38 protein-coding genes and 1 tRNA gene (1 of these 39 running past the window's edge) are annotated in these 57,671 nt (G+C 72.7%); 23 read left to right on the top strand and 16 right to left on the bottom strand.

Annotated features, from left to right (window positions below; all coding sequences use genetic code 11):
• The 7 genes from metG to Q4C85_RS07010 form a co-directional block, all read left to right on the top strand.
• Positions 1-1,152 carry the 3' portion of a methionine--tRNA ligase gene (gene metG / locus Q4C85_RS07040; protein WP_303140871.1) on the top strand. 699 nt of this gene lie to the left of the window's left edge, so the window shows 1,152 of its 1,851 coding nt (coding positions 700-1,851); its start codon lies off the left edge, out of view; the stop codon is at positions 1,150-1,152.
• Positions 1,149-2,066 (top strand): TatD family hydrolase, encoded by a 918-nt coding sequence (locus Q4C85_RS07035; RefSeq protein ID WP_303140869.1) that lies wholly within the window; start codon positions 1,149-1,151, stop codon positions 2,064-2,066. The genes metG and Q4C85_RS07035 overlap by 4 nt, the downstream gene beginning before the upstream one ends.
• 71 nt (positions 2,067-2,137) lie before the next feature.
• Entirely contained in the window at positions 2,138-3,082 is a 945-nt protein-coding gene (locus tag Q4C85_RS07030) for a G5 domain-containing protein (protein WP_303140867.1), read from the top strand.
• Positions 3,083-3,411: 329 nt separating this feature from the next.
• Positions 3,412-4,236, top strand: a complete 825-nt coding sequence (locus tag Q4C85_RS07025) for a resuscitation-promoting factor (RefSeq protein ID WP_303140865.1) — start codon at positions 3,412-3,414, stop codon at positions 4,234-4,236.
• 123 nt (positions 4,237-4,359) lie between these two features.
• Positions 4,360-5,304, top strand: coding sequence for a 16S rRNA (adenine(1518)-N(6)/adenine(1519)-N(6))-dimethyltransferase RsmA (rsmA, locus tag Q4C85_RS07020; RefSeq protein WP_303140864.1), 945 nt, complete (start codon positions 4,360-4,362; stop codon positions 5,302-5,304).
• Positions 5,301-6,269, top strand: a complete 969-nt coding sequence (locus Q4C85_RS07015) for a 4-(cytidine 5'-diphospho)-2-C-methyl-D-erythritol kinase (protein WP_303140862.1) — start codon at positions 5,301-5,303, stop codon at positions 6,267-6,269. The genes rsmA and Q4C85_RS07015 overlap by 4 nt, the downstream gene beginning before the upstream one ends.
• Positions 6,270-6,357: 88 nt before the next feature.
• The gene (locus tag Q4C85_RS07010) at positions 6,358-8,157 is read left to right on the top strand and encodes an ABC-F family ATP-binding cassette domain-containing protein (RefSeq protein WP_303140859.1); all 1,800 of its coding nucleotides are present in this window, start codon (positions 6,358-6,360) and stop codon (positions 8,155-8,157) included.
• Positions 8,158-8,773: 616 nt separating this feature from the next.
• Here Q4C85_RS07010 and Q4C85_RS07005 read toward each other — a convergent pair.
• Complete coding sequence (locus tag Q4C85_RS07005) at positions 8,774-9,340, bottom strand: hypothetical protein (RefSeq protein WP_303140858.1); 567 nt, start codon at positions 9,338-9,340, stop codon at positions 8,774-8,776.
• Between the two features lie 85 nt (positions 9,341-9,425).
• Here Q4C85_RS07005 and Q4C85_RS07000 point away from each other — a divergent pair, with 85 nt between their 5' ends.
• The 3 genes from Q4C85_RS07000 to Q4C85_RS06990 all read left to right on the top strand — a co-directional run bounded on the left by Q4C85_RS07000 (position 9,426) and on the right by Q4C85_RS06990 (position 13,110).
• The gene (locus Q4C85_RS07000; protein WP_303140856.1) at positions 9,426-10,154 is read left to right on the top strand and encodes an FHA domain-containing protein; all 729 of its coding nucleotides are present in this window, start codon (positions 9,426-9,428) and stop codon (positions 10,152-10,154) included.
• Between the two features lie 107 nt (positions 10,155-10,261).
• Positions 10,262-11,653 carry an FHA domain-containing protein gene (locus Q4C85_RS06995; protein WP_303140854.1) on the top strand — a complete coding sequence of 464 codons (1,392 nt, stop codon included), beginning with the start codon at positions 10,262-10,264 and terminating at the stop codon, positions 11,651-11,653.
• Complete coding sequence (locus tag Q4C85_RS06990; RefSeq protein WP_303140852.1) at positions 11,650-13,110, top strand: serine/threonine-protein kinase; 1,461 nt, start codon at positions 11,650-11,652, stop codon at positions 13,108-13,110. The genes Q4C85_RS06995 and Q4C85_RS06990 overlap by 4 nt, the downstream gene beginning before the upstream one ends.
• 86 nt (positions 13,111-13,196) lie before the next feature.
• Here the strand turns inward: Q4C85_RS06990 and Q4C85_RS06985 are convergent, their stop codons facing one another.
• The 7 genes from Q4C85_RS06985 to Q4C85_RS06955 form a co-directional block, all read right to left on the bottom strand.
• A complete protein-coding gene (locus Q4C85_RS06985; protein WP_303140851.1) occupies positions 13,197-14,555 on the bottom strand; it encodes an RDD family protein in 1,359 nt (452 codons plus the stop codon).
• Positions 14,552-16,873: a transglutaminase domain-containing protein gene (locus Q4C85_RS06980; protein WP_303140850.1), complete on the bottom strand. Its 2,322-nt coding sequence runs from the start codon at positions 16,871-16,873 to the stop codon at positions 14,552-14,554. Before Q4C85_RS06980 ends, Q4C85_RS06985 begins: the two co-directional genes overlap by 4 nt.
• A 14-nt stretch (positions 16,874-16,887) precedes the next feature.
• A complete protein-coding gene (locus Q4C85_RS06975) occupies positions 16,888-18,147 on the bottom strand; it encodes a DUF58 domain-containing protein (RefSeq protein WP_303140849.1) in 1,260 nt (419 codons plus the stop codon).
• Between the two features lie 5 nt (positions 18,148-18,152).
• A complete protein-coding gene (locus Q4C85_RS06970; RefSeq protein ID WP_303140847.1) occupies positions 18,153-19,118 on the bottom strand; it encodes a MoxR family ATPase in 966 nt (321 codons plus the stop codon).
• Positions 19,119-19,197: 79 nt separating this feature from the next.
• Positions 19,198-25,158, bottom strand: a complete 5,961-nt coding sequence (locus Q4C85_RS06965) for an Ig-like domain-containing protein (protein ID WP_303140845.1) — start codon at positions 25,156-25,158, stop codon at positions 19,198-19,200.
• Between the two features lie 71 nt (positions 25,159-25,229).
• Positions 25,230-25,673, bottom strand: coding sequence for an adenylyltransferase/cytidyltransferase family protein (locus Q4C85_RS06960; protein WP_303140843.1), 444 nt, complete (start codon positions 25,671-25,673; stop codon positions 25,230-25,232).
• Positions 25,673-27,019, bottom strand: coding sequence for a sugar transferase (locus tag Q4C85_RS06955; RefSeq protein ID WP_303140842.1), 1,347 nt, complete (start codon positions 27,017-27,019; stop codon positions 25,673-25,675). Before Q4C85_RS06955 ends, Q4C85_RS06960 begins: the two co-directional genes overlap by 1 nt.
• 429 nt (positions 27,020-27,448) lie before the next feature.
• Between Q4C85_RS06955 and Q4C85_RS06950 the strand changes: the two genes are divergently transcribed.
• The 3 genes from Q4C85_RS06950 to Q4C85_RS06940 all read left to right on the top strand — a co-directional run bounded on the left by Q4C85_RS06950 (position 27,449) and on the right by Q4C85_RS06940 (position 30,556).
• A complete protein-coding gene (locus tag Q4C85_RS06950; RefSeq protein WP_368501428.1) occupies positions 27,449-28,783 on the top strand; it encodes an MATE family efflux transporter in 1,335 nt (444 codons plus the stop codon).
• Between the two features lie 189 nt (positions 28,784-28,972).
• A complete protein-coding gene (locus Q4C85_RS06945) occupies positions 28,973-29,674 on the top strand; it encodes a CDP-alcohol phosphatidyltransferase family protein (RefSeq protein ID WP_303140841.1) in 702 nt (233 codons plus the stop codon).
• 15 nt (positions 29,675-29,689) lie between these two features.
• Positions 29,690-30,556, top strand: a complete 867-nt coding sequence (locus tag Q4C85_RS06940) for a hypothetical protein (RefSeq protein ID WP_303140840.1) — start codon at positions 29,690-29,692, stop codon at positions 30,554-30,556.
• Between the two features lie 30 nt (positions 30,557-30,586).
• On the opposite strand, the gene Q4C85_RS06935 is transcribed toward Q4C85_RS06940, so the two are convergent.
• Together Q4C85_RS06935 and Q4C85_RS06930 are read right to left on the bottom strand one after the other, a co-directional pair.
• A complete protein-coding gene (locus Q4C85_RS06935) occupies positions 30,587-31,738 on the bottom strand; it encodes a glycosyltransferase family 4 protein (protein ID WP_303140838.1) in 1,152 nt (383 codons plus the stop codon).
• The gene (locus Q4C85_RS06930) at positions 31,735-32,904 is read right to left on the bottom strand and encodes a DUF1972 domain-containing protein (protein WP_303140836.1); all 1,170 of its coding nucleotides are present in this window, start codon (positions 32,902-32,904) and stop codon (positions 31,735-31,737) included. Before Q4C85_RS06930 ends, Q4C85_RS06935 begins: the two co-directional genes overlap by 4 nt.
• 221 nt (positions 32,905-33,125) lie before the next feature.
• On the opposite strand from Q4C85_RS06930, the gene Q4C85_RS06925 reads away from it, so the two are divergent.
• Complete coding sequence (locus Q4C85_RS06925; protein ID WP_303140835.1) at positions 33,126-33,749, top strand: hypothetical protein; 624 nt, start codon at positions 33,126-33,128, stop codon at positions 33,747-33,749.
• A 528-nt stretch (positions 33,750-34,277) separates the two neighbouring features.
• Positions 34,278-37,181, top strand: a complete 2,904-nt coding sequence (locus Q4C85_RS06920; protein ID WP_303140834.1) for a LamG domain-containing protein — start codon at positions 34,278-34,280, stop codon at positions 37,179-37,181.
• Positions 37,182-37,282: 101 nt separating this feature from the next.
• On the opposite strand, the gene Q4C85_RS06915 is transcribed toward Q4C85_RS06920, so the two are convergent.
• A complete protein-coding gene (locus Q4C85_RS06915; RefSeq protein ID WP_303140833.1) occupies positions 37,283-38,320 on the bottom strand; it encodes a glycosyltransferase family 2 protein in 1,038 nt (345 codons plus the stop codon).
• Positions 38,321-38,431: 111 nt separating this feature from the next.
• Between Q4C85_RS06915 and Q4C85_RS06910 the strand changes: the two genes are divergently transcribed.
• Together Q4C85_RS06910 and Q4C85_RS06905 are read left to right on the top strand one after the other, a co-directional pair.
• The gene (locus Q4C85_RS06910) at positions 38,432-39,409 is read left to right on the top strand and encodes a glycosyltransferase family 2 protein (protein ID WP_303140832.1); all 978 of its coding nucleotides are present in this window, start codon (positions 38,432-38,434) and stop codon (positions 39,407-39,409) included.
• Positions 39,406-40,362, top strand: coding sequence for a glycosyltransferase family 2 protein (locus tag Q4C85_RS06905; RefSeq protein ID WP_303140831.1), 957 nt, complete (start codon positions 39,406-39,408; stop codon positions 40,360-40,362). The genes Q4C85_RS06910 and Q4C85_RS06905 overlap by 4 nt, the downstream gene beginning before the upstream one ends.
• A gap of 163 nt (positions 40,363-40,525) precedes the next feature.
• Here the strand turns inward: Q4C85_RS06905 and Q4C85_RS06900 are convergent, their stop codons facing one another.
• The 5 genes from Q4C85_RS06900 to Q4C85_RS06880 form a co-directional block, all read right to left on the bottom strand.
• Entirely contained in the window at positions 40,526-41,800 is a 1,275-nt protein-coding gene (locus Q4C85_RS06900) for a hypothetical protein (RefSeq protein WP_303140829.1), read from the bottom strand.
• Positions 41,797-42,543: a YveK family protein gene (locus tag Q4C85_RS06895; protein ID WP_303140828.1), complete on the bottom strand. Its 747-nt coding sequence runs from the start codon at positions 42,541-42,543 to the stop codon at positions 41,797-41,799. The genes Q4C85_RS06900 and Q4C85_RS06895 overlap by 4 nt, the downstream gene beginning before the upstream one ends.
• Before the next feature lie 17 nt (positions 42,544-42,560).
• Positions 42,561-43,055, bottom strand: a complete 495-nt coding sequence (locus Q4C85_RS06890) for a hypothetical protein (RefSeq protein WP_303140826.1) — start codon at positions 43,053-43,055, stop codon at positions 42,561-42,563.
• A gap of 91 nt (positions 43,056-43,146) precedes the next feature.
• Positions 43,147-44,598, bottom strand: a complete 1,452-nt coding sequence (locus Q4C85_RS06885) for a glycerophosphodiester phosphodiesterase family protein (protein ID WP_303140825.1) — start codon at positions 44,596-44,598, stop codon at positions 43,147-43,149.
• Between the two features lie 92 nt (positions 44,599-44,690).
• On the bottom strand, positions 44,691-45,320 hold the full coding sequence (locus Q4C85_RS06880; protein ID WP_303140881.1) for a TetR/AcrR family transcriptional regulator: 630 nt from the start codon (positions 45,318-45,320) through the stop codon (positions 44,691-44,693).
• A 135-nt stretch (positions 45,321-45,455) separates the two neighbouring features.
• Between Q4C85_RS06880 and Q4C85_RS06875 the strand changes: the two genes are divergently transcribed.
• From Q4C85_RS06875 to Q4C85_RS06850, 6 genes are all read left to right on the top strand, one after another.
• Positions 45,456-45,527 (top strand) — tRNA-Gln (locus Q4C85_RS06875).
• Between the two features lie 93 nt (positions 45,528-45,620).
• Positions 45,621-46,628: a bifunctional N-acetylglucosamine-1-phosphate uridyltransferase/glucosamine-1-phosphate acetyltransferase gene (locus tag Q4C85_RS06870; RefSeq protein ID WP_303140824.1), complete on the top strand. Its 1,008-nt coding sequence runs from the start codon at positions 45,621-45,623 to the stop codon at positions 46,626-46,628.
• Positions 46,629-46,686: 58 nt separating this feature from the next.
• Entirely contained in the window at positions 46,687-47,670 is a 984-nt protein-coding gene (locus Q4C85_RS06865; protein ID WP_303140823.1) for a ribose-phosphate diphosphokinase, read from the top strand.
• 361 nt (positions 47,671-48,031) lie between these two features.
• Entirely contained in the window at positions 48,032-51,298 is a 3,267-nt protein-coding gene (locus tag Q4C85_RS06860; RefSeq protein ID WP_303140822.1) for a DUF5979 domain-containing protein, read from the top strand.
• Between the two features lie 196 nt (positions 51,299-51,494).
• Positions 51,495-55,220, top strand: a complete 3,726-nt coding sequence (gene mfd, locus Q4C85_RS06855; RefSeq protein WP_303140820.1) for a transcription-repair coupling factor — start codon at positions 51,495-51,497, stop codon at positions 55,218-55,220.
• Positions 55,221-55,490: 270 nt separating this feature from the next.
• The coding region (locus tag Q4C85_RS06850; protein ID WP_303140818.1) for a DUF5979 domain-containing protein at positions 55,491-57,671 on the top strand (2,181 nt) is incomplete at its 3' end.

Here is a 57,671-nt window from a genome sequence, read left to right as displayed (position 1 = left end):
CGCGACATTGACTGGGGCATCCCCGTGCCCGGTTGGGAGGACCAGCCCTCCAAGCGCCTGTACGTGTGGTTCGACGCCGTCATCGGCTACCTGTCGGCCTCCATCGAGTGGGCCCGCCGCAGCGGCGACCCCGAGGCCTGGCGCGCCTGGTGGAACGACCCCGAGGCGCTGTCCTACTACTTCATGGGCAAGGACAACATCGTCTTCCACTCCCAGATCTGGCCCGCCGAGCTGCTGGGACACAACGGCCAGGGCGCCCGTGACGGCGCGCCGGGGTCGATGGGCGTGCTCAACCTGCCCACCGAGGTGGTCTCCAGCGAGTTCCTCACCATGGAGGGCAAGAAGTTCTCCTCCAGCCACGGCATCGTCATCTACGTGCGCGACTTCCTGTCCCGCTACCAGGCCGACGCCCTGCGCTACTTCATCTGCGCCGCCGGCCCGGAGACGGCTGACGCCGACTTCACGTGGGCGGAGTTCGTGCGGCGCACCAACGGCGAGCTCGTCGCCGGCTGGGGCAACCTCGTCAACCGCACCGCCACCATGATCCACAAGCGCTTCGGGGGCGTGCCCGCCCCCGGCCGGCGCGAGGAGATCGACAACGCCCTCCTGGACTCCATCGAGGCCGGCTTCGAGGTCGTCGGCGGGCTCATCGCCCAGCACCGCCAGAAGGCGGCCCTCGCCGAGGCGATGCGGCTGGTGGGCGAGGCCAACAAGTACATCGCCGACACCGAGCCCTTCAAGCTCAAGGGCGAGGAGGGCTCGGCCCCGTGGCTGCGCCTATCGACGGTCCTGCACACCCTCGCCCAGGCGGTGACCGATCTCAACCTCATGCTCTCCCCCTTCCTGCCCCACGCGGCCAACGAGGTCGACCGGGTCATGGGGGGCGCCGGACGCATCGCCCCGATGCCGCGCATCGAGGAGGTCGACGAGCTCGACGCCGAGGTGCTGCCCGAGACCTTCACCGGACGCACCGGCTACCCGGTCATCACGGGGGACTACACGACCGCCCCGACCTGGGGCCGTCACGAGGTGGTCGTCGGCACGCCGGTGGCCAAGCCCTCCCCGGTCTTCGTCAAGCTCGACGAGGCCATCGTCGATGAGGAGCTGGCCCGCTACGCCGCCCTCGTCGACGGCGAGGCCTCCCAGCCGTGAGCCGCGGCTGGCCGCCCCTCGAGGCGCTCGCGGCCCTGCCGCTGCCCGTCACCGACAACCACACCCACCTGCCGGTGCCGGACCTGCCGGCCACGGGACCGGGCTCACGCGAGCCGCTGACCGCGGCCGAGCTCGTCGAGCGCGCCGCCGGGCTCGGTGTCACACGGGTCATCACCTCGGCCTGCGAGACCCCGACCTGGGAGGGCTCCATCGAGCTGGCGCGCCGCCTGCCGGGCGTGCGCGTGGCCCTGGCCGTCCACCCCAACGAGGCCGTCCTCCACGCCGGCGTGCGCGAGGTCGGCCCCGACGGCCTGCCCCCGGCGGTCGACGAGCACCACGGCGAGCCCCTCGAGGAGGCCATGAGCCGGCTGGAGGCCCTCGTGCGGGGCAACCGCGACGTCGTCGTCGCCGTGGGGGAGAGCGGCATGGACCTGTTCCGCACAGGGCCCGAGGGCGCGCGCGTCCAGCGCGGCGCCCTGCGCGAGCACATCGCCCTGGCCAAGGAGCTCGACCTGCCCCTGCAGATCCACGACCGCGAGGCCCACGCCGACTGCCTCGAGGTGCTCCTGGCCGACGGCGCCCCCGAGCGCACCGTCTTCCACTGCTTCTCCGGAGGGGCCGACCTGGCCGAGGCCTGCGCCGAGCACGGCTGGTACGCCTCGGTGGCCGGCCCGGTCACCTACCCGGCCAACCGGGCCCTGCGCGAGGCGCTGGCCCTCGTGCCCGACGATCTGCTCCTGGCGGAGACCGACGCCCCCTATCTGCCCGCCCACCCGTGGAGGGGACACCCCAACGCCTCCTACCTCATGGGCGTGACCGTGCGGTTCCTGGCCGAGCTGAGGGGGGTGGACCTCGAGACGATGTGCACCCGTCTGCAGGCCACCACCGAGGAGGTCTACGGGAACTGGATGTGATCGAATGCATGGCGCCTCGTCCAGAAGTCGGTTAGCGTGCTGGCAGTCGCCGATCGTTAGGACATCGAACAGTGGGTCGTCACAGCCAATCCAGCTCCTTGAGCACCACGCTCGTCGAGCTCGGGGCCCTTGCCTCGAAGAGCCTGAGCAGCACGTCCTCCGCCCCCTCCGGCCGCCGTCGCGCCGAGGGTCCGGCCCGGACCTCCGTGGGACCAGTGGTCTACCGTGCGGGAGGCGTCGCCGCGGCCCTGTCGCTGGCCGTCTCCGGCGGCGCCTACGCCGCCACCCAGATGGGCGGCCAGGACGTCCAGCCCCTGAGCGAGGAGCGCGTCCTGCTCGACGCCATCGGCGCACAGGCCGGGGAATCCGCCACTGAGGAGGCCGGCTCCGAGGGCCTGACCGTCGGCGGCGAGGCCACGACAGTGAGCACCGAGGTCGAGGAGACCACGGAGGCCCATGGCACGGTCGAGCAGGAGACCGACGAGCTGCCCGCTGGTGAGAGGAAGGTCGCCACCGAGGGCGTCGACGGCCTGACCCGTACGACCTATCAGGTCACCCGCAGCGGGGACCAGGAGGTCTCCCGGGAGACCGTCTCGACCGTGGTCGTGACCGCCAAGGTCGACGAGGTCGTCCTCGTGGGCACCGGCACCGCCGACACCTCCTCGACGGCCACCAGCTCCTCGACGGCCACCGCCTCGGGCGACGGCACGACGGCCGCCTCGGCCAAGAGCATCGCCCAGTCGATGATGGCCTCCCACGGCTGGGACGACTCGCAGTTCTCCTGCCTCGACAGCCTGTGGGAGCGGGAGTCGAACTGGAACTACCAGGCGCAGAACCCCTCCTCGGGCGCCTACGGCATCCCCCAGGCGCTGCCCGGCTCCAAGATGGGCTCGGTGGCCGGCGACTGGGCGACCAACCCGACCACCCAGATCACCTGGGGCCTGGGCTACATCGCGGAGCGCTACGGTAGCCCCTGCAACGCCTGGGCGCACTCCGAGTCCGTCGGCTGGTACTGACCCCGCCGGCGCTCCCCGCCGCGGCCCGGTGACCGGGTCGCGCGTTGTGGGCGCGGCACTGCCCGCGCCCGCCGTCATCCCCTGGTTCTGACGTCCCTGTGTCCCACCGCGGCCCGCCACCGCGGGTACTGCCGTCCGCCCCGGCCGAGCGGGCCGGCTCCTGGAGCGCGGCCGACGCCGGTCCCTGGCGCGCCCGTCCTGTGCGCCGGCTGTGCGCGCCGTAGGCCAGCGGGTTCGTCGCAGGGCCGAATCGTGAGCAATCCCATTGCCGGGACTATGCGGCCTGGGCTACGGTGGCGGCCGCTTTGCCAACGGAAGGATGCCTCATCGTGGGACGCACCCCTGACACCGAGCTCGCCGCGGCGCCCGAGCGCCGCCGCCTGACCCCGGCGGTCGCCCGCGCCGGCGCCGTCGCCGCCGCACTGTCGCTGGCGGTCTCCGGCGGTGCCTACGCGGCGGTGCGCGCCGCCGACCAGGACGTCGCCCCCATCAGCGAGTCGCAGGTGCGCATCGAGGCCATCGGTGCCTCCCCAAGCGCCGACGCCACCGCGGCGGCGGGACTGGCGGTCCAGGGCGAGGCGCTGACCGTGACCACCGAGGTCGAGGAGACCGCCGAGGCCCATGGCACGGTCGAGCAGGAGACCGACGAGCTGCCCGCCGGTGAGAGGAAGGTCGCCACCGAGGGCGTCGACGGCCTGACCCGTACGACCTATCAGGTCACCCGCAGCGGGGACCAGGAGGTCTCCCGGGAGACCGTCTCGACCGTGGTCGTGACCGCCAAGGTCGACGAGGTCGTCCTCGTGGGCACCGGCACCGCCGCCCCGACGGAGTCCGCGGACACCTCCACCTCCGAGACCTCCTCGGGCAGCGGGTCCTCGACGGGCACGACGCCGACGACCTCCGGCGGCGTGACCGACGGCTCGGTGTGGCAGAAGCTCGCCCAGTGCGAGTCCGGCAACAACCCGGCGGCCAACACCGGCAACGGCTACTACGGCCTCTACCAGTTCTCGCTGAGCACCTGGCGCGCGATGGGCGGGACCGGCTACCCCCACGAGGCGGATGCCGCCACCCAGACCGCGATGGCGCAAAAGCTCCAGGCCCAGTCCGGCTGGGGCCAGTGGCCCGCCTGCGCCGCCAAGCTCGGCCTGCTGTAACCGCCTTGTTACCGCCCCGCTGGCCGGCGGCCTCCTCGCTCGGGGGAGCCATCCGAGCGCCGCAGGACCGGGGGAGGGCCCGCCGTCGGTGTTGATGACGGCCCCTGCCGCTACTCTGTCGTCATGCCCGACTCCTCCTCGACCCGGTCGGGCCGAGCCGACCCCGGCCTGCTCGGCCCGGCGGATATCCGCGCCCTGTGCGCGGCCCTGGACGTGCGTCCCACCAAGACGCTGGGGCAGAACTTCGTCCACGACGCCGGCACCGTGCGCCGCATCGTGCGCTCGGCGGGGGTCGGGCCCGGCGCCTCAGTGCTCGAGGTGGGCCCGGGCCTGGGCTCGCTGACCCTGGCCCTGCTCGAGGCCGGCGCCTCGGTCACCGCCGTCGAGATCGACCCGGTCCTCGCCCGCGCCCTGCCGGCCACCGTCGGCGCCCGCATGCCGCCGGCCTCCGGCCGCCTGACAGTCATCGAGGCCGACGCCCTGAGCATCGACGGCCCCCAGGCGCTGGAGCCGGGACCGGGGGCGGCCCCCACGATGCTCGTGGCCAACCTCCCCTACAACGTGGCGGTGCCGGTCCTTCTCACCCTCCTGGAGGCCCTGCCCTCCCTCGAGCGGGCCACGGTCATGGTCCAGGCGGAGGTCGCCGACCGCCTGGCCGCGCCCCCGGGCTCGCGGACCTACGGCGCCCCCAGCGCCAAGGCCGCCTGGTACGCCCGTGCCCGGCGCACGATCACCATCGGGCGCACCGTCTTCTGGCCGGTGCCCCATGTCGACTCCGCCCTCGTCGAGCTGACCCGCCACGAGCCCCCGCCGACCTGGGCCACCCGCCGCCAGGTCTTCGCCGTCATCGACGCCGCCTTCGCCCAGCGCCGCAAGACCTTGCGCAAGGCGCTGGCCCCGCTGGCCGGCGGCCCCGGCCCCGCCGAGGAGGCGATCCGCGCGGCCGGCATCGACCCCGGCGAGCGCGGTGAGAGGCTCGACATCCGCTCCTTCGTCGACCTGGCCCAGGCCTTCGCGGCTGCAGGCCACCTGTCACAGACCGCACGACCACCCCGGGAGGACCGATGAACCACCTGCACGCCGTTCCCGGCGGCCAGGCCTCGCCGCAGCGCTCGGGCTCAGCGACCTCGGTGCGGGTCGAGGCCCCCGGCAAGGTCAACCTCTTCCTGTCGGTCGGTGCCCCCGGCGCGGATGGCTACCACCCGCTGACCACCGTCTTCCAGGCGGTGCGGGTCGTCGAGACCGTCACCGCCCGGCGCCAGGCCCGCGACGCCCGTGGCGCCGTCACGCTCAGCCTCGAGGAGTCCGACGACGCCGTGCCCACCGACGAGTCCAACCTGGCGGTGCGCGCCGCGCTGCTGCTGGCCGAGGCCACCGGCGTCGAGGAGGGCGTCGACCTGCTCGTGCGCAAGCGCGTCCCGGTGGCCGGTGGCATGGCCGGCGGGTCGGCCGACGCCGCCGCCGCCCTCCTGGCCTGCAACATCCTGTGGGGCACCGAGCTCGACCAGGGCGAGCTCATCGAGCTCGCCTCCCGCCTGGGAGCCGACGTCCCCTTCCCCCTGCTGGGCTCGACCGCCGTCGGGCACGGGCGGGGCGACCGCCTCACCCCGCTCATGACGCGCGGCACCTACCACTGGGTCTTCGCCCTGGCGCCCACCGGGCTGTCGACACCGGCCGTCTTCGCCCGCTTCGACCAGATGCCCCGTGCCGTCGCGCCGACCACCGCCGAGGTGCCGGAGGGGCTGACCAACGCCCTGCGCTCGGGGGACCCGGGCGCCGTGGCCGCCTACCTCCACAACGACCTGGCCCCCGCGGCACTGTCCCTGCGCCCCGGGCTCGCCGAGGTCATCGCCGTGGCCGAGTCCGCCGGCGCCCTGCGGGCCATTGTCTCGGGCTCGGGACCCACCGTCGCCGCCCTCGTGCCCGACTCCGCCACCGCCGTCCGGGTCTGCCGTGCCCTGGAGGACTGCGAGCACGTGGCGAGCACCCTGCGGGCCGACGCTCCCGTCGCCGGCGCACGGGTGGTGGGCTGATGGTGGGCGTCGCGGGCCCGGCGGGCGCCCCGGGGGCTCGAGGGGCCGTGCCCGGCCGCCACCGCTCGCCCAAGGCAGGTGGGCGGTAGTGGCGGCGCCACTGGTCGTCGGCGAGGCCCTGCACGTGGAGTACCCGGCGCGGGTGGTCCTCGACTCGGTCACCGTCGGGATCGAGGAGGGCGACCGCGTCGGGATCGTGGGCCGCAACGGCGACGGCAAGTCGACCCTGCTGGGGGTGCTCAGCGGCCTGGTCGCCCCGCATGCGGGGCGGGTGACCCGGCGCGGCGGCGTGCGCTTCGGGGTGCTGTCCCAGTCCGAGGACCTCGACCCGGCCGCGACGGTCGGCCAGGCGATCGTCGGTGACCGGCCCGAGCACGAGTGGGCCGGTGACGCGGGGATCCGGGAGGTGATCGGCGGGCTCGTCGCCGACCTGCCGTGGGAGGCCAGGATCGGCGAGCTGAGCGGCGGCCAGCGCCGGCGGGTCGCGCTCGCCGCGCTGCTCATCGGCCAGTGGGACGTCATCGCCCTCGATGAGCCGACCAACCACCTCGACGTCGAGGGCATCGACTGGCTCGCCGGGCACCTGCGGAGCCGCTGGGCCAACAACGCCGGCGGCCTGCTCGTGGTCACCCACGACCGCTGGTTCCTCGACGAGGTCTGCACCGAGACCTGGGAGGTCCACGACGGGACCGTCGAGCCCTTCGAGGGCGGGTACGCCGCCTACGTGCTGCAACGGGTCGAACGGGACCGGATCAACGCCGCCACCGAGGCCAAGCGGCAGAACCTCATGCGCAAGGAGCTGGCCTGGCTGCGCCGCGGCGCGCCCGCCCGCACCTCCAAGCCGAGGTTCCGCATCGAGGCCGCCAACAGGCTCATCGCCGACGTGCCGCCGGTGCGCAACCCCATCGAGCTGCAACGCCTCGCCGTGGCCCGCCTGGGCAAGCAGGTCGTCGACCTCGAAGGCGCCGGCGTGCGCTACGGCGAGCGCGAGGTGCTGCGCGACGTGACGTGGCGCCTCGCCCCCGGTGAACGGACCGGCATCCTCGGGGCCAACGGCACCGGCAAGTCGACGCTCCTGGGTCTCATCGCCGGAACCGTGCCACCCACCTCCGGCCGGGTCAGGCGCGGCAAGACGGTGCGGCTCGGACTGCTCGACCAGCAGTTCTCCCAGCTGGCCGACATCGGCGGCGACCGGGTGCGCGAGGTCTTGGCGCGCACCCAGGCCACCTTCACGGTCGACGGCAAGGAGCTCACCCCGGCCCAGCTGCTCGAGCGCCTCGGCTTCGCCCGCGCGCACCTGTCGACGACGGTCGCCGAGCTCTCCGGGGGGCAGAAGCGGCGCCTGCAGCTGCTGCTCCTGCTGCTCGGCGAGCCCAATGTCATCGCCCTGGACGAGCCCGCCAACGATGTCGACGCCGACATGCTGGCCGCGATGGAGGACCTGCTCGACTCCTGGCCGGGGACGCTCGTCGTGGTCTCCCACGACCGCTACATGCTCGAGCGGGTGACCGACCAGCAGTACGCCATCCTCGACGGAGGCTTGCGGCACCTGCCTGGCGGGGTGGACGAGTACCTGACACTGCGGCGCGAGCAGCCCAGCCGGCGTCCGGGCGGCCAGGCGTCCTCGCCCAGCGATGGCGCCGGCGAAGCCGGTGCTCCCGGCATGTCCGGTGCCGAGCGTCGGGCCGTGCACAAGGAGATCGCCTCGATCGAACGCCGTCTCGACAAGCTCCACGCCGAGGTCAAGACCCTGCACCAGTCCATGGCCGACCACGACCAGGGCGACTACGAGGGGCTACAGACCTTGGCGGGCAACCTCCGCGCCGTCGAGGCGGAGACGGCCGAGCTCGAAGAACGCTGGCTGGAGCTCTCCGACCTGATCGACTAGATGATTGAGCCTTTCTCGCCAGGGTGTGAGGGTCGAGGGCTGTGGATCGTTGGAGTGGTGCGGGAAGGCGGGCCTGTCCTAGGCGGTCCTCCACTGCGCCCCAGTCGAGGACCGGTTGGAGGAGCATGGCCACGGTGGCGTCGGCACGTGCGTGGAGGCGGTGACCGGCCCGGGTGACCGCCGAGGAGCATCGTGTGCCCTGGGGTGTGCGGGTGTGTGGGCGCGGAGAGGTGCCTTGCACCTTCTTGCCGGTGGCGACGGAGGTGAATCGTTGAGATCCAGCCATTTTATGATCGTTTTGTCGCAGCCGGCGCACGTTGAAATGTGTGCCGAGCACCTCGGTGCACATTGTTGGCCTTCACCGGCGCCGCGGCCGCCGCGACCGGTTGAGGAATCTGGCGGGATTCCGCGGTTTCTCCGCGGGGCGCCTCGCCCACCAGGCCCCTATGGTGTGCATCACGTGACCGTCGAGACCTGGAGCGACCCCCGCCCGGCGCCGGACCGGCGACCCTACCCGGCGGGAGCAGGTCGAGACGCAGGTGCGGTGACGACCTCGCCCTTGTGGCGGGAGCCCCGTGGAGAGCGGTTGGGGCCCTGACACCGTCACGGCGCCGCCTTAGGTGGCGTCGGCGGGGCCGACCCGGTCGGCCAGGTCGATGACGTGGTTGATGACCGGCACGATCTCGGAGGCCGGCGCCCCCCACACCTGCATGATGACGTCGACCTGGACGATGGGCAGGCCGGCCTTGCGCAGGACGACCATCGCACTGGGCCGTGACGGCCCACCGGAGGACGGCGCACCCGTGGCCGCCCAGAAGCCCGCGGTCCCCGGGTTGGGGCGCAGGCGCTCGGCCCTCGTGCCGGGCAGCATTCCCGACAACAGCGCCAGCTGGGTGGAGTGGCGCCCCTCCTTCGATCCGTCGTCGGGCGTGGGCTCGAGGCTGACGTCAACGGCGAAGACATGGCGCGCCCCGTCGCCCACGTGGAGGAGACGGGCCAGTGAGGAGGTGCGCTCGGTGCGCCTCAGCCTCTCGAGGAGGGTCTCGAACTCGGTGCGCCACTGTGGCCCGGTGATGTCGAGCTGGACGCTGCGCGCGCGGGCCTCCTCCCGGGCCCAGCCCGGCGGCGGGAACTCGGGAACGACCACCCACAGCGCGGGATCGGGCGTGACGGCGATCTGCATCGCGGGCTCCTTATGACTGCGCCTGTGTGACCGGTCAGCGAGTATGAGTGACTATAGGCGATCCATCCGCGTCTATGCTTCACCTGTGCCCTTGAGTGCCCCCCTGGAACTTCCCGCCTCGCCTGCACGTCGGCTGCTCGCCGGGGGTTTCGACGTGCTTATCATCACCGTCACGGGTCTCCTGCCGGGGGACCGTGTCCTCGGTGCGTTCCTGTCCCTGGCGGTCGCCGCAGGCATCGTCACCCTGCAGGCCGTCATCGGTGCCGGCCCGGGGGGTGCAGTCGCGGGGCTGCGCCTGCGCCGCCTCACCCAGCGCGATGCCATGCCGGGGTGGGCGGCGGTGCTGCGTGCCGGGCTCATCGCAGTTGCGGCGGCCGCCTCCTTCGGTGTCGTGCCCGTGGTCATGGTCGCCAGGGCCGACAAAGGGTCATGGCGCCAGGCCTGGTTCGACCGCCTGGCGGGCACCACCGTGGTCATGAACGCCCGCCCGAGCCAGGCGGTCTACACCCTGAGCCTGGGGGAGCGGGTGGTCCCGGTCGTCGGCGGTCTCGTCCTGGGCCGGGCTCCTGAGGCGGTCGAGGAGGTCGGCGACGTCCGTCTCGTCGCCGTCCTGGAGGACGAGCCCTCGGTGTCCAAGACCCACGCCCTGCTCCAGCCCACCGACGAGGGCCTGCTCGTCACCGACCTGGGGTCGACCAACGGCACCCACGTCGAGGACGGCCACGGCGTTCACCGCCTCGATCCCGGTTCCGCCCGGACGGTGGAGCGGGGCCGAAAGGTATACTTCGGGGAGGCGATGTGCCTGATCCAATGAGCAGCACCCACGGCTCCCCGACCCCGGACGCGGGCGGGGAGCCGGGCGCGGGTGCGGGCCCGATGCAGGACCCTGAGCAGGCCACGCGCCCTGAACGAGGAGTACGCATGTCTGATTCGCTGAGCGCCACGACGCCGCTGTGGGCCGAGGGCACGTGGGCGGGTGCCGTGACGCCCTACGGCGCCATCCTGCTGCCCGCCGAGGTCCCCGAGACCACCGTCGAGGAGCTGTGGACGCTCCTGCGCACCCCGGGGCCGAGCCTGACCGAGGTCCTCGACCGGCTGGTCAGGGGGGCCGGCGGGCACCTGGCCCGTATCCCCGACTTCGCCCTAGTCATCCTGGGCGCCCGGGGCGTGAGCGCCGCCGTGCGCGGCGCACCCGTCCTCCAGGTCGACGGCGAGCAGATGGACGCCATCGCCGTGTCGACCTGGCGGGAGGCCTTCATCTCCACCCCTGGGTCGGTGACGCTGTCCGCCCCGGAGGACGCCGGCCAGGTCCTGCGCCCCGCCGTGGACGCGATCCTGCGCGTCTCCCGCGTGCACCTGGGCGCCCCGGTGCGCCCCGCCCCGTCCCCTACGGGCGCCGGGGCCGTGCCCACCCCGGTCGAGGGTCTCGGCACGGCGGTGCCCCGGGCCCCCCAGGCGCCCGCCACCCGCCTGCGCCGCTCGCGCAACGCCTCCGTGCCCAGCCCCGTCCCCTCCCTGCTCATCCAGTCGGCTCCCGTGCCATCCCCCGCCTCCTCCCCGGCACCGGCTCCCGAGCCAGTGGCGGCCCCCGAGCCGGCACCGGTGCCGGCGGTGCCGTCTCCGGCGGTCGTGCCGGCCGGGGTCGCGGTCTCCCCGGAGGGCGCCGCTCCGGCCACTGGGGAGATCCCGGCCGTCCCGCCCGGAGCGGTCGAGCCCTCCGAGCCGGTGCAGGAGGAGCGCCCCGGCGATCACGACGGGTGGACTCTGGCCGCGCTGCCCGAGGACCTGGTTGACGAGCTCGGCGGCATGGTTGTCGAGGACGCGGCCCCCGAGACCTCTCAGGCCGAGGCGCGGATGGCCCTGTCGGTCATGTGCCCCGACGGCCACGCCAACCCCACCAACTACGTGCACTGCCGCACCTGCGGCGCCGAGCTGTCCCAGCCCGCCCGTCTCATCCCCTGCCCGCCGCTGGGCCACGTGCTCGTGTCGGCCGGGGGCAGTGTCGAGCTCGACCGGCCCGTGCTCGTCGGGCGCCAGCCCGAGCCCCAGGAGGTGTCCCAGCTCGCGGGCGTCACCCCCGCGCTCGTGACCGTGCCGAGCCCCGAGCTGCTCATCTCCCGCAACCACCTGCTCATCGAGCTCGACGAGTGGTCGGTGCTGGCGCGCAGTCTGTCGACGAGCAACGGCACGACCCTGCGGCGCGACGGTGCTGCGCCCATGCGGCTGGCGGGAACCGAGGCGGTCCTGCTCACCAACGGTGACATCCTCGACCTGGGCGACGGCCAGTCGCTCGTGCTCGAGGACCTTCCGTGAGCTCGTCGCGCCAGACGCCCCCTCCGGAGATAGCCGGCTACACGCACCTGCGGGACCTGGGGGCGGGCGGCTACTCCCGGGTCTACCTCTACGAGCAGCACATGCCGCGGCGCGAGGTCGCCGTCAAGGTGATGAACGCCGACGTCGACGGCAGCTCGGCCTCCCGCTTCGAGCAGGAGGCCAACCTCATGGCCCGGGTCTCCTCGCACCCGGCCATCCTGTCCATCTACGGGGCCGGGGTCTGCGGGGACGGGAGGCCCTTCCTCGTCATGGAGTACTGCCCGCCGCCCCAGCTCGGCATGATGCTGCGCCAGGGGCCGCTCGACGTCGCCGAGGCCCTGGGCACGGCCATCCAGATCGCCGGTGCCGTCGAGACCGCTCACCGGGCGGGCATCGTCCACCGCGACATCAAGCCCGCCAACATCCTGTTCACCTCCTACCGGCGCCCGGTGCTGTCGGACTTCGGGATCTCGGTGATGAGCGGGCCGAGCGACCAGGCCCACGAGCTGCGGGGCATGAGCGTGCCCTGGGCGCCGCCCGAGCAGCTCGTGGGCTCGCGGACCGTCTCACCGGCCTCCGACGTCTACTCGCTGGCCGCCACGACCTATGCGATGCTGACCGGCCGCAGCCCCTTCGAGATCGCCGGCGCCTCCGACGACGTCTACGACCTGGCCCGCAGGATCGTCAAGGACCCGCTCCCCCCCCTGGGACGGCCCGACGTGCCGCCCTCGCTGTACCGGGTGCTGCGGATCGCCATGGACAACGACCCGGCGCACCGCTACCCCTCCGCCCTGGCCTTCGCCCGGGCACTCCAGCAGGTCGAGGGCGAGCTGGGGCTGCCCACGACGACTGCGGACCTCTATCAGGAGGCCGATGCGCTCCAGGGCGCCCCGGTCGACCCGGTGGCTGACGACCCGGGGGCCACGCGCCTGGGCGTCTTCTCCGCCGTCGAGCCCGCAGCGGTCATCCATCCCCGTGCGGCGGAGCGCCTGGAGGCCCAGGACCAGGAGGTCGACACCTCGGGCGAGCGCCGCTGGGGGCGCCGCCGGCTCCTGCTGGGCCTCTTCTCGGGGCTCGTGGCGGTCCTCGTCGTCACCGGGGCGATCGTCGCGGCACGGATGTCGGAGGAGGCCAGGCCCCAGGCGACCTTCGCGACCATCGAGCCCGCCGGCTCCGACCCCCTGGGCTCGGTGGTGCCGGCCCCGCGCGACCTGTCGGGCACGGCGGGCAAGGACGGAACAGTCACCTTCACCTGGTCGGCCCCGCAGGAGGGCTGGGAGGGCAGCTACCTGTTCCGCGAGGACGTGGCCGGCTCGGAGGACGTCCCGCTGGAGCGCACCGAGAAGACCTCCGTGGTGGTCTCCGCCCGGCAGGGCACGACATGCATCGAGGTGTACTCGCTACGCTCAGACGGCAAGACCTCGGCCGCCGTGCGCTCCTGCGTCGACACGCCCTGACCGGCTCGGCCCGCCGGATCCGGCCGGATCCCGCCGGATCCTGTCCTACAGGTGATTGTCCGGCGGCCTGTCCCGGCCCGGAAGGCTCAGGCCTCGACCCGGTAGGCTGCCCGGCCCAGGACGACGACCGAGCCCGCCGGGGCCGGGCAGGGCACGCCCGGGACCGCGGCGTCGATACGCTCCTTCTGCTCGACACGGGTGCCGTTGGTCGAGTGCAGGTCGGTCACCCACACGCCCCCCGGCACCGGGGCGACGGCAGCGTGGGTCTTGGAGATCGACCGGGTGGCGTCGGGCAGGCTGACCCGGTCGGCGTCGGGGTAGTCGGAGATGTTCTGCGGGTCGCGCCCCACGACGGTCGGCCCGGTCAACGGCACCGGGTCGCCCCCGATGACCGGCACGAGCCGGATGCGCAGCCGGGCGGTGCGTCGCGAGCGCATCGCCGGGGCCGGGGGCAGGGTCGTGACCGAGTCCGCCGGGGTCGCCCCGGTGCTCAGCTCGACGAGCCGTTTGCTCGTCGGCGTCACCGGCACCGGGATCGTTGAGGTCGTCGGCGCCGCGTGCGCCGGTGAGCCCGGCGGCCGGGGTGGGGCGCTCGAGGGCTGGGTGGGGACCTGGCCCGAGACGGGGGACACGGCGCTACGCACCGGCCCGGGCGAGGTCGCCGCCCAGGTGGGGAAACGGGTGACATCGGGCTCGTCGGCGGTCGGGGAGTCGAGGTGGGTGGGCACCGCCGACCACGGGACGGAGTCGATGATGGCCTGAGGGCTGGCCTGCGGCTGAGCGCCCGAGACCGCCGCGGTGTCGAAGGTGTGGGCGATGTCGGGCCGGACCTCGTCGGGGGAGAAGGCGAAGCGGTCGTCGGGGAAGAGCCCCTCGGCTGGCGGCGGGCCCGCAGCGCTTGCCGCTCCGACCTCGGGGCTGCGCGGCGTCGCCGTCTCGGGCGCCTCGGAGCGCGCACGCCAGGGGGAGTCGGCCGGCAGCGTGGGGCCGGCGGTCGTGATGGCACGCATCCCCGCCAGACGGTCGTGCCACCCCTGCCCGTGCGGGTCCTTCGCCGCCGCCCGCATGAGCAGCACCGCGCCCAGGCCCAGGGTCGGCAGGAGGGTGATGAGCAGCAGGTCGGCGTGGATGAACAGGCGGGTCATCGGCGCCCGTCCCGTGTCGGCGTCGATGAGTCGCACCTTGAGGAGCCGGCCGCCCAGGCTCCATCCGGTGCGGGCCAGGACGAGCTCGCGGGGGAGGAGGACGACGAGGGCCGCGGCCGCCGCACCCAGGACCCCGCCCATGCCGGCGACCCGTGCCACAGCGAACAGGGCACCCCACAGGAGGGCGTACACCGCCAGGTCGATGACCCCGGCCAGGACGCGGTGGGTGATGGAGGCCGGAGCAGCGCTCAACGCGCGGCCGACCGCACTGCCGGGCTGCAGGGGTGCGGTGGACGTCACGGGTGTGTCCTCCTCGGTGTGGGACGAGACGACGGCTTGCGCCGGGTGCGGCGCCCGGCGGAGCGGATCAGGGACCGCATCGACAGGCGGGCCGCGGCCCGCCGTACCAGCGAGCGGTCGGCAGCCATCGCAGGGATGATCGCGTCGACGGACTCCCAGATCCTGTCCACAGCGTACGACGCGGGCTCCCCCGAACCGAATACCTGGGCGTCAACCGCCCTGCCGAAGCGCGGCAGGTCGGCCGTGGGGAAGTTGGGCCCCAGCGCTGCGGCGGTCTCCCGTCGGGTCGCCCCCGCGGGGGCTGAGCTGCCCAGGTCGGTGGCCCGGTCGACGACCTCCTCCCAGGCGCCCAGGGCGGAGTCGACGCCCTGCCGGCCCCGTCGTCGTCGCCGCCGCAGCGCCTTGAGCGCCAGGATGAGCACCACCGGCGCCGCGATGGCAGCGATCGTGCGCAGGGCGATGAGCAGGACCATGGGGACCACGCCGGTGTCGTCCTCCGGGTCCTCCTGGGGCTCGTCCTCATAGGTGGGCGGCAGCTCGACGGGGTCCTGCAGCGGCAGCGGGGGCTGAAGCACCTGCGGCTCGGGGTTGGAGACCTTCTGCGTCGTCTGCTGCTGGGGCACCTGGTCGCGCTCGGGGGTGACGTCGAAGGCTACCCAGCCGGCGTTCTCGAAGGCCACCTCGACCCAGGCGCTCACGTCCTCGCCGGTGACGTCCTCGGCGCGGGAGTCGGTCGCCGGCTCGAAGCCCATGACGACCCGCGCGGGGATCCCCAGGGACCGGCACATGAGCATCATGAGCACGGCGTACTGCTCGTCGTCCCCCACGAGGGTATCGGCCTCGACCATCGAGGCCAGCCGTGCCGCCCCGTGGCCCGGCTCGGAAGGGCTCTTCGTGCCATCGGAGTAGTAGCCGGTGCGCAGGGCCTGCTGAAGGGCGCGGATCTGCCCCAGCGGGGTCGACTCCGCGTCCGCCAGCGTCGTGGCCAGGGACTCCACGCCGGCCGGCACGTCCTGGACCGGACCCAGGGAGACCTCGGCGATCTCCAGGCCCGCGAGCTGGGTGTCGGACAGCACGGGTGGGACGGCCACCTGCTCGGTGAGCCGGTCACCGTCGGTCAGCCCCGCGGTCGCGATGCCCGTCGAGGAGAAGGTGTCGTAGTACAGGCTCTCGGAGATCGCCGTCGAGCGCGGACCCTGGGCGGCGACACTCAGGGCGTCCGAGACAGTGGGAACCCACGGGAAGGTGTAGCCCTCCACGGCGATCTCCACGCTCGTGGCCCCCGAGGCATCGACCCCCGGTGCCAGGGGGGTGTCGCGTCCCACCCGTTGGAAGCGGGCGGCCCCCTCCGAGCTCTGCCCCACCCGGGCCGACAGCCCGTCGTAGGAGTCGAGGGCCGCCAGGCGGATCCGGGCGCCCTCGGGCAGCCCGGTCAGCCGCAGGAGCGGGGTCGAGGCGAGGTCGGTCTCCAGGGTGCGCACGAGAGACAGGGGGGTGGCGTACTCGGTGAGGTCCAGGGGCGGCTCGAACAGGTCCCGCAAAACGGTGCGGGCGTGCGGCGCCGCGGGCACGGCCAGGGCCACGACCAGCCCGGTGGCCGCCAGCAGGGCGGCGCTGCGCAGCACCGAGCGACGCACATCGGTGCGCACCCCGGCATCGGCGTCCTCGAGCACCTCGGCCACCCGGTCCCGCCGTCCCCGCTGGGCTGCCAGGGCCCACAGGGCGAGCACCCCGATGGTCAACGTGACGCCCAGGGCCGTGGGCGCCACGGTCGTCCGCCCGCCCCAGGCGATGGCCACCGCCGGCTGGGCCAGGACCGTCAGCCCGGCCAGGTGCACCCGGCCGGCGTCGGCCGCCCGTGTGGCCACCACCCCGGTGGCCAGCCCGGCCAGCCACGGCAGGACCGTCATCGCGGGGAAGGCCGTCAGCGGCAGCGGCAGGGTCAGGGCGTCACGCCACACGGTGATCGTGGCCGCCAGCACCGTGCGCACCGCCTCGAGGCCCCCGCCGACGTCCGGCAGGACCCAGGGGGCCACAAGCACGTGCAGCGCGCCGGTGGCCGCGAGGGTCGGCAGCGCGCTCAAGCCCATCCGCGCACTGACCAGCCCCGTGGCGATGCCCAGGCTCACCCCGATGGCGGCCACGACCACGCCGACCGGGGAGTCGAAGAGCGGGAAGAACAGCACCGTGCCCGCCAGGGCCAGGGCCGAGACGAGGACGAGGTCGGTCCACAGCCGGCGCTCGGTCAGCCGGGAGCGCCCGGGACGGCGGCGGCGCGCGGTCACCGCCTCGACGCGGGCGGGGCGAGGGGTGGTCATGGGGTCCATCGTGCTCACACCGCCCTGCGCATGACCATGGGCAGGGCCTCAAGCCGGTCGAGGTCGTAGACGGTCAGGGAGCCCAGCGCCTGCCGCCCGCGCGGCCGGGACCCGCAGCGCAGGGCCAGGGCGACGGTGTCGACCGGGGTGGTCGTGCGCACCCGGGACAGGACCGGACCCTCGGTCAGCTGGCCGGTGACGACGATGATGACCGAGGCCTCGGGGTGGCGGGCGCAGGCCTGCCGGGCGAGCTCGTCGGGCCCGTCGGCCTCCCCGGGCTCGAGCAGGCAGGAGGCGTCCAGCAGACGCAGGGCGGTGGCCGTGGGCAGGGACTCTCGCTGGGTGACCACGGCCACCTCCCGCCCGTGCGCGATGGCGTTGAGCCCGAGGGAGCAGGCCACCGACACCGCCGTCTCGAAGTCCTCGTCGGACTCGTAGTCCTGGGAGCGGGTGTCCAGGACGACCAGGAGGCTGGAGCGGTGGGTCTCCTCGAACTGGCGGACCATGAGACGGCCGGTGCGGGCGGTCGTGCGCCAGTGGACGTTGCGACGGTCGTCGCCGGGGATGTAGTCGCGCAGGGCGTGGAAGGACACGTCCGAGCTGGACAGCTCCTGGGTGACCGCGCCCTCGACGTCGCGCATGATGCCGCGCAGCTCGGCGCCCAGGCGCACGGTGCGCGGGTGGATGTGGACCGGCTGGGCCTTGGTGCGGGTCTGCTCGCGCCGCACGAGCCCGACGGGGTCGGAGCGTACCGAGACCACGGGGCCGACCGTCACCACCCCGCGCCGGGCCGTGGGCAGCACGAAGCCACGACGGTGGGTGGCGCCGGGCCGCAGGGTGGGCACGGCGAAGACGGCGTTGGCCGGCCCGACCGGCATCTCCATGCGCGCCGGCAGGAGGACCCGTCCGGTCGGGTTGGTCACGACCAGGTGGATGGCGGTGTTGTCGCCCACGGTCACCCGCGGCTCGTCCAGGACGTGGGCGACCCCGTGCCCGCCCCGGCCCACGAGCCAGGGCCAGGCGGTCAGGACGACCAGTCCCAGCACCGCCGCCGCGCTCCACGCCTCCTGCCAGCCCAGGCGCAGGCCCGCGGCCAGGCAGCAGGCCAGCAGGGCCAGGCACACCCAGCCCGTGCGGGTGACCATGGCCAGGGCCCCGCGCAGCGCGCGCACCATCGGGGCGGGACGGGAGGACGCCCCGGGTGCCTGGGCACCGGGGCGCGTCGGCGCCCCGGCGGCGGCCCGGGCGGGGGGCGTGGAGGTCGGGGCGGGCATGTGTCCTACAGCCGCTTGGTCGGGGCGGGGCAGTCGGCCAGCGCCCGGGTGATGACGCCGCGGGGGGTCGCCCCGGAGAACTCGGCGTCGGGGTCCATGACGAGGCGGTGGGCCCACACGACCTCTGCGAGCTCCTTGACGTCGTCGGGCAGGACATAGGGGCGGCCCTGGGCCGCGGCCCACACCCGGGCCGCCCGCGTCATGGCGATGGCCCCGCGGGTCGAGACCCCCAGACGCGTGTCGGGGGACTCGCGGGTGGCCTCGACCAGGGCCCCGATGTAGTCCAGGATCGCGTCCTCGACATGGTTGGAGGAGGCCAGGTCGGCCATCGAGGCGATGGCCGAGGAGGTGATGACCGTGCCCAGCGCCTTGGACCGGTCGGGGCTGGCCGATCCCGCCAGGATCTGGGTCAGGGCGCTGCGGTCGGGGTGGCCGATGGAGGTCTTGATGAGGAAGCGGTCGAGCTGGGCCTCGGGCAGACGGTAGGTGCCGGCCTGCTCGACGGGGTTCTGGGTGGCGATGACCATGAAGGGCCGGCCCGCCGCGTGGCGCACCCCGTCGACGGTCACCTGGGACTCCTCCATGACCTCCAGGAGGGCCGACTGGGTCTTGGGGCTGGCCCGGTTGATCTCGTCGGCCAGCACCACCGAGGCGAAGACGGGTCCGGCGTGGAAGTCCCACGTCCCGGTCCGCTGGTCATAGATCGTCACGCCGGTGATGTCGCTGGGCAGCAGGTCCGGGGTGAACTGGATGCGCGAGTGGGTGCCCTGGACCGTGGCGGCCAGCGCCCGGGCCAGCGCGGTCTTGCCGGTGCCCGGGGCGTCCTCGAGCAGCAGGTGCCCCTCGGCGAGCATGGTGGTCAGGGCGAGCCGGATGACGTCCTGCTTCCCCAGGAGGGCCTGGCCGACGTTGTCGACGATCCGCGTGAAGGTCTCGGCGAACCAGGTCGCGTTCTCCTGAGTCATGGACATGGGTAGGGGGCTCATTTCGGTTGACGGCGTGCGGAGGGTCCGTGCACCGCACGAGGTTGCTGTGTGTTTCCGGTGAAGGCTACCGCTGGACGCAGGTGATCGTCTGGTTGGGGGAGGAGGCCCGATGGGGGAAGGTCTTCCTCGCTCCTCCCGTGGAGTCCACGGAGAAGGATTCCGAGTAGTCCTTGAGCGGGGCGTCGGCGGCCTCGAGCCGGTCGCGGTACTGGTAGGAGCAGGTGACCGTCGAGTTGGGTGCGAAGCCGGCGACGTCGATGACGATCCGCCAGCAGGAGTTGGCCGGGAACCCGGTCTCGCGCAGGTCCTGGTCGGTGCAGGTGGCCTCGGGCACCGAGGTGTTGATGCCGAAGGTGCCCTCACCCACCGAGGCGGTCGCCGAGTCGCAGGCCCAGGCCGAGGACTGACCCATGTTGTTGGTCGAGCGCACGCACCAGGTCGCCGAGTTGCCCGCGCCGGGCTCGAAGGTCCGCGTCCCCGAGGCGGCGACGGCCTCGGCGCGGTGGCCGCTGGAGCTGGTGGCGCCCTCGTAGCTGGTGGCACCTCCACCGGTGGCGGCGTTCCACGAGCAGCTGACGCCGGTGCCCGCCGGCGTGCAGCTGACGCTCGGGGGCGAGGGCGGCCCGTGGGGGGTGACGCTGTTGGAGGAGACGACCCCCGAGACCGCCCCGGAGTCGTCCTCGCCGACGGCGCGGGCCTGGACGGTGTAGGCGCTGCCGTCGCGCAGGCCCGAGAAGGTCGTGTTCTCCGACCAGCCCGCCGCCTCGTTGCCCGAGGAGTCGACGACCCGGTACTCGATGTCGATGTCGTCGGCGTCCCAGCCGTTGCCCGCCACCGGCGTTGCCGGCGTCGTCACGGTGATCTGCCCGCTCACGCCGGTGGCCGCTGCCGCCGGCGCCGACGGGTCGGGCGGGGCGCTCGTCACGCGGAACTCCGCCGAGGTCGGCGAGGAGGAGGCCGATCCGACCTCGGTGGTGGCGGTCACGGTGACGGTCACCGAGTGCCGACCCGCGCCCAGCGACGGGGTGGGCACTGTCACCGAGGTCGCCCCACCGGCCGACACGGTGGTCGTCACCGCGCCGGAGACGGCCACCGAGTAGCTGAGGGACCCCCCGTTGGCGCCGGCGGCGCCCCAGCTGACGACCAGACCCGCGCCCGCCCGGTACTCGACGGTGGGGGCGCCGGGGGCCGTGGGCTGGTCGACCGAGCGCAGGGACACCGAGGCGCAGTTCTTCGACCCCGCGGCGTCGACGTAGGCGCAGACCTGGGCCGTGTAGGAGCCCGGCCGCACCCCCAGGCGCACGCTCGTGCCGGTCGTCGTCTGGGAGGCCACGACCGTGCTCCCCTGGAAGATCGCCACGTCGTAGGTGACCGAGGCGTCCGGTGCCGAGGAGGGCTGCCAGGACAGGTCGACCGCCCCCTCCCCGCCGTCGACGGCCGTCAGGGACGACGGGGCGGTCGGGGTCAGGGTCAGCTGGACGGGTGAGGAGGGCGACGAGGGGCTGGAGCTGCCCACGGCGTTGGTCGCCACGACCTGGAAGGAGTACGTGCCCCCCATCGCCAGTCCGGTGGCCAGGCACGGCGACCCCGTGCAGTTCCACGTCCCGGCCCCGGAGGTCTCGGTGACCGTATAGCCGGTGATCGACGAGCCGTTGTCGGGCCCCGGCGTCCACGACACCTGCATCGAGGAGGCGCTCGCGGGCTGGACGCTGACCCCGACGGGGGCGTCGGGCGGCGAGGCGACGGTCACCGTGACGGTGCCGGAGGCGGCGCGGGCCATCGAGCCGGTGGCGTCAAGTGCGGTGTAGGACACCACGAGGCGGCCGGTGAATCCGGCGGCGGGGGAGATCGTCAGGACCGTGGCCGAGGCGCTGACCTCCCCCGATCCGGAGGTGACGCGCGGGGGCTCGGCCAGGGTGACGGCCTGGCCCGGGAAGGGGTTGGTGACCTGACCGGCCACATCGATGCTGACCGGCGACCCGTCGGACTCCAGGGCGGCCGGCACGGTGGTCATCAGCGGTCGGGTCGAGTCGCTCACGCGCAGGGGCACGCTGACGGTGACCGGCTCGTTCGTCGCGTCGTCGACGGTGACCTCCACCGACCCGGTCGTCCCGACGGCGGCGCCCTGCGAGGCCGAGACCGACAGGTTGGATCCGGACAGGGAGACCTCGAAGCCCTCGGGGGCGCCACCGGCGGAGAAGGTGAGCGGGTCCTCGTCGGCGTCGCGCGTCATGGCCGCCAGGTCCGCGACCACCTCGCCCTCGCCGGGGGCGACGACGATCTCGGTGGGGGTGAGGACCGGCGGGGTGTTGGTCGTCGACTCCACGACGACGGGCAGGGTCATGTGCGAACTGATCGCCTCGTCGTCCGTGCCGTCGGCGACCGTCAGGCTCACGGTCGTCTGACCGGTGAAGCCACCGGTCGGCGTGATCTTGAGGGTGCCCCCGTCGCCTCCGGGCTCGGCGGAGTCCAGGCCGGTGCCGGTGCGCACCTCGGCGGCGTCGGTCACGACGGGGGAGGTGCCGGCCCGGGTCAGGACGTAGGAGGACAGGTCGATCTCGGTGGTCGTGTCCGCCGGGATGCGCACCGGCACCGCCGAGGAGTTGAGCCATGGCTTGAGGTCGCCCAGGGCCGGCACGACTAGCACGGCGTGGCCCGTCTGGCCGTCCTGGTCGGTGACCGTGTAGAGCACGAAGCGTCTCTCGGTGCCCACGGTCACCCGCAGGGACTGGTCGACGACGCTCGCCCCCGGGTCGTCGGTGCTCAGGGCCAGGTCCCACGGGGATCCGTCGGCGTCCTTGTCATTGTCGAGCACGGGGGCCGTCACGACGCCCGCGGCGTCGACCTGCTCGACGGTGACATGGTCGTCGACCGCCACCGGGCTGATGCGCGGGGCGTCCTGGAGCACCTGGATGGTCAGGGTCCCCAGGTCGGTGCCGCCGCGGGAGTCGGTGACCGTGTAGCGCACGGAGTACACGCCCTCGGCCTGGGGCAGCTCGGCCACGACCTGGCCCCCGCGCACCGACAGGGTGAGGGCCTCGTCCTCGGCGGTCGGGGTCCCCGCCAGGGTCAGGGTGTCGCCGTCGGTGTCGAGGTCGTTGGACACGACGTCGGCGGCCACCGTGCGGCCGGGCTTGGCGGTGATGACGTCGTCGACGGCCTCCGGCGCGTTGTTGGTCGCCGCGGCCGGGGCGACCCCGACCCGCACGGTGGCCGTCGACTGCGCCCCGAAGCGGTCCTCGACGAGGTAGGTGAAGGTGTCGGTGCCCACGGCCCCCGCCGAGGGGGTGTACTCCAGCCAGGTCGTCCCGGTGCGCACCGAGCCCATGGCGGGGGCCTGGTCGAGGCCGACGAGGCTGACCGAGTCGCCGTCGGGGTCGATGCCGTCCAGGGGAACGGTGATCCTCGTCGAGGAGCCGGCGACGGTGCCGGCCTCCAGGCCTTGGGGGCTCGGGGCGACGTTGGCGGCGTCGTCGCGCACGCGCACCTCGATGTCGACCCGTGTCGAGGTGGTCTGCCCTGCGGTGTCGGTCACCGTGTAGGACAGGGAGGTGCGTCCCGGGGTCTCGCCGGCCTTGAAGCGCACGAGGTTCTCGCTGACCCAGGCGGTGCCCAGGTTTTCTCCGGCCAGGCCCAGCTCGTCGGTGACCGACAGGGCCAGGCCCGAGGGCGAGGTGTCGTTGTCGAGCACCGGGATGGACACGACGTCCCCGGCGCGCACGACGGCCGTGTCCTGGCTGGCCACCGGGACCTGGACCTGCTCGGAGGTCACGGGGGCCACCGTCACCTGCCCGGTGGCGGTCGAGGTGCCGTTGGACACCGTGTACTCGACGTCGACGCTCTGCCCGATGGCCGCTGCCGCCGAGATCTGGAGCAAGGAGTGGTCGACCACCGTGACGCTCAGGCCCGACTCGGGCGGGACGGAGGCGGACTGGAGGACGAGGATCCCCCCGGCAGGGTCGAAGTCGTTGGACAAGGGGGCCACGGTCACCGCGCCCCCCTCGCGCAGCAGCGCGGTGTCGTCCTCGGTGACCGGGGGGACGGTGGGGTCGGAGGCCTCGACGACGTCGATGCGCACGATGCCCTGAGCCACCCGTGGGCCCGCGGCCGCGTCGTAGGTGAGGTAGAGGGTCTGGGCGGTCTCGGCGGTGAAGGTGAAGGTGCCGGCCTGCAGGTTGGTCTCGACCTGGGTGCCCGCGGGTGCCTCCTGGACGGCGGCGAGGCTGAGTGCCTCCCCGGTGGGGGAGATGTCATTGTCCAGGGGTGCGACGACGGTCGAGGTCCCGGCCACGACGCGCACATGGTCGGCGTTGGCCACCGGCATGGCGGTGTCGGAGGGCTGGACGTCCACCGTCACGGTGCCGGTGGCGGTGGCGCGCCCGTCGGAGACCACGACGCTGACCTCGCGCGCGCCGGGGGCGCCGGTCAGGTCGCGCACGGAGACTGTGCCCTCGTTGGTCGTGCGCACGTCGAAGCCCTCGCCGGCGGCCGACACGAGGTGGAAGGTGTCCCCGTCGGGGTCCTGCCAGGAGCCCAGGACGCTCAGGGAGGCCGAGGCGTTGCCCGAGACGGTCAGCGTGGGGGTCGAGGTCTGGACGGGGGCCTCGTTGATGGTCCAGTCGCGCACCTCGATCGTGGCCACCGCCGAGTCGGACAGACCGCGCCCGTCGTCGGCGGTGTAGGGCACGGTGATGGTGCCCGTGGCCTCCTCGGGGACGTCGAGGCGCAGGGCCAGGCCGGACTGGGCGGTGCTCACCGTGGCGGCGCTTCCGGGGTCCCCCGGGGTGGCGGTCAGGACGTCGCCGTCAGGGTCGGAGTCGTTGGCCAGCACCGGCAGGATCGTCGAGCGGCCGGGGCGCACGCCGAAGGTGTCGTCATTGGCCTCGGGGGCGTGGTTCTCCTCGGTGCGCTCGGGCAGGGTCTGGGACTCACTGGTCTGGGCCGAGTCGTCCTCCTGCTCGGAGGTCTCGTCGGTCTGGGAGGTCACGTCGGTCCAGTCCTCGACGAGCACGAGGAGCTCGTCGGGCAGCCAGACCGTGCCCTGGGTGACGTCGTTAAGCACAATGGCCTCCCGGTTGACCCGGAAGACCGGCGTGGTCGAGGAGGCCAAAGCCTCGTCGTGGACCGTCTCGGTCCGGCCGTCGCACTGGCGCACGAACTGTCCCGAGCCGGACCAGGCCGAGTAGAGGCAGTCGCCCAGGCGCACGGGCTGGGCGGCCACGCCCTCGGGCGGCGCGCCCTCCTCCGCGGCGGGCACGGTCGTCGGCGCCGAGCCGTCCAAGGGCACCGAGATGAGCTCGGTGCGCGAGGCCACGAGCACCGAGTCGGCATCCGGCCCGGGCTGCTGGAGGACCAGGCCCGCCTCGCCCAGGTCCCGCGTGGCGCCGTCGGGCAGGTGGAGCACGCCGGCGCCACGGTCCAGGACCACCGTGTGCTCGCCCACGGCTGTGACCGCCACGTCGGTGCCCGCGGCCAGCGGCAGGCTGGTCTGCTCGGCCTCCTCCCACGCCGAGGCGGTGGCCGGGACGGTGACCGCCCGTCCGGCCTTGGCGGACACGGCGTGGACCGAGCCGTCGGTGCCCACGACCGCGACGACCTCGGGCATGGACTCGACGACCGGGGGCGCCGAGGCCAGGGAGCCCACCGCGCTGACGGTCGTGGCGCGCACCGTGCCCGCGGCGCCGTCGACGGCGATGACGCGGTCGCCCCCCTGGGCGATCGTGCTCCCGGTGGTCAGCTGGGTGGCGGTCGACAGGGACACGGTCGTGGGGTTGACGGCGGAGACCGAGCCCAGCGCAGTGTCGGGCACGAGCACGTCGTTGGCGGACTGGGTGACGTCGAAGGTCGAGGTGGTCGTGCGGATGGCCCCGTCGACCTGCCGGGAGGGGTAGTTGAGCCGGGCGACGAGGTGCTGGTCGGTGCTCGTGACCCACACGCCCCCGTCGTTGAGGTCGACGTCGGCCTGCGGGGAGCCGTCGTGGGCCCAGGCGGCCACGGCCAGGCAGGCCACGGTCAGGGCGGCCACGACCGATGACAAGCGGCGCCGGCTTCTCAGGGAGGACCAGCGCATGACGACCCGTGACCCGACCACCATGCTCACCCGCGTTCAGGTACGCGTGTGCGCGAGGCGACCTCCTGGGACAGGACGCGGCGGAGCATCGTCGAGGAGGTGGTCGGGGTGTAGGGCAGGTAGACCACCCGCGCGCCGACCTCGGCCATCTGCTCCTCCAGGAGCCGGCCCTTGTCGGTGTCGCGCCAGTCGGTGCCCTTGAACAGCAGGTCGAAGGGGGTGCGCTGCCAGGCCACGCGCTTGTCCTGGTCGAGGTCGGGCACGACCTCGTCGACCACCCGCAGCGCAGCCACCATCGCCATGCGCTCGATGTGGGGCACGATCGGGGGGCGCCCCTTCATGCGCACGAGGGACTCGTCGGTGGCCACGCCCACGACGAGGCGGTCGCAGTGGCGCGCGGCGCTGTTGAGGATGTTGAGGTGCCCGATGTGCAGCATGTCGAAGCCGCCGGGGACGTAGCCGGTCAGCATCAGTAGGCCCCCTTCCCGCCGGCGACGGCGCGCAGGGTGGCGGCCAGGACGTAGGTGTCCAGGGCCGCGCCGCGGTTCTCGACGTAGTGCCGGTCCAGGGCCACGGTCGACTCCCAGGACAGGTCCGAGCGGCCCGAGACCTGCCACAGGCCGGTCATCCCGGGCTTGACGAGCAGGCGCCGACGGGCCTCCTCGTCGTACTCGGCGACCTCGTGGGGCAGGGCCGGCCGGGGGCCGACCAGGCTCATCTCGCCGCGCACGACGTTGAACAGCTGGGGCAGCTCGTCCAGGGAGGTGCGCCGGATGAAGCGGCCCACCCGGGTGATCCGGGGGTCCTGCCGGTCCTTGAACAGGATCTCGTTGCCGGCGTCGCCGCCGGACTCGACCAGGGCGGCGCGGCGCTCGTCGGCGTCGATGTACATCGAGCGCAGCTTCCACATCGTGAAGGTCCGGCCGCGCAGACCCACCCGGGTCTGGGTGTAGAACACCGGTCCGGGGGAGTCCAGACGGATGGCCAGGGCCGCCACGGCCAGCACCGGCGAGGCCAGGACGATGATGAGGGCCCCGCCGAGGCGGTCGACGAGGTTCTTGGTCCGCAAGGCGGTGCGCCGCAGGCGGATGTCGATGAGGCCCGACCAGCCGTGGGTGACCGGCAGGCCGTGCATGCGCCCGGGGACGACGTCCTGGAGCCCGGGGGCGATGACCAGGCGGGCCCCGGTGGAGTCCAGCGCGTGCATGATCGACACGAGCGAGTTCGGCGTCACCCCGCCCAGGGTCATGACGACGTCGATGTGCTCGGAGCGCACCGTGCGGGCCAGCGAGGCGACGTCGCCCACGGGGGTGGCGCCGGGGGCACGGCTCTCTCCGGAGGACAGGTAGCCCACGATGAGGAAGCCGTCGCCGGGGTGGCGGCGCAGCTGACGCAGCACCGGCTCGGCGCCGTTGCCCATGACGATGAGGGTCCGGCGCAGCCCATGGCCCTCGACGCGCCGACGGCGCAGCCAGGAGGACTCGGCCCCCCGACCCGCCAGGCTGAGCGCCGCCTGGGCGGCCAGCGGCAGGAGCACCGAGAGGATCGAGGCCCCCGGGGTCGTGTAGTGCGCCAGCAGCAGCGCGGCGGGGGCGGTGGCCACCATCGCGGCCACGACGTGGGCCCAGCCCGAACGGGCCTGGTCGACGACGTCGACCCGGAGCGCCCCCAACGCCCAGGCCAGGGTGATCATGGCGGCCCCCGCGACCGCCGCGCGGCCGGCAGCGGCCGCGCCCGAGCCCATGAGCGCCCCACTGGGCACGAGGACGGCGGCGATGTCGCTGAGGACCAGCCATGTGAGCAGGTCCCGGCGCATGACCGGCCACGGCACGAAGCCGGGTGACGTGAGGGGTGGCAGGAAGCCCCGCGCATCAGCTCGCCGCGTGCGCCGACGGGTGGGCTGATGGGCGTGCGCTGTGGTGGACAGACTAGGCACGACGCCTCCGGTGCTGTGATTCGGGTGGACGGGTGCCGGTTGGGCGGGGCGGGGGGACCCGCACAGCCGGTGCTAAGAAAGGGTAGTGCCAGGAATCGGTTGGAAAGGCCGTTTCAAATCGTGATCTTACCTGTGGCAACATGAGTGCCGCACAGGATCCAGGGTTCATGCGGATCGCGGTTCGATATTGTGACGATACCGTGATGGTACCGTGATCTTCGACGTCGGTCGTGTGCCCGTCGACACCTTTTTTCAACCGGACCAGCGCCGTCTCCTGGCAGGCCGGGGAACTAGCGAGGAGGAGCACCCGTGACCCGTGCAGCGTCTCCCGCCTCCTGGGCGTCCGTGCGACGCGCAGCCGGGGCCAAAGTCGTCGTCATGGTGGTCTCCGGCGCCTTCGGCCTGGTCAACACCCGCCTCATCATCGGCCACTTCGGGGCGGACGCCTACGCGCAGTACGGTCTTCTTGCGACATTCCCCACACTCATGCCCTTCACGGACATGGGGATCGGGGCGGTCATTCTTAACTCGGTGGCCGCTTCTCATGATCTTCCGCATGACGCGGTGGTGCGTCGTACATTGACCACGGCACTGCGGGTACTTCTCGTGTCCGCACTGGTCATCGCCACCGCCGGCATCGTCCTGGCCCTGCTGGGCCTGTGGCCCGCGCTCCTGGGCGCCCGGCTCATGGAGGGCGGGGGGAGGACCGCCACGGCCTGCCTCGTCATCTACGCCGCCGCCCTGCCCCTGAGCGTGGGCCAGCGGGTCGTGGTGGGCATGGGGCGCTCGGCCACCCAGGTCATCAGCCAGGGGGTCGTGTCTCCGGCCCTGTCCTGCCTCCTGCTCGTGGCCATCGTGGCCCGGCTCGACGCGGGCAACGCCGTGTCCGTCCTGTCCTACCTGGCCAACACCCTGGTCTCGGTCATCTGCCTGGTCGTGGCCTGGCGCGCGACGCGTCCGCTGTTGCGCGAGGCGGTGCGGGACGTGCCGCGGCTGCGTTCGGTGCGGGGGGTGCGGATCGTCGACACCGCGGTGCCCCAGCTCGTCCAGTCCCTGGCGATCCCGATCGCCTTCCAGACCGACCGCCTCCTCCTGTCCCACCTGGGCCGCTCCGATGCCCTGGCCCAGTACAACCTCGCCGCCCAGCTGTTCAACCTCCTCACCCAGACGATCGTGGTCACCGGGGTGGCGATGTGGCCGCACTTCGCCCGGGCCCGGGCCGACGGGCGGGTGGAGTCGCCCTTCCGGCCGGCGGTCGTCTTCGGGGCCGGAGGACTGGCACTGGGCGTCGTCCTGGCGGTCCTGACGCCCTGGGCGGCGCGGCTGCTGTCCGACGGCGCCGTCGTCATCCCCCTGGCGCTCATCGTCGCCAGCGTGCTCAACGTCGGCGTCGAGGCCTTCAAGCAGCCCCTGGGCATGTACATGACCGACCCCAGGGGCCTGCGCTTCCAGATGCTGCCGGTCCTCGTCCTCGTGCCGGTCAACCTCGCCCTGTCCTGGGTGCTCATCGAGCACCTCGGCGCCGCCGGCCCGATCCTGGGCTCGGTCCTCGCCGTGGCCCTGTGCCAGATCCTGCCCTACTCCTGGTGGGTGGCGCGTGACGTGCGCCGCCGCCGGAGCGAGGCGGCGGGAGGTGGGCAGTAGCGTGCGCGCCCGCCGCCAGGGGCCGGGCCCGCCCGACCCGCAGGCCCCGGCCGACCCGCCGGGCGGGACCCGGCCTAGCCGCCCTGTGGTGTCCGAACCGCCCCTGTAGGTGACGACGTGACCCCCCAGCCGCCATCTCACACACACCCCGCGCCGGGCAGGCGCCGCCGGCCAGGAGTGCGCGACTCCGTGCGCGCCCTGGCCGCGGCACAGAAGTCGAAGGCGGGAGCCCCCCTGTACTCCCGCCTCATCAACCGGCCGGCGGGCCGGGTGCTGGCGGCACTGGCCCACTGGGCCGGGCTGAGCCCCGACCAGGTCACCGTCCTGTCGGCCTGCTGCACCTACCTGGGCATCATCCTCATCGCCGTGTGGGAGCCCTCGGTGGGCGCCGCTGTCCTCGTGTCGGCCCTGCTCATGCTCGGCTACGCCCTCGACTCCGCCGACGGCCAGCTCGCCCGGCTGCGCCATGGCGGCTCCCGGGCGGGGGAGTGGCTCGACCACGTCGCCGACGTCATCAAGCTCTCCACCATCCACCTGGCCGTCGCGGTCGGCCTGTTCCGCTTCAGCCTCGACCATCTGGCCGGCCCGGGCGCGCTGCTCGTCCCGCTGGCCTTCTCCGCGGTGCAGAACATCCACTTCTTCGGCTACATCCTCACCTACCAGTTGCGTCACCAGGGCGGCACGCCCCTGGCCCGGGACGAGGGCCGGGCGGGCTTCCTCAAGTCCGCCCTGTCGGTGCCCACCGACTACGGGCTCATGTGCCTCGTGCTGGCGCTGCGCTTCGCCCCGACGGTGTTCCTGTGGGTCTACGGCCTCATGCTCGTGGGCTACGCCGCCTACGTGGCCCTGGCCCTGCCCAAGTGGTACCTCGAGCTGCGTCGCGGCTCCTGACAGGAGGGTCGAGGAATGGCACTGCTGACCGGCCGCAAGGCCCTGCTCATCTACACCGGCCGCAAGGACGGCCTGGGCAACCGGGTGCGCGCGCTGCTCAGCGCCCAGGCACTGGCCCAGGCCGAGGACCGCGACCTGTACTACGTGTGGAGCGCCGACACCGACTTCGGTCCCCGCATGGACCAGCTGTGGCGCTACACCGCCGGGCGCCCCGTCCCGCGCCTGGTCTCGCGCGCGCTGGCCCCCCTCCATCCCTACCGGGGGGTCGACATGACCGCCCTGGGCCAGACCGACCGCGCCCGTCACCTCTGGCAGATCCGCTCCGGAGGCCTTGAGGTGGCCGTGCCCGAGGGCGTGCGGGACTGGCGCGGGATCCTGCGCGAGCTCGAGCCGGTCGAGGAGGTGGCCGGCCGCGTGCGCGCGGTCTTCGACGCCGGACTGCGCGGCCGGCCCTACGTCGGCGTGCAGGTGCGCACCCACGCCGTGTCCCACGCCAAGACCGTGGCCTCCTCCCCGGTGGAGTGGTTCGCCCAGCGCATGCGCGCCATCCGCGCCGAGCACCCCGGGGTCGCCTTCTTCCTGTCCTGCGACACCGCCGAGTCCCAGGCACGTCTCATGGAGGAGTTCGAAGACTGCCTGGCCCTGGAGGACAAGGGCGGCTACAACACGGTCGCCGGGGTGCGCTCGGGCCTGGCCGACCTGTACCTGCTCGCCTCGGCCCAGCACCTCGTGGGGGCCTCGTACTCCTCCTTCGTCGAGATGGCCGTGTTCCTGTGTGACGGGATCGTGCCCTTCGAGCGGCCCAACCAGGCACTCGAAGGGCCTGTCGACCTGTCCCTGCCGCTCGCGCCCGATCCGCTGCGCCCCGCGCAGCGGGCCTGACCCGCCGGCCCTGCGGTCAGCCCCGCCTGGTCAGCCCCGCAGCGTCTGGGCGACGACCTCGACCATCGCGGCGCGGTAGCGCTCGACGCTGAACCGCTCGGCCGCCTCGGCCTGCGCGGTGCGCGCCAGGCCCGCGGCGCGGTGGGGGTCGGCGGCCAGGCTGAGCAGCGCGTCGGCCAGGGCACGCGGCGACCCGGGCTCGACGAGCATCCCCGTCACGCCGTCGGAGACAACCTCGACTAGCCCCTGGACCTGGGAGGCGACCAGCGGCCGGGCCGCGTGCATGGCCTCGACCGCGGTGTTGCCGAAGGGCTCGACCCGCGAGGGCACGACCACCGCGTCGGCCCACTCGAGGACCGGCCACGTGGGGTGGACGTAGCCGAGGAGCTCGACCCGCCCGGCAAGGTCGGGCTGGGCGGCGCGTTGGCGCAGCTCCTCCTCGTACCACTCGTAGCCGGGGAAGACCGTGCCGCACACCCGCAGGCGGGCGTTGACCCCTTCGGCCCGCAGGAGCGCGATGGCCTCAAGGGCCACGTCGATGCCTTTGCGGGGCGACAGGCGCGCCACGAGCGCCACGCGGAAGCTCGCCCCGGGCTGGCGCTCCCGCAGGGCGCGGGGCTCGGCGCCGGGGCCCGGGACCCCGTTATGCACCACCTGCGTGCGCCGGGCCAGGAGGGGCTGGACGTCGAGCAGGGCACGTCTGGCGGCCTCCGAGTTGGCTACCACCCGCGTGGCCGCCAGCAGCGGGGTGTTGAGGCCCGTGCGCACGAGCCGGTTCTGGGTGGACTCGGCCTCGTGGACGTGGACGAGCACCGGAACCCCCGCCGCGCGTCCGGCGGCGGGCCACCAGGGCATCGTCACCGTGTTGACCAGCAGGAGGTCGGCGCCGGAGGCCGTCACGACCCCGCGCAGCCTGGCCGTCTCGGAGGCCGCCTCGCCGACGAGGCGGGCCAGCCCGCGCGGGGTGAGCAGGGCCTTGCGCAGGACGGTGAAGGGGATGAGAGCCACCGCCGCCCCGGCCTCGCGCAGCGCCCCCGCCAGGGGGCCGTCATGGGGCAGGGCGACCTTGACGCGGTGGCCGGCGCCCACGAGGGCCACGACCGTCTCGAGGAGCTGGCGGTCCGAGCCGTACAGGTCGGGGGAGGGGTGGGCGACCAGGATGGTCGCGGCGCCGGCGCTCATGCGGGCACCTTCCCCGTGCGCCGTCCGCTGGGTCGGCGACGCCGTGGGCCCTGTGTCGCCAGGCGGCGGCACAGGGACTCGTAGCGCAGCGCCACCTCGTCCCAGTCATAGGCGGCGGCGCGCTCGCGCGAGCGCGCCCCGCGCTCGGCCTGGGCGTCGGGATCGGCCTCCGCCGAGGACACGAGGGCGGCGACGTCCTGGGCGGTGCTCCAGTAGCGCCCGGCGCCGGCCAGCACCTCGCGGTTGAAGGAGACGTCGAAGGCGTCGACCGGTGCCCCGGCGCCGAGGGCCCGCAGCAGGGAGGGGTTCGTCCCGCCCACCGAGTGCCCGTGGTGGTAGACCAGGGCGCCGGCGTAGAGCTGGTCGAGGAGGTCCTGGTCCCACACGCTGCCCAGGAAGCGGACGCGGGAGTCCGCCAGGGACTCCACCCGCCGGGTGTACTCGTCGGCGTAGGGCGCCGCGCCGACGACGACAAGGGGCAGGCGGGCCGCGGAGAGGGTGTAGCCCTCGACGACGACGTCGACGTGGTTCTCGACCTCGAAGCGGGCCACGACCAGATGGTAGCCGCCCGGGGTCAGGCCGAGCTCGGCCAGCCGGTCGGTGCCCGGCTCGATCCGCGGCGCGCCGTAGGAGATGAGCTCGGTGGGCGCCCGGAACTCCAGGTCGTAGTACTCGGCGATGCCCTGGGCGTCGGCGATGAGGGCATCGGAGTAGCGCACGGCCGCGGCCTCCGCGGCACGGTAGTAGCGCCGGCCACCGGGACCCCATTTGCCGCGCTGCCACTCCAGGCCGTCGACATGCGTGGCCACGGGGACCCGTGCGGCCCGCAGCGCGGGCAGGAACGGGGCGTTGGCCGAGTTGAAGACGACGGCGACGTCGGGGCGGGGCCGGGCCAGCAGGTGGGCCACGGACAGGCCGGTGTGTGACAAAGTCTCCAGGCTGCGCCGCCTCATGGCGGGCAGCTCGACAACGCGCATGCCCTCGTGCACGGCCGGCAGGGGCTGGGAGCGGTCGGGGTTGCGGGAGTAGACGAGCACGCGGTGCCCGCGGGAGGCCAGGCGGCGGCCGACTTCCTCGATGGCGGTCTCGAATCCTCCGTAGCGGGCGGGCACCCCCCGGGTCCCGATCATGGAGATCCTCAGGCTGTCAGGGTTCAGGGCGGTCATTGGGTTCTTTCGTGAAGGACGTCGTCGAAGGCGGGCGTCGGTGCTGACGCCGTGTCGCCACCGGCGGGCCTGTGCCGGTGGGGCCGGGCGTGTCGGCACCGGCCCGCCCAGGCTACCGCCGTGCCAGGGGTGGGGCGAGACGGGCGGTGGGCAGCCCGGCCCGTCGGCCGGGCCGACGGGGTGGGTGTCACCTGAAGCCGCAACGTGCTTATCCTGCCCTTGTGACCCGATTCGTACGGACCTCGCTCGTCATCGCCGTGTCAGTGTGCGCCCTGGCCGCCTCCGCCTGCTCGGACTCCTCCGAGTCCTCGGCCACACCGTCTCCCAGTGTGCCGACGGTCGGCACCCCGGATCCCACGACGGTGCCCACCGAGGTGATGACCCCCGCATCTGTCGACCCCACTGAGCAGGCCCAGGCGACCCAACAGGTCGAGCAGGGCGACATCGCCGCGGACCAGGTCGAGTCCGTCCCCTTCGGCCAGGCGGTGGCCCTCGATGACGGACTGGTCGTCTCCGCCGGGACCCCCACCGCCGCCGAGCTGAGCGCGGGCGCCGGGGAGCTCGGCGGCCCGGGTGTCATCGTGCCGGTCACCGTCGCCAATTCCACCGGTGAGGAGCTGCCCCTGAGCGGTCTGGTCGCCACCGTCGCCTACGGGCCCGACCAGACCCCTGCCTCCGAGGTCCTCACCGCCTCGGACCCGGCCCCCGCGACACTGGCCGCCGGTGAGGCGATCGTCCTCGAGATGGCCTTCCTCGTGCCCGCCGAGGGCCTCGACGCGATGACCGTCGTCGTCGATCCCGGCGCCGGGTCGCGTGCGGCGGTCTTCACCGGCTCGGCCGCCTGAGGGCCGAGCAGATGCCGCTGAGACTTCGCTGAGAACTCGCAGGGCGCCCTCTGGTCGAGCCGTGGGGGTGCTGGCGGCCGGCCGCGGGCCGCGGCGGGGAGCCGGCGGCCTTGGAATGCTGCCGGACGTCCGGAGAATCTCCGGGGGCGGGTGCTCGGACGCAATGTCCGGCGGCGGTCGACGGTGCATCTGGTGCGTCAGTAGTCCTGTGATACCGGTGTGACACCGCGTGCAATGTCACAGGCATTCCAGTTCACACCCGGCGGCCAAGGCGCTCTACTGTGTCTCGCAACCCGATTTCCCTGGCGCCGCCCGAGCAGCGGGCCACACAATCCCAACAAGTCGGCTGGGACTTTGTTCCCAGTCAGTGAACACCCTCGTCTCCGGAGCCGCCTCGTGCCGCGTCTCAAGCGCCGTCTGCGTCCTGTCCTTATCCTGAGCATCGCCCTGAGTTTTGCCCTAGCCGTTGGGGGAGGTTTCATCCCAGCCGCCCCCGCTCACGCCGATTCGGCTCCCGAGCCCCAGACCGTGTCCGCCGACGCCCTGCCGACCGTGCAGATCAACGGTGTCGTGTGGGACCAGGAGGTGGTGGGCAACACCGTCTACGTCGCGGGCTCCTTCACCCAGGCCCGCCCCGCGGGCTCGCCCAAGGGCAGCAACGAGACCCCCCGCGCCAACCTGCTCGCCTACGACATCACGACCGGTGAGATGCTCGACTGGGCGCCGACGTCCAATGGTGCGGTCAACACGATCACCGCCTCGGCGGACGGCTCGATCCTCTATCTCGGGGGCGAGTTCACCCAGCTCAACGGGGAGACCACCTGGCGGGTCGGCTCGGTGTCCGCCGACACCGGCACGCGGATCCCCGTGGGCGCCTCGGCCAACGCCACTGTCAGGGCGCTCGAGCTGGGTGCCGACGGGACGACCCTGTACATCGGGGGCACCTTCACCCAGATCAACTCCTCGGCCCGCCAGCGCGTGGCGGCCATCGACCTGACCACTCAGAGGCTGACCTCCTTCACGGCGCCGGTGGACAACTACTTCGTGCGCACCATCGCCGCGGCGGTCGACGGCAGCGCCGTGGCCATCGGCGGTGCCTTCACCTCGGTGGGCTCGCAGTCCAACCCCGGCTACGGCATGGCGATCCTCGAGCCCGACGGCCAGCTGAGGCCCAACAACCTGACCTCGGTGGTGCGCAACGCGACGAGCTACGCCTCGATCATGTCCCTGGAGGCCGACGCCCAGGGCCTGTACGGCGCCGGGTACTCCATGTCCCGCATCGACGGGACCATCGAGGGGATCTTCCGCGCCAACTGGCAGACCGGGGACCTCGACTACCTGGCCGACTGCCACGGGGACTCCTTCGACGTCCACCCCACCGCCGACGTCGTCTACGTCTCGAGCCACACGCACGACTGCTCCAACATCGGTGGGTTGCCGGACTCCAAGCAGTACTACAACGCCGTGGCCTACACGAACGCGGCCACGGGCACGGTCGGGACGAACACGGCCTCGGGGTACACCAACCACGCCGGCCAGCCGGCCACGACCAACCTCAACTTCTATCCGGTGTTCACCAACGGCACCTACACCGGCTCGGACCAGGCGACCTGGACGGTTGAGGGCAACTCGGAGTACGTCGTCTACGGCGGGGAGTTCCTCTCGGTCAACGGCACGGCGCAGCAGGGCCTGGTCCGTTTCGCCCGCCGGGACATCGCGCCCAACGCCCAGGGCCCCATGGACAAGGGCGGCGCCTACGAGGTGACCGCGCAGTCGCCCAGCCCCGGCCTGGTCAGCCTGTCCTTCAAGGCCAACTGGGACCGCGACGACCGGACCTTGACCTACAAGGTCTACCGGGACGACGACGCGACCACACCGATCTCCACCCAGACGGTCTCGGCGGGTTTCTGGGCGCTGCCGCAGCTGAGCGCCACTGACACCGTCGAACCGGGGACGACCCACCGCTACCGCGTCGTCGTCGAGGACCCGTGGGGGGCCTCGACCCGCTCGGACTGGGTGACCGTGACCGCCGCCGACCGGGACGGCTCTGACGAGCTGGGCCCCTACGGCCTGCGGATCATCCAGGACGGCGCGACGAGCTACTGGCCGCTCGATGAGAAGTCGGGCGTCGCCGGGGCCGACCTCGTCGGCGGGGCCAACCTGACGCTCAACGGCGAGGCCTACAGCCGCGGCCAGGAGGGCGCCGTCGGCTCGGGCAAGGCCGTGGCCTTCTCCCCCTCGCGCCGCTCGGTCAGCTTCGGCACGACGACCTCGGCCCGCACCGCCCCGGGCGTGTTCTCGATCGAGGCATGGTTCAACACGACGTCGAGCTCGGGCGGGGTCATCGCCAACTTCGGCTCCTCGACCACCGGCTCGTCGATGAGCAAGGACCGGATGGTCTACATGCGCAACGACGGGACCCTGGGCTTCATGCTCTACCCCGGGGAGGTGACGACCATCGCGAGCCCTCGGTCCTACAACGACGGCAACTGGCACCACGTCGTGGCCACGATGAGCCCGACCGAGGGCTCGGCCCTCTACGTCGACGGCGAGCTCGTCGGCGCCGACGCCACGATGACCCGCGGGCAGTCCTTCGACGGGTTCTGGCGCGTCGGCGGGGACTCGGTGGCCGGAGTCGCCGTGGCCCCCTCCTCGGGCTTCTTCACGGGCTCGATCGACGAGGTCGCCGTCTACGGCACCGCCCTGGGCGCGGACGCGGTGCGCGCCCACTACGCCCTGGGCACCGGGCAGGACCCCGCGGACCCGCAGGCCCCCGAGGCGGACGAGCAGGACCAGAGCACCCTGCTGGCCGACGACTTCTCCCGGACCACCTCGCGCGGCTGGGGCAGTGCGGACACCGGCGGCTCGTGGACGGTGGGCTGGGGCAACACCCGCTTCTCCACCGCCGACTCCCAGGGGCGCATCGCCATGACGGGGGCCAAGTCCTCCGCGTCGATCAGCTCCCAGGTGCTCGCCTCGACCTCCACCGAGGCGGTTATCGACATGTCCTTCGACGCGGTGCCCACGGGTAACGGGGCCTACATGTCCTACCAGGCGCGTAAGACGAGCGCCGGCACCTACCAGGCGGGCATCCGCCTGACCTCCAACGGCACCGTGACCCTGACGGTCTCCAAGGTCGTCGACGGCAAGGAGACGGTGCTGGGCACCGCGCGCCTCGAGGGTACCTACGAGGCCGGCGACCCGCTCCACCTGCGGATCGTCGTCGACGGAGAGGAGGCGACGACCCTGCGGGCCCGCGCCTGGACCGGTGACGCCGAGCCCGAGGCCTGGCAGATCGACACGGTCGACTCCGAGGGCACCCTCAACGGCCCGGGGTCGGTGGGCTTCACGACCTACATGTCGGCCTCCGCCGGCCAGGACGAGACGGTCAACGTCGCCATCGACTCGGTGACCGTCAAGCGCCTGGGCTGATCCCTCCGCCGCATGATGCGGGCGGGCCGTGCCGGTGGGCGCGGCCCGCCCGCCTCGTGTCTCAGGGCCTCAGCGGGGCGGTCAGCGAGCGCGGCGGTGCGTCAGCGGGGCAGGGGCACCTCGGGGCCGGGCAGCGTCCCGCGTCGTGCCGCCCGGGCCAGGCGCAAACCGTCGTAGATGGCGGCCGCCGCCGTGCGCACGGGCGCCGAGGAGCCCAGGAGCTGGCGCCGGCCGCCGCGCAGGACCACCTCGCGGGCGGTGGACACCGAGGAGGCGGCCCACCGGCGTTGCTCGGCGGGCTCGAGCCACAGGGCGGCCAGCAGCAGCCGGTTGCGGATGTTGTAGTAGTAGTAGGTGAGGGACTTGGCCCGGCTGCCGGACACATTGTGCGTGCCCCCCTCGTCGTGGACGGCGGTGGCATCGGGCAGGGCGACGAGCCGGCCCCCCGCCCGCAGCACCCGCCAGGAGAAGTCGACGTCCTCCCAGTACAGGAAGTACCGGGCGTCGAAGCCCTCGACTGCCTCGAACAGGGTGCTTGACAGCGCCAGGCACGCCCCCGACAACCACGGCCGTGTGCCGCCTGGGGGCACGGGGCGCCGGGACCGCGGCGAGCGCATCGACCCGTCGGCCAGGCACACGACAGCGCGGTCGGCCACGACCACGCCCTGGGAGCTGCGCAGCACCGGGGCCACGAGGCTCAGCGGCTCGGCGTCGGCCCGTGCCACGAGGCGCAGGAGGTCCTCCCGGGCGATGACGGCGTCGGGGTTGAGCAGGACGAGCAGGTCGCGGCCCTCGTCGTGGGCGCGTGCCACCCCCCGGTTCATCCCCCCGCCGAAGCCGGTGTTCGTCCCGGGCCGCACGAGCTCCCACCCCTGTCGGCGGCACAGGTCCGCCGTCCGCGCCCCTGCATCCGGCTCGGGGTCGTTCTCGACGACCACGATGAGCGCCTCGGGCGCGGCGCGGCCCACCGCGGCGAGGTTGCGCCCCAGGAGCTCGGCGGAGCCGTAGCTGACGACGACGACGACGGTGCGGCTCAGGAGGGCGGCCTCGACCTCGGTCCGGGGGGCGGCCTCGCCCTCAGGGCCGAGGTCGCCGGGCCGGCGGTGTGCGGCAGATGCTGCGGTGGGGGCAGGGGCCATGGTCGGAGCCTTCCGGAAGTGGTCAGGGAGCGGTGGCGCACGGCAAGGACGTGGCCCAGGGATAGTACCGTCGTGACCGTGGCCCGGTCGGGTCACCAGAAAGGAGTCCCTGTGGAACACGCGCACAACGGGACCGGGGCCCTACCCCGGTTGACTGTGGCGGTGCTTACTTTTCGGCGCAACGTCTACCTGGCCGAGCTGTTGCCGACACTCATCGACCAGGCCCGCTCCTGTGGCGGGGTGGAGCGGGCCCGGGTGCTCGTGGTCGACAACGACCCCGGTGCCGGGGCGGCGCAGACCATCGAGGCGGCCCGTCCCGCCGACGGCCCCGGCCTGCTCCTGGGCGTCCACGAGCCCGAGCCGGGCATCGTCGCCGGGCGCAACCGCGCCCTGGAGGAGTGTGCCGAGGAGGACCTGCTCGTCTTCATTGACGACGACGAGATACCCCAGGACGGGTGGCTCGGCGCGCTGGTCGAGGCCTGGGGAGACGGGGGGTGCGCGGCCGTGACCGGCCCGACGCCGCCGCGCTTCGAGCTCGCCCCTGATGCCTGGGTGAGTGCCTCGGGCGCCTTCGACTCCTGGCGGGCCCAGGACGGCGCCGCGGTCACGAGCGCCGACACCGGCAACCTGCTCCTGGACCTGGCGGTCGTGCGCCGCCTGGGCCTGCGCTTCGACCCCCGGTACGGGCTGACCGGTGGCGAGGACTCGCTGTTCACCCGCCAACTCACCCGCGCCGGGGGCGTCATCCGTTTCGCGGGCCGGGCGGTGGTCACCAAGCGGGTGCCTCCTTCCCGGGCCACACGCCGGTGGGTGCTCCAGCGCGCTTACCGCTCGGGCTCGTCGTGGGCGCGGGTGCGGATCGACACGGCGCCCGGTGCGCGCCTGCCGTTGCGCCTGGCCTACGCCGCCAAAGGGGCGGCCAAGGCGGGCGTCGACGGCCTGCGCGCCGTGGCCGCCGGCGCGCGGGGCGACGTTGGTGCGCGGGCCCTCCATGAGGTCTCCAGCCGCGGAGGCCTGGGGATGGTGGTCGGCGCCTTCGACGTCCGCGTGCGCGAGTACGGGCGCACGGGCCGCGGAGGCCGGCGATGACCGGGGCCCGGGCCCTGACCGTGGCCATCCCGACCTACAAGCGCCCCGAGGCCCTCGCCCGCGCCCTGGCCGGGGTCGGCGCGGAGATCGGCGGCCTGCCGGCGGCACAGCAGGCGGTCGCCGAGGTTCTCGTCATCGACAACGACCCGCAGGGCTCGGCCGGGCCGGTCGTGGCCGAGGCGCAGGCCGGTCCGCACGGCGCCCACCTGCGCCTCGTGGCCGAGCCGACCCCGGGGGTGGCCGCGGTGCGCAACCGGGCACTGGATGAGGCGGGGATCTCCGAGGCAGACGGGCTGCTGGTCTTCATCGACGATGACGAGGCGCCCGAGCCCGGCTGGCTGAGTCTGTTGCTCCAGACCCGGGAGCGCTTCGGGGCCCAGGCGGTGGCCGGGCTCGTCGTCCCCGACTACGAGGTCTCGCCCGACGCCTGGGTGCGGGCGGGCGGCTTCTTCGACCGGCGGACCTGGCCCACCGGAACGGCCCGGGGCGTGGCCGCGACGAACAACCTCCTGGTCGACCTTGCCTTCGTGCGCGGGCGGGGCCTGCGCTTCGACGAGGCCTTCGGCGCCACCGGGGGAGAGGACACCCTGTTCACCCGACGCCTGGTGGCGGCCGGGGGCACGATCGTGTGGTGCGCCGAGGCCAGGGTCCGCGACCACGTGCCCGTCGAGCGGCTGGACCACGGGTGGATCCTGCGCCGCCAGCGCTCCCACGCGGCCACTGCCGTGCGCGTCGATCTCGCCCTGGCCGGCCCCGGCGCCCACCTGGGGCGGCGGGCGCGGGCCCTGGGCGGCGGAGCGTTGCGGGTGGCCGCGGGGTACACCCGCCAGTGCGCGGGCCTTCTGACCGGCTCGATGACCCACCGCGCCCGCGGGGCACGGCTCGTGGCCAGGGGGCGGGGGATGGCTGCGGCTGCCCTCGGCCGGGGCGTGCACGCCGAGTACGGGCGCTAGGCAGGAGCCGTGCCGGGTTCGTACCTTCTGTGCCGTGACCGCACGTTGACCGTGCGACGTCGGCACATATGGTACGAACGCGGTGGCGCGCAGCGGCGCGGCGGTGCGACATGGGCGCATAAGGTACGAACGCGGTGGCGCCGGGCAGCGTGACCCTGCGACCTCACCGGCCGACCGTCGACCTCACGAGCTCGCCCTCGTCCCTCCGACCCTCGTCCCCCAGGGCGGCCGCCATGACGATGGCCAGGAAGGGGGGCAGGATCGTCAGCGGGCCGACGAGAACGTTCATGACGGTGACGAGCACGGCGATGAGCAGCCAGGCGCGCGTGCGCAGCGTGCCCAGGTCGGCACGCAGCACGCGCAGCGCCATGACCAGGCCGAGCGCCATGAGCACCGCGCCGGGCACGGACAGCGCGATCCACGCGTCGACCAGGCCGGAGTGCAGCTCGAAGCCGTTGCCGAACATGTACTGCTGGACATAGCCGTTGTCGGGGTTGTAGCCGAGGTCCTTCATCCCGTTCATGGCGATCCGTACATCCTCGTAGCGGGGCATCACCCCGGCCCCGTACCCCCACGGCCGGTTGGTCAGCAGCGCCCAGGAGGCGCCCAGCTCGGGGCGGGCCGCCAGGAAGGGGTTGGTCGAACCGCCGGCCTGAGCGGCGGTGCGGTCCTGGGCGTCCTGGCCGAGGTAGCCCGACAACGAGGCGAGGATGACAACGACGAGCGCCGCCACGGTCATCCCCGCCACGAGGAGCGACTGGTTGAAGCGCAGGCGCTCGGGCGACCAGTGGCGCACCGGCAGCGTCGCGGCCACCGCCTGCCAGATGAGCAGGGCCATGATGAGGAGCATGAATCCGGAGGTGGCTCGGGAGTCCGCCAGGAGGAAGGAAACAGCCAGCGCCCCCGCGATCGTCGCCTGCACCAGGCGTCCCCGGCCCTGGGTCATGGCCGTCACGGTGATGGCCACGGCGACCCCCAGGCCGAACTTCCAGGCGTTGGGCGAGGTCTGCAGCAAGGACAGGTTGTCGATGACCATGCCCACCCCGAAGGCGGCCACCGCGCCGCGCAGCCTCAGGCGCCGGCCGGCCCACACCAGTGTCGCCACGACGGCGGGCAGCCCGGCGGCCAGCAGCAGCACCGAGCGCCGCGCCGAGACCAGCACGGTGAACTCCCCCATCGCCGCGAGGGACAGCACCCACCCTGCAACGACGGCCAGCGCGGCGCTGAGCAGCAGCCAGGTGAAGCCTCGTGAGCGCCGGATGGCCGTCCAGGTCACCGGCAGGAACACGAGGGCGGCGCAGTCTCCCACGACGATCCCCCCGGCGATCTCGGTGCGCATGGCGACCAGTGCCGCCATGGCGGCGGCAGCGACGGCCTCCCAGGTCAGGCGGGTGGGCGACGGCCGGGACGGACCGACGGCCGGGGCCGCCGCCGTCATGTGCTTGGGGGCGGGGCGGAGCGGCGGCCCATGCGTGCCACGTGCCGGATCTGGGTGCGTCTGCTGGGCGGCAGGGCCACGCGGGTGCCTCTGGTCGCGCTGGTTCTGCGGTGCAGGACAAGGGCGACGCCGGCGCCGACCATCGCGCCCAGGGCCGCCCCGATGAGCGCGTAGCGGGACTTCGAGGGCCCCGACGGGGCGCCGGGCAGGGAGGCGGTATCGACATCGGTCAGGGTCAGCGCGAGCTCCTCCTCCTGCCCCTTGACCGACATCTCGGAGACCACCCCGCGCAGGGCCTCGATCTCGGCCTTGGCGATCGTCTGGGCGTCCTCGGCGTTCGAGGCGCGGGCCGTCACCTCGACGATGAGGCTGTTGGTAGCGTTGGACAGCTCGACCGAGGAGCGGATCTGTGACGGCTTCATCCCAGTGGACTCGGCGACCTCGGCGATGATGGTCTCGGAGGTGCCCACCTCGATGAGCGTGGGCATGATCGCCGAGATGACGGTGGTCGAGGAGGTGACCGACTGGGTGCCGTCGCCCGGGTCGGCGGCCACGAGGGCGCTGGCCCGGGAGGTGTAGACCGGTGTGCTCGCGGCGGCCAGGACCAGCCCGGCGATCAGGCCCAGCACGAGGTGCACGAGCACGAGGGGGATGTGCCTGCGCAGTGCGTTGAGGATCTCGTCGGGCTCCATGGCCTGCTCCTTGTCGTCCTGCGGGGCGCGGGCCCCGGCGGCGGTCGTCATGGGTGGTGCGCCCCGGGTCAGGACACTGAGAAGCCGCTCTGCGCGGGGGTGACGAGGGGAACGGACTCCACCAGGCCGAAGCCGGGCAGGAGCACCTCGACGTCGTCGGCACCGTCCAGGCCGTCGAAGACCGCGAAGGCCTCCGTGAGGTCCTGGTCGGAGGAGGTCGACACGACGGCGGGCTGCTCGGGCCGGGCCTGCAGCGCCACCCCCCGGGACAAGGACATGAGCCGCAGACCCGCGGGGACCAGGGCGCCGCCCTCCTCGGTGAAGGCACCGGTCGACGTCAGCAGCTCGGTGCCGGCGCCGCGGGCGGCCACCCGCACCACCGTCTGGCCGTCGATGACCGCGACCGGGCCGATGAGGATCTGGGGCTCGGCCGCCGCGGTGGACTGCGCGTCGATGACCGCCTGGGCCTCGATGCGGCTCGTCACGTGGTTGGTCACAACGGCGGCGGTCGCGACCCCCAGGCCGCCCGCGGCCACAGTGATGAGGCGTCGTCTGCTCAGCATGGTTACCTCCTGCGCATCCGTGCGCGCGGCGCGGGGCGCCGCCGGCTGGTCGGATCGATGACGGCGGTCGTCGGTGCGGTGGTGAGACGGTTCATGAGACGGTCACCCCGTCGATCTTGGCGCACATGGCGCCCACCGCCCCGCGGGACAGGCAGGTGTTCAGCGCCTCCTGGCTGGGGCAGATGTGCCCCAGGACGGGCGGCCCGTAGCCCAGGGCCGTGCTCCACACCTGCTCGGGGGCGTCCCAGGGCACGCCGATCATGTCCCAGTGGGAGGCCCACGCAGAAGCGCGCCCGTCCTGGATCTCGGGGGCGTAGAGGTAGCCCCAGGTGCGGAAGCCGGCCGCCCGCCAGATGTCCGCCAGCCAGGTGGCCTCCCCGTAGAACTTGAGGATGGTGCGCTCGCGGTCCAGCCACGGCAGGTAGGTGGTGTGGGCAGCGGCGGAGTACTTGGGGTCGACGAACAGGACGTGGTTCTGGCCGTAGGCGTTGACGAGGTCGTCCAGCCGGATGATGGGCTCGCCCTCTGTCGTGTGCTGACGCACCTGCTCCCACGTCATCTCGGAGACCGGCGTGGCCGGGGCGCTGGGGTCCACGCCCTGGAGGTCCCGGTTGTGCGCCCCCACCGGGACGCCGTCGGAGGTCAGGGAGAAGCTGAACTCGAGGGCCTCGACGCCGCGGACGGCGCACTCGGTGTAGGCCCGCAGGCTCATCTCGGGCCAGTCGTCCGAGCCTCCCCGGTGGGCGACCATCCAGCCCTTGGACTGCGACATGAGGCCCGACACGTCGATGTCGACTGGTGTGGTCACCGAGACCTCGGTGCCGGAGGTCACCTTCCCCCCGGCGCCGATCACCTTGAGCCCGACCGTCTGGCCCTGACCACTGGTGGGGGAGGTCGAGACGGGCGCGGCGGCTGAGGTGGACGCGGCGGCCGGGGCGGCGCTCGCGGCCGTGCCATGGGCGGGGGTCAGCCCGATCGTCACCCAGGCGGTGGTGGCCAGCTGCGTGCCCTGCGTCAGCGGGGAGCCCCCGTCGGTCAGCACGGCGCGCAGCGTCGACCACGAGGCCGTCGTCGAGGCCTGGCCGGCGTGGATGACCTGGCTGGGGCCGACCGCGAACTCGTTGAGCGGGGCGAAGGCGGTGCCGTGCTGCTGGGCGACGACGATCCCGGCAGGGGGCGTGGTCGGAGCGGTGGAGGTCCAGCCCGAGGTCGCGGGCTGGGAGCCGGCGGCCACGCCGCTGACGGCCAGCAGGAGGCCCCGCTGCCGGGAGGCGTTGTTCTGGTTGCCGCCCCACCACGTGCTCAGGTTGACAGTCTGTGCCGACGAGACCCAGGTCCAGGCCACGAGCCCGGAGCGGGACCGGCTGGCCGAGCCGTCGGAGTAGGCGTGTGACCAGCCGGAGGGCAGGCCGCCCTTGCCGACGTGGCCGAACTGGGAGCAGGTGATGAGCAGGACGAGGTCCCCGGCCTGGGCCGAGACCCGGAGCGCGCTGCCAGAACCGGCGCGCGCCTCCGCGTAGGCGGCTTGCCTGATGGTGATCATGGCAGGTGTCTCCTTTCAGGGTTCCACGGGATCTGGTCTGAACCGGCCCGGAGATGACCAGTTCAACAGTCTTTGGCAATCCGGTTCTCAGGTCAACGGAGAGCCTCCTCACGCAGGGCGGGCTCGGGCTCGATGGCGCGCAGGCCGTTCCATGCGAGATTGACCATGTGGGCGGCCACTTCCTCCTTGCTCATCGTGCGGTTCTCCAGCCACCACTGGGCGGGCATGGCCACGATCCCGACCAGCATCTGGGCGTACAGGGGCGCGGTGCGCGGGTCGAGGTCGTGGTCGGCGAACTGTGAGGCCAGGAGCCCCGAGACCTCGATGGCGACATCGGCCAGCAGTGTCGAGTAGGTGCCTGCGGCGCGGTCCGAGCCCGAGGACAGGATCCGGAAGCCGTCGGGGGAGTCCTCGATATAGGTGAGCAGGCCGAGGGCGGCGCGCTGGACGATGACCGATGAGGACGACGAGGATCCCAGCGCCCCGGTGATCGTCGAGGCGATCGTGGTCAGCTCGCGGTCGACGATGACGGCGTACAGGCCCTCCTTGCCGCCGAAGTGCTCGTAGACCACCGGTTTGGACACCGTGGCCCGGGCGGCGATCTCCTCAATGCTCGTGGCGTCGAAGCCCTTGAGGGCGAACAGGCCCCGGGCGACGTCGATGAGCTGTTCCCGACGCTCGCCCGCACTCATTCGGGTGCGTTTGCCCGCCTTGGCCGGCATCGTCTTCATCGCACTCATCATCCCTCCCCTTCCTGACATTATGCAGGGAGCCCGCTCCATCGCCGTGGTCACCGGCCGGGGCACCCGTGGCTCATGAGACACTGGGGCCGCGCCGCCCGGCATCTCGGGCGGCGGTCCGCCCTGGTGTAGTGGCAGCACGCAGGCCTTTGGAGCCTTGAGGCCCGGGTTCGAACCCTGGGGGCGGAGCGTCGGGGTGCGCCCGTGCCCGGTCTCGGTAAGATGACCCCGTCCCGAACGCCCGGCAGCCAGGGCGCGAGAGAACCAGCGAGAAGAGGATCCGTGGCCCCCACCTCCCCCGCCGCCGTCATCGTCATGGCCGCAGGCAAGGGCACCCGCATGCGCTCGGCGACGCCCAAGGTCCTGCACGAGATCGGGGGCCGCAGCCTCCTGTGCCACGCCGTGGGCGCCGCACAGGGGCTGGACCCCGAGCATCTCGTCGTCGTCGTGCGCCACGAGCGTGAGGCCGTCGTCGCCCACCTGACCGCCCACGCCCCCCGTGCCGTGGCGGTCGATCAGGACGAGATCCCCGGCACCGGGCGCGCCGTGGCCTGCGCCCTGGCGGCCCTGCCCGAGGAGCTCGCCGGCCCCGTCGTCGTCACCTCGGGGGACGTGCCGCTGCTCGATACGGCAACCCTGGAGGCGCTGGTCGCCCAGCACACCGGGCGGGGCGACGCAGTGACGCTGCTGACCACCGTGCTGGCCGACCCCACCGGCTACGGCCGGGTCCTGCGGGAGCCCGACGGCGCCGTGCGGGCCGTGGTCGAGCAGCGCGACGCCACACCCGAGCAGCGGCAGATCACGGAGATCAACGCCGGGGTCTATGTCTTCGACGCCACCCACCTGCGCCAGGCGCTGGCGACCCTGGGCAGCGACAACGACCAGGGCGAGGTCTACCTCACCGACGTGGTCGAGCGTGCCCACAGCGCCGGGCTGTCGACGAGCGCCCTGGTCGTCACCGATCACTGGCTCGTCGAGGGCTGCAACGACCGCGCCCAGCTGGCCTGCCTGGGAGCCGAGCTCAACCGCCGGACGCTGGCGGCCTGGATGGAGCGCGGCGTGGGCGTGGTCGACCCCTCCTCGGTGTGGGTCGACGTCACCGCCGAGCTGGCTCAGGACGTCGTCCTCGAGCAGGGGGTTCTCGTGCGCGGGCGCACGCGCATCGGCCAGGGCGCCCGGGTGGGCGCCTACGCCATCTTGACCGACGTCGACATCCCGGCCGGCGCCGTCGTGGCGCCATTCGACCGGCTCGACGACGACGTCCCGGTCGCGGGACGCCGACGCGGGTGACCACTCCTGTCGCCCGCACCGATGACAGCCGCACCTGCGGCGGGAGGGGAACCACGTCATGACCGGCATCATCACCAGGGGCGAGAAGCGTCTGGTCATCGTCTCGGGGCGAGCGCACCCGCGGCTGGCCCAGGACGTCGCCGCCGAGTTGGGCACCGAGGTCCTGTCCTCGACCGCCTACGACTTCTCCAATGGTGAGACCTACGTCCGTTTCAACGAGTCGGTGCGCGGCTGCGACGTCTTCGTCATGCAGTCCCACGGGGACCGGGTCAACGACTGGCTCATGGAGCAGCTCATCATGGTCGACGCCCTCAAGCGGGCCTCGGCCAAGCGGATCACCGCCGTCGCCCCCTTCTTCCCCTATGCCCGTCAGGACAAGAAGCACCTGGGTCGTGAGCCGATCAGCGCCCGGCTCGTGGCCGACCTGTACAAGACGGCGGGCGCCAACCGGCTCATGAGTGTGGACCTCCACACCTCCCAGGAGCAGGGTTTCTTCGACGGGCCGTGGGACCACCTGTGGGCCCAGCCGGTGCTCGTCGACTACATCCGCGGGCGGGTCGACGTGGGGAGCACGACGGTCGTGTCGCCCGACGCCGGACGCATCCGCGTGGCCGAGCGCTGGGCCAACGCCCTGGGCGGCACGCCCCTGGCCTTCGTCCACAAGACCCGTGACGTCAGCCGCCCCAACGAGTCGGTGGCCAACCGGGTCGTCGGTGACGTCGAGGGCCGCTCCTGCGTCCTGGTCGACGACATGATCGACACCGGCGGCACGATCGCCAAGGCGGTCGCGGTCCTGCTGGGCTCGGGCGCCAAGGACGTCATCGTGGCGGCCACGCACGGCGTGCTCACCGGCCCCGCCGTCGACCGGCTGTCCTCCTGCGGGGCGCGGGAGGTCGTCGTCACCGACACGCTGCCCATCCCCGAGGCCAAGCGCTTCAAGCAGCTGACGATCCTGCCCATCGCCCCGCTCCTGGCCAGGGCGATCACCGCGGTCTTCGACGACGGGTCGGTCACCTCCCTGTTCGAGGCCCAGGACGTCTGAGCCCTCTCCGGTGCGCTGAGCGCCGCGCGGCCCGCCCGGCACGCTGAGCACCTGCCGCGCTGAGGTCGTGCCTCGCGGCGCACCACGGACCCCGCAGCGGGGCCCCACCTTCGGGTGGGGCCCCGCTGCTGTGCGTGCCCGCGCACGTCCGGGGCACCGCTGCGCGCTCGGCCGGTTTTCGTGACCGGGGCCCCGTCACAGGCAGTTCGCCGTCACAGTTGCGTCACGAATATGGGGTGGGATCCGCGGAATTTCAAGAAACCGGGTTTTCAGTGCTGAGAACCGGATTGCGATGGGCTGTACGCTCCCCGTGTTGTTAGCGGAGGCCCTGAACTGCAGTTCCCCGGATAAGGACATCTCCATGCTCACCCTTGCTCCCCGCAGGGACGCATCGTCAGGGCGCACGACGCTGACGATCGTCTGTCTCGGCCTCTTGGCCCTCGTGCTCGGCCTCGTCGTGCCGGTCCAGGCTCAGGCGGCCGTCAACTCCCGGATCACGGTCTCCAACCTCGTCCTGGTCAAGTCCGACGTCGTCGGCGCCGTCCAGGGCGGTGCCTTGACCGACGACGACGTCGCCAAGCTGACCTTCGACTGGGACGCCTCGCAGGCCGATATCGCCGCGGGAGACTCCTTCGTCATCAACCTGGGCACCTACTTCAACAACCTGGAGTACCCCAAGACGACCGACATGAGCGTGTCCTACAACGGCCAGCAGGTGACCATCGGCATCTGCCAGCTGACGCAGAAGGAGCTGACCTGCACCTTCAACGACAAGGTCGATGAGCTCAAGCGCGCCGGCTTCGGCGGTTTTAGCGGCACCGGCAGCGCGCTGCTCAAGGTGACCGGCACGACCACCGCCGAGACCGTCGACTTCACGCTCAACGCCTCCCAGACGATCGCGGTGGACCTGCCCGGTGACGGAGGCATCCGCGCCCGGGCGGCCACCACCTACTCTCCGGGGCGCTTCTCGAAGGGCGCCTCCCTCATCAACTCCCAGTCGACCAGCGCGGTCTGGGAGATCAACTTCGGATCGGCCTACATGCAGGGCCTGCTCAAGGACTCCGACCAGGCCCTGGCCCTGGATGGCTCGACGCGCCAGACCCTCACCTTCACCGACACCCTGGGTGCCGGACAGGCCTTCAACACCGACCTGAGCAGGTGGCGGTTCATGGTGCGCAACTCCGCGGCCGAGCCGGGCCTGACCGGCGTCCCGGTCACCGCCGCCACCGGTGAGGACACGAGCACCGCCTACGGCGACTTCGACATGTCGGTGTCCATCGACGGTCAGGTCGCGGCCATCACCGTGACCGGCCCCTTCGCCAAGGACACGAACTACAAGATCTACTACCCGGTCACCTTCACCTCCGAGTCCGGCAAGGCCCTCGTGGGCGTCAAGTACGCGAACACCGCCACGGTCGCCGGCTCTGACGCGGTGGCCACCAACACCCGCAGCTACATCGACTCGGTGTCGATCACCGTCAAGATGGCGGCCGGCTACGGCGGCTTCGGTGTGACGAAGTACCTCGAGGGCTCGGGCCTGGCCGAGGTCGCCGACGGTACGACCTTCGACGTCAAGGTCGACTACACCCTGCCTGCCGCGGCCAGCGTCTACGAGGCCGAGGGCTGGAGCGTGCCGGGCACTCTCAACGCCGACGGCACCTCGGGCTCGACGACGATGAAGGTCGCCATCGGCACGGCGAACACCTACCCGGGCACCTTCCCCAAGGGCACGGTCATCACGCTGAGTGAGGACACCGCCACCGCCTCGACCTCCGGTTCCTACACGTGGGGCGAGCCGGTCTTCGCCGTGGGCAACACCGCGACCTCGACGCTGACGATCGCCGACCAGGTCTCGACGGCGGTGTCGCTGACGAACACGGCCACGGCCCTGGGCACCTTCGAGGTCGTCAAGACGGCTACGGGGGCCGAGGGCGCGGGGGACAAGGACTACTCCTTCTCCTACACGTGCACCGACGGCCAGTCGGGTGTCGTGACGGCCAAGGGTGATGGTGCGGCGGTGGCCGCGGGCGCCTCCTTCGCGCTGGGCATCCAGTGCACGGTCACCGAGGACGAGGCCGGTGCGGCCATCGATGGCTACACGCTGACCGCCCCCTGGGCCCAGACGGTGACCATCTCCTCGGCGAGCGCCCCGGCGACCGCCGCCTTCACCAACACCTACTCCAAGGACGAGGGCTCCTTCTCGGTGGCCAAGGCCGTCACCGGTGACTACAACCCCTCCGAGGCCGACGCCGTGACCGTGGACTACACCTGCGACGACCCCGAGGCCACGAGCGGTTCGCTCGAGGTGGCGATGAACGGCCAGCCCGTCAACGGCCCGGTCCTGCCGACCGGCACGACCTGCACCCTGACCGAGGACGCCGCCTCGGCCGCCCGCAGCGGCTTCGCCGTCGCGACGAGCTACTCCTCGCCCACGGTGACGGTCGTCAAGGACTCGACCCCCGCGGTCACGGTCACCAACGACTACACGCTGCTCACCGGAGGCTTCACGGTGTCCAAGACGGTCGCCGGCGACGGCGCTGCCCTGGCCCCGGCGGAGTTCACCTTCGATTACACCTGCACGACCGCGGCCGCCGGTCCGGAGATCACCGGCACCCTGACGGTTCCCGCCGGCTCCTCGGCCTCGGTGACCGACCTGCCCGTGGGCTCGTGCACGGTGACCGAGAAGACCGCAGCCGTGACCGGCGCCGGCCTGGAGACGACGCTGAGCGTGGACGGCACCGCCGTCCAGGGCGACAGCGCCACCGTGGAGGTCACCGACGGCTCCGGGATCGAGGTTGCAGCCGTCAACACCTACACCCTGGAGCGCGGCGGCTTCGAGATCGTCAAGACCGTCGCCGGCGACGACGCCCAGACCATCGCGGAGAAGTCCTTCACCTTCGACTACGCGTGCACGAGCGTGGAGGGGGAGCGCACCGGCTCTGTCGAGGTCCCCGGCGACGGGACCGCGGCCGCCGGCCCGGCCGACCTTCCGGTCGGTGCGAGCTGCACGATCAGCGAGCGCGCCACCTCGGCGGGCGTCGACCAGTACGACGTCCTCATCTCCGAGGAGCAGACGGTCACCGTGACCGACTCCTCCCAGGTGGTCACCGCCTCCTTCACCAACACCTACACCCGTCACACCGGTTCCTTCGCGGTGACCAAGGCGGTCTCGGGCGCCTCGGCGCAGGCCGTCGAGGGCAAGGAGTTCACCTTCGCCTACACCTGTACCGACGGCAGCACGGGTGAGCTGGCGGTCAAGGCTGACGGCACCGCGGTCTTAGGCCCGACGGTGCCCACCGGCACCGAGTGCACGATCACCGAGGACGCCGCCTCGGCCGACATCGAGGGCCACAGCCTCGTGGCCCCCGAGCCCCAGACGGTGACCATCACCAGACAGGACGAGGTTGTGACCGCCGCCTTCACCAACACCTACACGCCCGACCCGACGCCCACGCCGTCGGTCTCCCCCTCGCAGGACCCGAGCGCCCAGCCCACCGGGACGCCGAGCTCTGAGCCGGGTACGGCCACGTCCCTGGCTCGCACGGGTGCCTCGATCGCCGTCCCGGTGATCCTGGCGGTGACGGGGCTCGTCGGCGGCGCGATGCTCCTGCGTCGTCGCCGGGCCTGAGACGGGACGGGCCCCAGGTCTGCGCCTCCCCGCCGCAGCGGGCGGTCCCTCGTTCCCATCGGGAAGGAAGGGCCGCCCGTCTGGCTTAGCGCGCCATACGGGCGTGAGCGCCGCCCCGCGTGGACTCGATCATCGAGGTCGCCGGTCCGGCCGCCCCGTGGAGCCCGCGGCCTCGGCGCGGCCTACACTCGGCGCCGTGCGACTGACCGCCCTGCTGCCACCACTGCTGGACGACCCGATCACCTCCGACCTTGTGGAGGCCTCGGCCTCGAGCGCCCGCTCCGAGCGCAGCGCAGTCGTCGCCCCTGGGGCCAGGCCCGCCGTCCTGGCGGCTATGGCCCTGGGCCCGGCCGGCGTGTCCGCCGCCGTCGGACGCCCCGTGCCGGCTCCGGAGGGGGGACAACCACCGGCACCGTCCACCGGCTCGCCCCTGCTCGTCGTCACCGCCACCGGCCGTGAGGCCGAGGACCTCGCGGCCGCCCTTGGCTGCTACCTGCCCCCGGCGGAGATCGCCGTCTTCCCCGCCTGGGAGACGCTGCCGCACGAGCGCCTGTCGCCACGGGCCGACACCGTCGCCCGCCGCCTGGCCGTCCTGCGCCGTCTGGCCCACCCCGAGGACGGCGAGCCCACCCCCGGTCGCCCCGCCGACCCCCGGCGCGGGCCGGTGCGCGTCCTCATCGTCCCCGTGCGGGCCCTCCTCGCCCCCGTCATCGAGGGCCTGGGCGAGCTCGAGCCCGTTCGCCTGGCACCCGGGGCGTCCCCGGGTCTGGAGGAGATCGCCCGCCGCCTGGGCGACGCGGCCTACACCCGGGTCGACATGGTCGAGAGCCGCGGACAGTACGCCGTGCGCGGCGGCATCCTCGACGTCTTCCCGCCCACCGAGCCGCGCCCCGTCCGCGTCGACTTCTTCGGCGAGGACATCGAGTCCGTCTCCTCCTTCGCCGTGGCCGACCAGCGCACCATCGACGAGCTCGATGCGGTCACCGCCACCGCCTGCCGGGAGATCGTCCTGACCCCGGCCGTGCGCGAGCGCGCCCGAGCCCTGAGCGGCTCCATCCCCGGCGCGGCCGACATGCTCGACAAGATCGCCGAGGGCATCCCCGTGGAAGGCATGGAGTCCCTCGCCCCCGTCCTCGTGCCCTCCATGGTCCCCCTGCTCGACCTCGTCGGAGACCGGCTCGTCGTCGCCCTCGAGCCCGAGCGGGTGCGCCGGCGCGCCGAGGACCTCGTGGCCACGACCGCCGAGTTCCTCGCCGCTGCCTGGACCTCGGCCGCCTCCGGCGGGACGGTTCCCGTCGACCTGTCGGCGGCCGCCTTCGCGCACCTCGCCGAGGCCCGCGCCCTGGCCCTGTCCACCGGAAGGGGCTGGTGGTCGCTCACCTCACTGGCCGCCTCCCCCGAGGCCCTCGAGCTGGCCCTGGCCGACCCTCCCAGCTACCGCGGCCGCATCGAGCAGGCCGTCACCGACCTGGGTCGCATGGCCCGCGAGGGGTGGAGCGTCGTCGTGGCCACCGACGGTCCCGGTCCCGGACGCCGCATGGCCCAGCTGCTCGCCGACGCTGGCGTGGCCGCCCGCATCGTCAGCGGGCTCGACGAGCCCGAGGACCTGGGGTGGGCGGGCCGGGGCGGGCAGGGAGACGGCGTCGTCCGCGTCACCCAGGCCAGCGCCGGGCACGGCTTCGTGTCGCAGGCCCTGCACCTGGCCCTGATCGCCGAGTCCGACCTGACCGGCCGGGCCCCCGCCGGCCCGCGCGGGGACAAGGTGCTCCCGGCACGCCGCTCCCGCAAGAGCGTGGACCCCCTGTCGCTGCGGGCCGGGGACCTCGTCGTCCACGCCCAGCACGGGGTGGGGCGCTTCGTCGAGCTCCTGCGCCGCTCGGTCGGCTCCTCCAAGTCCGCGGCGAGCAGGGAGTATCTCGTCATCGAGTACGCCCCCTCCCGGCGCGGACAGCCGGGCGACCGCCTCCTCGTGCCCACCGACTCCCTCGACCAGGTGAGCAAGTACGTCGGCGGCGACGCCCCCGCCCTCAACCGGATGGGCGGGGCCGACTGGCAACGCACGAAGTCCAAGGCGCGCACGGCCGTGCGGGAGATCGCCGGCGAGCTCGTGCGCCTCTACGCCGCGCGCGCCGCCACCGTCGGCCACGCCTTCGGCCCCGACACTCCCTGGCAGGCCGAGCTCGAGGAGGCCTTCCCCTACACCGAGACCCCCGACCAGCTGGCCACCATCGACGACGTCAAGGCCGACATGGAGAAGGCACAGCCCATGGACCGCCTCATCTGCGGCGACGTGGGCTACGGCAAGACCGAGATCGCCGTGCGCGCCGCCTTCAAAGCGGTCCAGGACGGCAAGCAGGTCGCCGTGCTCGTGCCCACGACGCTGCTCGTGGCCCAGCACGCCGAGACCTTCGCCGAGCGCTACGCGGGCTTCCCCGTGCGAGTGGCCCAGCTCTCCCGCTTCCAGACGCAGGCCGAGTCCGCCGAGGTCCTCCAGGGGCTGGCCGACGGGACCGTCGACGTCGTCGTGGGCACCCACCGCCTCTTGACCGGACAGGTGCGTTTCAAGGACCTGGGCCTGGTCGTCATCGACGAGGAGCAGCGTTTCGGGGTCGAGCACAAGGAGACCCTGACCGCCCTGCGCACCGATGTCGACGTCCTGGCGATGTCGGCCACGCCCATCCCGCGCACCCTCGAGATGGCGGTCACCGGGCTGCGGGAGATGTCGACCCTGGCCACACCGCCCGAGGACCGCCACCCCATCCTCACCTACGTCGGGGCCTACGAGACCAAGCAGGTCGGGGCGGCCATCCGCCGAGAGCTGCTGCGCGACGGACAGGTCTTCTACGTCCACAACCGGGTCGAGGACATCGACGCCGTGGCCGCACGCCTCACCGAGCTCGTCCCTGAGGCCAAGGTCGCCACCGCCCACGGCCAGATGGGCGAGTCGCGGCTGGAGTCGGTCATCGACGCCTTCTGGCGCAAGGAGATCGACGTCCTCGTGTGCACGACCATCGTCGAGACCGGTCTGGACGTGACCAACGCCAACACCCTCATCGTCGACCGCGCCGACCGGATGGGCCTGTCCCAGCTCCACCAGCTGCGCGGACGCGTGGGCCGCGGGCGGGAGCGCGCCTACGCCTACTTCCTCTACCCGGCGGACAGGCCGTTGACCGAGACGGCCCTCGAGCGCCTGCGCACCATCGCCACGAACACCGACCTGGGGGCCGGCATGCAGGTGGCCATGAAGGACCTTGAGATCCGAGGCGCCGGCAATCTGCTCGGCGGCGAGCAGTCCGGGCACATCGCCGGGGTCGGCTTCGACCTGTACGTCCGCATGGTCTCCGAGGCCGTCGCCGCCTACAAGAAGGCCCTCAAGGTCGCCGACGGCGCGCCGCAGGCCGGGCAGGAGCCCGAGGTCGACGCGGACCTGCGCGTCGAGCTCCCCGTGGACGCCACCATCCCCGAGGACTACGTGCCCCACGAGCGCCTCCGCCTCGAGGCCTACACGAAGTTCGCCGCCGCACGCTCCGACGCCGAGGTCGAGGACGTCCTCGATGAGCTCGTCGACCGCTACGGGCCGGTGCCCAACCCCGTCACCCGCCTGGCCGCGCTGGCGCGCCTGCGGGCGCTCGCGGCCGGTCTGGGCGTGCGTGAGATCGTCGCGCAGGGAAAATCGGTCCGTTTCGCTCCGGTGAGCCTGCCGGAGTCGGGTCGGATGCGCCTGACCCGCCTCTATCCGGGCACCATCATCAAGCCCGCGACGCGGACGGTGGTCGTCCCTGCCCCCGGCCGGGCACGGCTGGGCGGCGGTCCGGTCGAGGGAACCGATCTCCTGCGGTGGGCCGAGGTCTTCCTGCGCGCCGGTGTCGGCGGGCAGACCGAGTACGAGACCGAGGCGACGACCTATCGCCGCCGAGCCTGACGCCTATCTGCAAATAACGCTGGCATTCGACTTTCTTGAATATCGCTGACATATTCACTTTCAAGTCTGCGTGATCTCCCGGGTGAGTCCGCATAGATTGCGAAACAATTACGCGGTCCGGCTGCACCGTTGGAATCATGTGGAACTCGCGCCGCGGTGGCCCAGGCCCCAATGGCTGAGTATGACCGTTCATCGAGCGTCGTCTTAGTGTGGGAGACGTTCCTTGCCTGCCAGTCCGGATCGTGCCGGACGTCGTCGGATCGGAGCGTTATGCGCATCCTTCCTTCCTCAGTCAACCCACGGCGCCGGAGGACTCCCCGGACGATCGCCGTGGCCCTTCTGGCGGTCCTCGTGGCCGCCGTGGGCGTGATTGCCCCGGGTGTCGCGGCGACGAACACGGGTATCGCCATCACGATCGCCGGCCTGTTGAAGTCGGATGCCAACGGCCAGACCACCAACGGCTACATCGCGGTGGGCGACGTCGCCAAGATCTCCTTCACCTGGGACGCCACGAACACGACCCTGGCCGACGGTGACTCCTTCACCATCGAGCTGGGCTCCAACTTCGAGGCCCGGGAGGTCAAGACGATCCCGATGACCGTCGTTCACGCCGGGGCGCAGGTGACGATCGGGACCTGCCAGATCACCAAGCCCGCGATCACCTGCACGATGAACTCCGAGGTGGAGCGGCTGCGCGCCGAGGGGCTCACCCACTTCCGCGGCACCGGTGAGACCCTGCTCTTCGCCACCGCGGTGACGACCGCCGAGAACACGACGATGACGGTCAACGGCGGCGCCGTCGAGGTCGACCTGCCCGGCACGGGCGGGGTCCGCGCGGCCCCCCTGCCGACCTACCGCCCCGCCAACTTCGCCAAGGCCTCGACCCCCCTGTCCTCGGCCTCGAAGCAGATCCCCTGGTCGATCAGCTTCGGCACGGAGAACCTCGCCGCGACGGTCCCCGGTTTCGTCGCCGACGGCGTGACGGTCTCGACCCTCACCTTCACCGACACGATTGGTCCGGGCCAGACCTTCATCACGAACCCTGCGAGCTGGGTCCTGTCGCACGTCTCCTCGGCGACCTCGACGACCCGTGTGAGCCTCGTCAACGCTGCGGGCCGGGTCTACAACTCACCGGGCGAGGACTTCGCCTACACGGTCACATTCAATGAGGACCTCACCGTGGCGACGATGACGCTCACCGGCATCTTCCAGCCGAAGACCAACTACTCCCTGACCTCGCCGAACACGGTCAACGCCGGAAGCGCCCAGGAGGGCGTCGTGTACCGCAACTCGGTGACCATCAACGGCACGAGCCTGACCGCCAACGGTGAGCGCTACTACAACGACACCTCGAAGGTCTCGGCGGCTCTCGACCCGGGCTTCGGGGGCTTCGAAGTGAGCAAGTACATCGAGGGCACCGGCCTGGACCACGTGCCCTCGGGCACCACCTTCGACGTCGTCGTCTCCTACACCCTGCCCCAGACGGTGTCGAACTACCCGAGGTGGACCCCTCCGGGCACGCTCAATGCCGACGGCCTGACCGGCACGGTCACCTTCAAGGTCGTCTCCGGCAAGATCTCGGTGTACCCGGGCGCCTTCCCACAGGGCACGGTCATCTCCCTGAGCGAGGACCCGAAGACCGCCTCCGTCGAGTTCCCCGACGCCTACACCTGGGGCACCCCCGTGTTCAAGGTCGGCACCCAGGTGCGGAACACCTTCACCATCGGTGACGGCACTTCCCAGGCGGTCTCGCTGACCAACCCCGTGAGCACTGACCCGGCCGTGCTGGCGGTGTCCAAGACGGTGACGGGCCTCGAGGCCGGGGTCGCGGCTCCCACCTACTCCTTCACCTACACCTGCGGGTCGGTCACCGGTGTCATCAACAACGTGCCTGCCGACGGCACCCCCGTCGCCGCGACGCCTAGCCTGCCCCTTCTGGCGGGCGCCACCTGCACGGTCACGGAGAACACCAGCGGTACAGCCGTGGAGGGCTACGACCTGACCACGCCCGACCCGGTGACCGTCCAGCTCCGGCCCAAGGCCGAGGTACAGACGGTGGCCGCCGTGACGAACACGTATACGCGGCAGACGGGGTCGTTCTCGGTGTCGAAGACTGTTGCTGGGGACGGGTCTTTCGGGGCTGATGAGTTCTCGGTGCATTATGAGTGCACGGTTCCTGGTGGGTCTGCGGTGTCTGGTGACCTGCTGGTTGCTGGTGGTGGGTCGGTTGATGGGCCGGTGCTGCCGGTGGGTTCGGTGTGCTCGGTCAGTGAGCCGGCCTCGAGCGCGGAGCGTGCTGGTTATGAGGTGGAGACCTCGATCAGTGTTGATGGCCAGACTGGTTCGCAGGTCACGGTGGTCAAGGACACCACCACCCCGGTGGTCGTGACCAACACCTACACCGCTGAGCCCGCCCCGACGCCGACGGCTGAGCCCGCCCCGACGCCGCCG

Source organism: Actinomyces sp., from assembly GCF_030524025.1.
Classification (GTDB): domain Bacteria; phylum Actinomycetota; class Actinomycetes; order Actinomycetales; family Actinomycetaceae; genus Actinomyces.
Note: the sequence above shows the minus strand (reverse complement) of the source record. Positions and strands in the feature narration are given on the sequence as shown.

Excerpts from the sequence above, each read along its gene's own strand:
- rsmA (WP_303140864.1), top strand. The coding sequence starts at position 4,360 with ATGCCCGACTCCTCCTCGACCCGGTCGGGCCGAGCCGACCCCGGCCTG.
- Q4C85_RS07015 (WP_303140862.1), top strand. The coding sequence starts at position 5,301 with ATGAACCACCTGCACGCCGTTCCCGGCGGCCAGGCCTCGCCGCAGCGC.
- Q4C85_RS07005 (WP_303140858.1), bottom strand. The coding sequence starts at position 9,340 with ATGCAGATCGCCGTCACGCCCGATCCCGCGCTGTGGGTGGTCGTTCCC.
- Q4C85_RS06995 (WP_303140854.1), top strand. The coding sequence starts at position 10,262 with ATGTCTGATTCGCTGAGCGCCACGACGCCGCTGTGGGCCGAGGGCACG.
- Q4C85_RS06980 (WP_303140850.1), bottom strand. The coding sequence starts at position 16,873 with ATGACCACCCCTCGCCCCGCCCGCGTCGAGGCGGTGACCGCGCGCCGC.
- Q4C85_RS06975 (WP_303140849.1), bottom strand. The coding sequence starts at position 18,147 with ATGCCCGCCCCGACCTCCACGCCCCCCGCCCGGGCCGCCGCCGGGGCG.
- Q4C85_RS06970 (WP_303140847.1), bottom strand. The coding sequence starts at position 19,118 with ATGTCCATGACTCAGGAGAACGCGACCTGGTTCGCCGAGACCTTCACG.
- Q4C85_RS06960 (WP_303140843.1), bottom strand. The coding sequence starts at position 25,673 with ATGCTGACCGGCTACGTCCCCGGCGGCTTCGACATGCTGCACATCGGG.
- Q4C85_RS06955 (WP_303140842.1), bottom strand. The coding sequence starts at position 27,019 with ATGCGCCGGGACCTGCTCACATGGCTGGTCCTCAGCGACATCGCCGCC.
- Q4C85_RS06940 (WP_303140840.1), top strand. The coding sequence starts at position 29,690 with ATGGCACTGCTGACCGGCCGCAAGGCCCTGCTCATCTACACCGGCCGC.
- Q4C85_RS06935 (WP_303140838.1), bottom strand. The coding sequence starts at position 31,738 with ATGAGCGCCGGCGCCGCGACCATCCTGGTCGCCCACCCCTCCCCCGAC.
- Q4C85_RS06930 (WP_303140836.1), bottom strand. The coding sequence starts at position 32,904 with ATGACCGCCCTGAACCCTGACAGCCTGAGGATCTCCATGATCGGGACC.
- Q4C85_RS06915 (WP_303140833.1), bottom strand. The coding sequence starts at position 38,320 with ATGGCCCCTGCCCCCACCGCAGCATCTGCCGCACACCGCCGGCCCGGC.
- Q4C85_RS06905 (WP_303140831.1), top strand. The coding sequence starts at position 39,406 with ATGACCGGGGCCCGGGCCCTGACCGTGGCCATCCCGACCTACAAGCGC.
- Q4C85_RS06900 (WP_303140829.1), bottom strand. The coding sequence starts at position 41,800 with ATGACGGCGGCGGCCCCGGCCGTCGGTCCGTCCCGGCCGTCGCCCACC.
- Q4C85_RS06895 (WP_303140828.1), bottom strand. The coding sequence starts at position 42,543 with ATGACGACCGCCGCCGGGGCCCGCGCCCCGCAGGACGACAAGGAGCAG.
- Q4C85_RS06890 (WP_303140826.1), bottom strand. The coding sequence starts at position 43,055 with ATGCTGAGCAGACGACGCCTCATCACTGTGGCCGCGGGCGGCCTGGGG.
- Q4C85_RS06885 (WP_303140825.1), bottom strand. The coding sequence starts at position 44,598 with ATGATCACCATCAGGCAAGCCGCCTACGCGGAGGCGCGCGCCGGTTCT.
- Q4C85_RS06880 (WP_303140881.1), bottom strand. The coding sequence starts at position 45,320 with ATGCCGGCCAAGGCGGGCAAACGCACCCGAATGAGTGCGGGCGAGCGT.
- Q4C85_RS06865 (WP_303140823.1), top strand. The coding sequence starts at position 46,687 with ATGACCGGCATCATCACCAGGGGCGAGAAGCGTCTGGTCATCGTCTCG.
- Q4C85_RS06860 (WP_303140822.1), top strand. The coding sequence starts at position 48,032 with ATGCTCACCCTTGCTCCCCGCAGGGACGCATCGTCAGGGCGCACGACG.